Source organism: Tritonibacter sp. SIMBA_163 (assembly GCF_046535935.1).
Classification (GTDB): domain Bacteria; phylum Pseudomonadota; class Alphaproteobacteria; order Rhodobacterales; family Rhodobacteraceae; genus Epibacterium; species Epibacterium scottomollicae.
Genome location: NZ_JAWJBP010000004.1, coordinates 110,836 through 167,668, shown reverse-complemented (window position 1 = coordinate 167,668; position 56,833 = coordinate 110,836). Strand labels below are relative to the sequence as shown.

General features: G+C 62.1%; 51 protein-coding genes (2 of these 51 running past the window's edge). 17 read left to right on the top strand and 34 right to left on the bottom strand.

Translation table 11 applies throughout. The annotated features are described in order from the left end of the window. From R0J92_RS09655 to R0J92_RS09575, 17 genes are all read right to left on the bottom strand, one after another. A protein-coding gene (locus tag R0J92_RS09655; RefSeq protein ID WP_411051520.1) for a hypothetical protein crosses the window boundary here: on the bottom strand, window positions 1–102 show its start. 291 nt of this gene lie to the left of the window's left edge; the window shows 102 of its 393 coding nt (coding positions 1–102); it begins with the start codon at window positions 100–102; its stop codon lies off the left edge, out of view. Continuing rightward, complete coding sequence (gene nuoG, locus R0J92_RS09650) at window positions 99–2,117, bottom strand: NADH-quinone oxidoreductase subunit NuoG (RefSeq protein ID WP_411051519.1); 2,019 nt, start codon at window positions 2,115–2,117, stop codon at window positions 99–101. The genes R0J92_RS09655 and nuoG overlap by 4 nt, the downstream gene beginning before the upstream one ends. 3 nt (window positions 2,118–2,120) lie before the next feature. Continuing rightward, the gene (locus tag R0J92_RS09645; RefSeq protein ID WP_207796906.1) at window positions 2,121–2,570 is read right to left on the bottom strand and encodes a DUF5333 domain-containing protein; all 450 of its coding nucleotides are present in this window, start codon (window positions 2,568–2,570) and stop codon (window positions 2,121–2,123) included. A gap of 98 nt (window positions 2,571–2,668) precedes the next feature. Continuing rightward, window positions 2,669–3,025, bottom strand: coding sequence for a hypothetical protein (locus R0J92_RS09640; RefSeq protein WP_411051518.1), 357 nt, complete (start codon window positions 3,023–3,025; stop codon window positions 2,669–2,671). A 15-nt stretch (window positions 3,026–3,040) separates the two neighbouring features. Next, on the bottom strand, window positions 3,041–4,339 hold the full coding sequence (nuoF, locus tag R0J92_RS09635) for an NADH-quinone oxidoreductase subunit NuoF (protein WP_411051517.1): 1,299 nt from the start codon (window positions 4,337–4,339) through the stop codon (window positions 3,041–3,043). A gap of 6 nt (window positions 4,340–4,345) precedes the next feature. Beyond that, window positions 4,346–4,576: a DUF5337 domain-containing protein gene (locus R0J92_RS09630; RefSeq protein ID WP_106163380.1), complete on the bottom strand. Its 231-nt coding sequence runs from the start codon at window positions 4,574–4,576 to the stop codon at window positions 4,346–4,348. A gap of 53 nt (window positions 4,577–4,629) precedes the next feature. Then, window positions 4,630–5,850: an NADH-quinone oxidoreductase subunit E gene (locus tag R0J92_RS09625; RefSeq protein WP_411051516.1), complete on the bottom strand. Its 1,221-nt coding sequence runs from the start codon at window positions 5,848–5,850 to the stop codon at window positions 4,630–4,632. Then, the gene (locus R0J92_RS09620; protein ID WP_411051515.1) at window positions 5,850–6,092 is read right to left on the bottom strand and encodes a hypothetical protein; all 243 of its coding nucleotides are present in this window, start codon (window positions 6,090–6,092) and stop codon (window positions 5,850–5,852) included. The genes R0J92_RS09625 and R0J92_RS09620 overlap by 1 nt, the downstream gene beginning before the upstream one ends. After that, window positions 6,092–7,306, bottom strand: a complete 1,215-nt coding sequence (locus tag R0J92_RS09615) for an NADH-quinone oxidoreductase subunit D (RefSeq protein ID WP_106163378.1) — start codon at window positions 7,304–7,306, stop codon at window positions 6,092–6,094. The genes R0J92_RS09620 and R0J92_RS09615 overlap by 1 nt, the downstream gene beginning before the upstream one ends. After that, complete coding sequence (locus R0J92_RS09610; protein WP_317385763.1) at window positions 7,306–7,911, bottom strand: NADH-quinone oxidoreductase subunit C; 606 nt, start codon at window positions 7,909–7,911, stop codon at window positions 7,306–7,308. Before R0J92_RS09610 ends, R0J92_RS09615 begins: the two co-directional genes overlap by 1 nt. A 15-nt stretch (window positions 7,912–7,926) precedes the next feature. Then, on the bottom strand, window positions 7,927–8,460 hold the full coding sequence (locus R0J92_RS09605; RefSeq protein WP_106163376.1) for a NuoB/complex I 20 kDa subunit family protein: 534 nt from the start codon (window positions 8,458–8,460) through the stop codon (window positions 7,927–7,929). Continuing rightward, a complete protein-coding gene (locus R0J92_RS09600) occupies window positions 8,451–8,816 on the bottom strand; it encodes an NADH-quinone oxidoreductase subunit A (RefSeq protein ID WP_411051514.1) in 366 nt (121 codons plus the stop codon). The genes R0J92_RS09605 and R0J92_RS09600 overlap by 10 nt, the downstream gene beginning before the upstream one ends. A gap of 240 nt (window positions 8,817–9,056) precedes the next feature. Further along, window positions 9,057–9,842, bottom strand: a complete 786-nt coding sequence (locus R0J92_RS09595) for a crotonase/enoyl-CoA hydratase family protein (protein WP_411051513.1) — start codon at window positions 9,840–9,842, stop codon at window positions 9,057–9,059. Window positions 9,843–9,875: 33 nt separating this feature from the next. Then, window positions 9,876–10,742, bottom strand: a complete 867-nt coding sequence (locus R0J92_RS09590) for a hydroxymethylglutaryl-CoA lyase (protein ID WP_411051512.1) — start codon at window positions 10,740–10,742, stop codon at window positions 9,876–9,878. 35 nt (window positions 10,743–10,777) lie between these two features. Beyond that, on the bottom strand, window positions 10,778–12,739 hold the full coding sequence (locus R0J92_RS09585) for an acetyl/propionyl/methylcrotonyl-CoA carboxylase subunit alpha (RefSeq protein ID WP_411051511.1): 1,962 nt from the start codon (window positions 12,737–12,739) through the stop codon (window positions 10,778–10,780). A 9-nt stretch (window positions 12,740–12,748) separates the two neighbouring features. Further along, window positions 12,749–14,353: a carboxyl transferase domain-containing protein gene (locus R0J92_RS09580; protein WP_411051510.1), complete on the bottom strand. Its 1,605-nt coding sequence runs from the start codon at window positions 14,351–14,353 to the stop codon at window positions 12,749–12,751. Window positions 14,354–14,357: 4 nt separating this feature from the next. After that, window positions 14,358–15,887 (bottom strand): AMP-binding protein, encoded by a 1,530-nt coding sequence (locus R0J92_RS09575; RefSeq protein ID WP_411051509.1) that lies wholly within the window; start codon window positions 15,885–15,887, stop codon window positions 14,358–14,360. 149 nt (window positions 15,888–16,036) lie between these two features. On the opposite strand from R0J92_RS09575, the gene R0J92_RS09570 reads away from it, so the two are divergent. Next, complete coding sequence (locus R0J92_RS09570; RefSeq protein WP_411051508.1) at window positions 16,037–16,639, top strand: OmpW/AlkL family protein; 603 nt, start codon at window positions 16,037–16,039, stop codon at window positions 16,637–16,639. 124 nt (window positions 16,640–16,763) lie between these two features. Here the strand turns inward: R0J92_RS09570 and R0J92_RS09565 are convergent, their stop codons facing one another. Both R0J92_RS09565 and R0J92_RS09560 read right to left on the bottom strand, forming a co-directional pair. Beyond that, on the bottom strand, window positions 16,764–17,108 hold the full coding sequence (locus R0J92_RS09565) for a hypothetical protein (protein WP_411051507.1): 345 nt from the start codon (window positions 17,106–17,108) through the stop codon (window positions 16,764–16,766). Further along, on the bottom strand, window positions 17,108–18,271 hold the full coding sequence (locus R0J92_RS09560; RefSeq protein ID WP_317385756.1) for an isovaleryl-CoA dehydrogenase: 1,164 nt from the start codon (window positions 18,269–18,271) through the stop codon (window positions 17,108–17,110). The genes R0J92_RS09565 and R0J92_RS09560 overlap by 1 nt, the downstream gene beginning before the upstream one ends. Window positions 18,272–18,479: 208 nt before the next feature. On the opposite strand from R0J92_RS09560, the gene R0J92_RS09555 reads away from it, so the two are divergent. After that, entirely contained in the window at window positions 18,480–19,571 is a 1,092-nt protein-coding gene (locus tag R0J92_RS09555; RefSeq protein WP_411051506.1) for a Hint domain-containing protein, read from the top strand. 12 nt (window positions 19,572–19,583) lie between these two features. Here the strand turns inward: R0J92_RS09555 and R0J92_RS09550 are convergent, their stop codons facing one another. Then, the gene (locus R0J92_RS09550) at window positions 19,584–20,789 is read right to left on the bottom strand and encodes a DegT/DnrJ/EryC1/StrS family aminotransferase (protein ID WP_411051596.1); all 1,206 of its coding nucleotides are present in this window, start codon (window positions 20,787–20,789) and stop codon (window positions 19,584–19,586) included. Window positions 20,790–21,164: 375 nt separating this feature from the next. Between R0J92_RS09550 and R0J92_RS09545 the strand changes: the two genes are divergently transcribed. Continuing rightward, a complete protein-coding gene (locus R0J92_RS09545) occupies window positions 21,165–21,626 on the top strand; it encodes a hypothetical protein (RefSeq protein WP_411051505.1) in 462 nt (153 codons plus the stop codon). Window positions 21,627–21,645: 19 nt separating this feature from the next. Here R0J92_RS09545 and R0J92_RS09540 read toward each other — a convergent pair whose 3' ends face one another. Next, window positions 21,646–22,323, bottom strand: coding sequence for an HAD-IA family hydrolase (locus tag R0J92_RS09540; protein WP_106163362.1), 678 nt, complete (start codon window positions 22,321–22,323; stop codon window positions 21,646–21,648). A 133-nt stretch (window positions 22,324–22,456) separates the two neighbouring features. Here R0J92_RS09540 and glmU point away from each other — a divergent pair, with 133 nt between their 5' ends. The 3 genes from glmU to R0J92_RS09525 are packed head-to-tail and all read left to right on the top strand — an operon-like array spanning window position 22,457 to window position 26,294. Further along, complete coding sequence (glmU, locus tag R0J92_RS09535; RefSeq protein WP_411051504.1) at window positions 22,457–23,806, top strand: bifunctional UDP-N-acetylglucosamine diphosphorylase/glucosamine-1-phosphate N-acetyltransferase GlmU; 1,350 nt, start codon at window positions 22,457–22,459, stop codon at window positions 23,804–23,806. A gap of 5 nt (window positions 23,807–23,811) precedes the next feature. Further along, window positions 23,812–25,620: a glutamine--fructose-6-phosphate transaminase (isomerizing) gene (gene glmS / locus R0J92_RS09530; protein ID WP_411051503.1), complete on the top strand. Its 1,809-nt coding sequence runs from the start codon at window positions 23,812–23,814 to the stop codon at window positions 25,618–25,620. Then, complete coding sequence (locus R0J92_RS09525; protein WP_411051502.1) at window positions 25,617–26,294, top strand: DNA alkylation repair protein; 678 nt, start codon at window positions 25,617–25,619, stop codon at window positions 26,292–26,294. Before glmS ends, R0J92_RS09525 begins: the two co-directional genes overlap by 4 nt. Window positions 26,295–26,322: 28 nt before the next feature. Here R0J92_RS09525 and R0J92_RS09520 read toward each other — a convergent pair whose 3' ends face one another. Further along, window positions 26,323–26,937, bottom strand: coding sequence for a hypothetical protein (locus tag R0J92_RS09520; protein WP_411051501.1), 615 nt, complete (start codon window positions 26,935–26,937; stop codon window positions 26,323–26,325). A gap of 104 nt (window positions 26,938–27,041) precedes the next feature. On the opposite strand from R0J92_RS09520, the gene moaA reads away from it, so the two are divergent. The 4 genes from moaA (at window position 27,042) to R0J92_RS09500 (ending at window position 31,338) form a co-directional block, all read left to right on the top strand. After that, entirely contained in the window at window positions 27,042–28,049 is a 1,008-nt protein-coding gene (gene moaA, locus R0J92_RS09515) for a GTP 3',8-cyclase MoaA (protein ID WP_317385749.1), read from the top strand. 11 nt (window positions 28,050–28,060) lie between these two features. Next, the gene (locus tag R0J92_RS09510) at window positions 28,061–29,386 is read left to right on the top strand and encodes a 3-deoxy-D-manno-octulosonic acid transferase (RefSeq protein ID WP_411051500.1); all 1,326 of its coding nucleotides are present in this window, start codon (window positions 28,061–28,063) and stop codon (window positions 29,384–29,386) included. Further along, window positions 29,373–30,431, top strand: coding sequence for a glycosyltransferase family 4 protein (locus tag R0J92_RS09505; RefSeq protein WP_411051499.1), 1,059 nt, complete (start codon window positions 29,373–29,375; stop codon window positions 30,429–30,431). Before R0J92_RS09510 ends, R0J92_RS09505 begins: the two co-directional genes overlap by 14 nt. Before the next feature lie 523 nt (window positions 30,432–30,954). Beyond that, window positions 30,955–31,338, top strand: coding sequence for a hypothetical protein (locus R0J92_RS09500; protein ID WP_106163354.1), 384 nt, complete (start codon window positions 30,955–30,957; stop codon window positions 31,336–31,338). A gap of 110 nt (window positions 31,339–31,448) precedes the next feature. Here the strand turns inward: R0J92_RS09500 and R0J92_RS09495 are convergent, their stop codons facing one another. The 4 genes from R0J92_RS09495 to R0J92_RS09480 all read right to left on the bottom strand — a co-directional run bounded on the left by R0J92_RS09495 (window position 31,449) and on the right by R0J92_RS09480 (window position 37,082). Further along, entirely contained in the window at window positions 31,449–32,612 is a 1,164-nt protein-coding gene (locus tag R0J92_RS09495; protein WP_106163353.1) for a M20 aminoacylase family protein, read from the bottom strand. 85 nt (window positions 32,613–32,697) lie between these two features. After that, entirely contained in the window at window positions 32,698–33,864 is a 1,167-nt protein-coding gene (locus R0J92_RS09490; RefSeq protein ID WP_411051498.1) for a M20 aminoacylase family protein, read from the bottom strand. 227 nt (window positions 33,865–34,091) lie between these two features. Next, on the bottom strand, window positions 34,092–35,258 hold the full coding sequence (argE, locus tag R0J92_RS09485; protein ID WP_411051497.1) for an acetylornithine deacetylase: 1,167 nt from the start codon (window positions 35,256–35,258) through the stop codon (window positions 34,092–34,094). A 3-nt stretch (window positions 35,259–35,261) separates the two neighbouring features. Further along, window positions 35,262–37,082: a dipeptide ABC transporter ATP-binding protein gene (locus R0J92_RS09480; RefSeq protein WP_411051496.1), complete on the bottom strand. Its 1,821-nt coding sequence runs from the start codon at window positions 37,080–37,082 to the stop codon at window positions 35,262–35,264. A 357-nt stretch (window positions 37,083–37,439) separates the two neighbouring features. Here R0J92_RS09480 and R0J92_RS09475 point away from each other — a divergent pair, with 357 nt between their 5' ends. The 3 genes from R0J92_RS09475 to R0J92_RS09465 all read left to right on the top strand — a co-directional run bounded on the left by R0J92_RS09475 (window position 37,440) and on the right by R0J92_RS09465 (window position 41,328). Next, window positions 37,440–39,137, top strand: coding sequence for a peptide ABC transporter substrate-binding protein (locus R0J92_RS09475; RefSeq protein WP_317385743.1), 1,698 nt, complete (start codon window positions 37,440–37,442; stop codon window positions 39,135–39,137). A 198-nt stretch (window positions 39,138–39,335) separates the two neighbouring features. After that, entirely contained in the window at window positions 39,336–40,343 is a 1,008-nt protein-coding gene (locus R0J92_RS09470; RefSeq protein ID WP_106163348.1) for an ABC transporter permease, read from the top strand. Continuing rightward, on the top strand, window positions 40,336–41,328 hold the full coding sequence (locus R0J92_RS09465) for an ABC transporter permease (RefSeq protein WP_106163347.1): 993 nt from the start codon (window positions 40,336–40,338) through the stop codon (window positions 41,326–41,328). Before R0J92_RS09470 ends, R0J92_RS09465 begins: the two co-directional genes overlap by 8 nt. Window positions 41,329–41,497: 169 nt before the next feature. Here the strand turns inward: R0J92_RS09465 and R0J92_RS09460 are convergent, their stop codons facing one another. The 3 genes from R0J92_RS09460 to R0J92_RS09450 all read right to left on the bottom strand — a co-directional run bounded on the left by R0J92_RS09460 (window position 41,498) and on the right by R0J92_RS09450 (window position 46,170). Continuing rightward, window positions 41,498–42,778: a DUF3422 family protein gene (locus tag R0J92_RS09460; RefSeq protein WP_106163346.1), complete on the bottom strand. Its 1,281-nt coding sequence runs from the start codon at window positions 42,776–42,778 to the stop codon at window positions 41,498–41,500. Window positions 42,779–43,148: 370 nt separating this feature from the next. Beyond that, on the bottom strand, window positions 43,149–44,582 hold the full coding sequence (locus tag R0J92_RS09455) for an NAD(P)(+) transhydrogenase (Re/Si-specific) subunit beta (protein WP_411051495.1): 1,434 nt from the start codon (window positions 44,580–44,582) through the stop codon (window positions 43,149–43,151). A gap of 13 nt (window positions 44,583–44,595) precedes the next feature. Next, window positions 44,596–46,170, bottom strand: coding sequence for a Re/Si-specific NAD(P)(+) transhydrogenase subunit alpha (locus R0J92_RS09450; RefSeq protein WP_411051494.1), 1,575 nt, complete (start codon window positions 46,168–46,170; stop codon window positions 44,596–44,598). Between the two features lie 381 nt (window positions 46,171–46,551). On the opposite strand from R0J92_RS09450, the gene R0J92_RS09445 reads away from it, so the two are divergent. Then, window positions 46,552–47,304: an SDR family NAD(P)-dependent oxidoreductase gene (locus R0J92_RS09445; protein WP_411051493.1), complete on the top strand. Its 753-nt coding sequence runs from the start codon at window positions 46,552–46,554 to the stop codon at window positions 47,302–47,304. A 145-nt stretch (window positions 47,305–47,449) separates the two neighbouring features. Here the strand turns inward: R0J92_RS09445 and R0J92_RS09440 are convergent, their stop codons facing one another. The 4 genes from R0J92_RS09440 to R0J92_RS09425 form a co-directional block, all read right to left on the bottom strand. Continuing rightward, window positions 47,450–48,229, bottom strand: coding sequence for a gamma-glutamyl-gamma-aminobutyrate hydrolase family protein (locus R0J92_RS09440; RefSeq protein ID WP_411051595.1), 780 nt, complete (start codon window positions 48,227–48,229; stop codon window positions 47,450–47,452). A gap of 356 nt (window positions 48,230–48,585) precedes the next feature. Beyond that, window positions 48,586–50,715, bottom strand: a complete 2,130-nt coding sequence (locus R0J92_RS09435) for a malate synthase G (RefSeq protein ID WP_411051492.1) — start codon at window positions 50,713–50,715, stop codon at window positions 48,586–48,588. A gap of 266 nt (window positions 50,716–50,981) precedes the next feature. After that, a complete protein-coding gene (locus R0J92_RS09430; RefSeq protein WP_106163341.1) occupies window positions 50,982–51,182 on the bottom strand; it encodes a hypothetical protein in 201 nt (66 codons plus the stop codon). A gap of 60 nt (window positions 51,183–51,242) precedes the next feature. After that, complete coding sequence (locus tag R0J92_RS09425) at window positions 51,243–51,461, bottom strand: hypothetical protein (RefSeq protein WP_411051491.1); 219 nt, start codon at window positions 51,459–51,461, stop codon at window positions 51,243–51,245. Between the two features lie 123 nt (window positions 51,462–51,584). Here R0J92_RS09425 and pepN point away from each other — a divergent pair, with 123 nt between their 5' ends. The 3 genes from pepN to R0J92_RS09410 all read left to right on the top strand — a co-directional run bounded on the left by pepN (window position 51,585) and on the right by R0J92_RS09410 (window position 56,105). Continuing rightward, window positions 51,585–54,149 carry an aminopeptidase N gene (pepN, locus tag R0J92_RS09420; protein WP_411051490.1) on the top strand — a complete coding sequence of 855 codons (2,565 nt, stop codon included), beginning with the start codon at window positions 51,585–51,587 and terminating at the stop codon, window positions 54,147–54,149. Continuing rightward, complete coding sequence (locus tag R0J92_RS09415) at window positions 54,142–54,588, top strand: hypothetical protein (RefSeq protein ID WP_411051489.1); 447 nt, start codon at window positions 54,142–54,144, stop codon at window positions 54,586–54,588. The genes pepN and R0J92_RS09415 overlap by 8 nt, the downstream gene beginning before the upstream one ends. 191 nt (window positions 54,589–54,779) lie before the next feature. Further along, complete coding sequence (locus R0J92_RS09410; protein ID WP_411051488.1) at window positions 54,780–56,105, top strand: hypothetical protein; 1,326 nt, start codon at window positions 54,780–54,782, stop codon at window positions 56,103–56,105. 79 nt (window positions 56,106–56,184) lie between these two features. On the opposite strand, the gene R0J92_RS09405 is transcribed toward R0J92_RS09410, so the two are convergent. Further along, on the bottom strand, window positions 56,185–56,833 hold the final stretch of the coding sequence (locus R0J92_RS09405) for a Tex family protein (RefSeq protein WP_411051487.1). It continues 1,769 nt past the right edge of the window; the window shows 649 of its 2,418 coding nt (coding positions 1,770–2,418); its start codon lies beyond the right edge, outside the window; the stop codon is at window positions 56,185–56,187.

Genomic DNA, 56,833 nt, shown 5'->3' with positions numbered 1-56,833 from the left:
GCCGAGATAATCAGGCGCGGCGCGGCTCACCTCATCGCCCGACACATCCGTGCAGGCCATGAGGGCAAGCCCCGTAAGCGATATGATCGCCGCGCGGATCACTCTGCCGCAATCTGCGTCTCGCGACGCGCCTTGGCCTGGGCGGAAAGCTCCGCCATCAGCTGCGACGCGCGCGCAATCGGGTTGGTCAGGTAGAAGTCCTGAATCGCGGGCAGGAAATCCGCCTTGCCAAGTTTTTCAACCGGCAGCGCCTCGCCTTCGTTGTCGACAACGCGATCAACCTTGGCCAGATGCGGGACGTCCTTGATCAGCGCCTTGCGCAGTTGCGCGAGGCTGTCATACGGCAGTTTTGCATCCAGCTCCGCCGACAGAGCCCGCAGGATGGCCCAGTTTTCCTTGGCCTCCCCCGGTGCAAAACCGGCACGCATAGACAGCTGCGGACGGCCTTCGGTGTTCACAAAGAGACCGTTTTCCTCGGTATAGGCTGCACCCGGCAGGATCACGTCGGCGCGGTGCGCGCCACGGTCGCCATGGCTGCCCTGATAGATCACAAACGCGCCTGCATCGATTTCGACCTCATCTGCCCCAAGGTTGTAGATCACCTCTGCACCGTCAATCGCGGCAGCTACGCCGCCTTCGGTGACAGCCCCGATGTCCATAGCACCCACGCGTGCTGCTGCGCTGTGCAGGATCATCAGCTTGGAGCCGGTATCTGCCGCGAGTTTCTGCGCGGCGGCCAGAACCGCCAGACCATCAGCCTCACGCAGGGCACCCTGCCCCACGATCACCACAGAAGGCGCATCCAGCACGGCACCGTAGTCTTTGTTCAAGAGCCCCTCGAGCGCGGCACGATCAGTGCCCACATGGGCATAATCATAGGTCAGATCCACCGCAGGGCCGACAAGCCCCACTTGCGCGCCCTTCAGCCATGCCTTGCGGATGCGGGCATTCAGCACCGGTGCCTCATTGCGGGGATCGGTGCCGATCAGCTGGATAAACTTGGCGTTATCAATGTCTTCGATGGTGGCGGTGCCGACATATGCGGCGCGGTTGCCGATGGGCAGACGCGCATTATCGGTGCGGCATTCCACCTTGCCATCAAGGCTCTCGATCAGGTTTTTCAGCGCATAGGCCGCCTCAACCGGCACCAGATCACCGATCAGACCTGCGACCTTCTTGCCCTTCATCGCGGTGGCGACAGCCGACAGCGCTTCGGGCCAGGTGGCGGGCTTCAGCTTGCCGTCGACACGCACGTAAGGGCGGTCCAGACGTTGGCGACGCAGGCCGTCCCAGACAAAACGGGTCTTGTCGGAGATCCATTCCTCATTCACGCCATCGTGGTTACGCGGCAGGATACGCATCACTTCGCGGCCTTTGGTGTCCACGCGGATGTTTGATCCCAGCGCGTCCATCACGTCGATGGTCTCGGTCTTGGTCAGCTCCCACGGACGCGCGGTAAACGCATAAGGTTTCGAGGTCAGCGCCCCCACCGGGCAGAGGTCAATGATGTTGCCCTGCAGGTTCGAATCCAGCGTCTCGTTCAGATAGGAGGTGATCTCCGCATCCTCACCGCGCCCGGTCTGGCCCATCTGATTGATGCCGGCCACCTCGGAGGTGAAGCGCACGCAGCGGGTGCAGGAGATGCAGCGGGTCATCGCGGTGCCGACCAGCGGGCCGAGGTCGAGATCATCCACCGCGCGCTTCGGCTCGCGGAAGCGGGAGAAGTCGACGCCATAGGCCATCGCCTGATCCTGCAGATCGCATTCGCCGCCCTGATCGCAGATCGGACAATCGAGCGGGTGGTTGATCAGCAGGAACTCCATCACCCCTTCACGCGCCTTTTTCACCATGGGTGAATTGGTCTTCACCTGCGGCGCCTGGCCTTCGGGACCCGGGCGCAGATCGCGCACCTGCATCGCACAAGAGGCGGCGGGCTTGGGCGGGCCGCCGACGACCTCCACAAGGCACATACGACAGTTGCCCGCAATCGACAGGCGCTCGTGGTAGCAGAAGCGCGGGATCTCGATCCCGGCCTGCTCACAGGCCTGAATCAGGGTCATCGCCCCTTCGACTTCGATCTCGGTTCCGTCAATGTTGATCTTGCGGAGGTCAGACATGGTCTATTTCGCCCTCAGTAACACGCCGATCGCGCTGTTTTTCTCAATTTCCGCCAGCCCGTAGCTGCAGAATGTTTCTGGCTGGTCCAGTTTGACCCCTTCCTGCCGCAGCAGGCGCTCGCCCTTGGCGCGCATTCGGGATTTTTCCTGGTCCGACTTGATGTAGGACTTGATCTCATCATCGCTGTAGCCAAGCGCATTGGCGCGGCTGCGGATCTGATAAAGCTGGTTGAGCCCCTTGAGCGTGCGTGGCGCAAGGCGATCACATTGATCGGACACTTCGCTGGCCACGGCCACGGCAAAAAGCGGATCCTCGATTTCCTGCACATCGCGCAAGGAGGGTTTCGCCTCGCCCGCGCTGGCACCAAAGGCCAACAGCAGGGCCGCCAACGCCGCAAGAGAGGTGGCTATCACAGTCCTGCGCGCAGGCAAAATCGCAATTGTTTCAGACATGTCAAACTCCGTTGTGGTTCTGTCAGAACCACAGGAGTGAGACGCGCTGTTATTCAATAACGCCCCGCCGAACCGGCCATGATATGCCGATCTGCGCATCAAGACTCGCAGCTTCCCGTGTAGATCGCATCGCTTTTGTCGAGCTGGATCTTGTAGTTGCCCTCAGCGTCCAGCGCGATGTTGGTCCAATCGAACCGCGAAGTGCCGTAATTCTCGATGCAGTAGCGTTTCGCCTCGTGATCAGCCGCAGCAAGCGCGCCACGCTGGGATTGCAGCGCGTCACGCACCTCAATGCGGAAATTGGCGAGGGTCTCTCTTTTGTTGATCGCCTTGGCGCTGGTGCGGAACGCGATGCCGTCATAACGCATGCGCTTATCCTCGCCGGTTTTGCCGCCACAGGCCGCAAGCCCGACCGACGCGGCCAGTATCAACGTCAGAGTGAAACGTGAGGTCATAGTCATCTCTTCAGGTTATTCCGCTGCCAACGCACCGCGGCGGCCGGTCTTCTGCGCCTTGATGCGATCTTCGATTTCTTCGCGGAAGTTGCGAATGAGGCCCTGAATGGGCCAGGCAGCTGCATCACCCAAAGCACAGATGGTGTGGCCTTCAACTTGTTTTGTGACATCCCAGAGCATGTCGATTTCTTCGAGTTCCGCCTCGCCACGCACCAGACGGTCCATGACGCGCATCATCCAGCCGGTGCCCTCACGGCAAGGGGTACACTGGCCGCAGCTCTCGTGTTTGTAGAATTTCGACAGCCGCCAGATCGCCTTCACGATGTCGGTCTGCTTGTCCATCACGATCACCGCCGCGGTGCCAAGGCCGGAGCCCAGCTCGCCACGCAGGTAGTCGAAATCCATGATGGCGTCTTTCATTTTCTCGCCGCGCACGCAAGGCACCGAGGAACCGCCGGGGATCACAGCCAGAAGGTTGTCCCAACCGCCCCGGATGCCGCCGCAATGTTTTTCGATCAGCTCCTCGAAGGAGATGCTCATCGCCTCTTCGACGACGCAGGGGTTGTTGACGTGACCGGAGATCGCAAAGAGCTTGGTGCCCGCGTTGTTCTGACGGCCAAAGCCTGCAAACCACTCCGCACCACGGCGCAGGATGGTCGGCACCACGGCGATGGATTCGACGTTGTTCACAGTGGTCGGGCAGCCATAAAGGCCTGCGCCCGCCGGGAACGGCGGCTTCATGCGCGGCATGCCCTTCTTGCCCTCAAGGCTCTCGATCAGGGCGGTTTCCTCGCCGCAGATATAGGCCCCTGCCCCGTGGTGCAGGAAGACGTCGAAGTCCCAGCCAGATCCTGCGGCGTCTTTGCCCAGAAGCCCATTGTCATAGCATTCGTCAATCGCCGCCTGCAGCGCCTCGCGCTCGCGGATGTATTCACCGCGCAGGTAGATGTAGCAGGTGTGCGCGTTCATCGCGAAGGATGCGATCAGCGCGCCCTCGATCAGCGTATGCGGATCGTGACGCATGATTTCGCGGTCTTTGCAGGTGCCGGGTTCGGATTCATCGGCGTTGATCACCAGATAGGCCGGACGCCCGTCGCTTTCCTTCGGCATGAAGGACCATTTGAGGCCGGTGGGGAAGCCCGCACCGCCGCGCCCGCGCAGGCCGGAATCCTTCATGGTCTGGATGATCCAGTCGCGCCCTTTTTCAATGAGGCCCGCCGTACCGTCCCAGTGGCCACGCTTTTGTGCGCCCGCCAACGTGCGTTCGTGCATCCCGTAAAGGTTGGTAAAGATCCGGTCCTGATCCTTCAGCATGTGTGCCTACCTTTGACTGTTCTGACGCATGCGCCAGAGTTGAATGATGTTGACGCCCGCATAGATCATCGCGGCCAGAGCGGCGAAATCGAACAGCAGCGCAAACCGGCCCGGCAGGCCAATCGCGGGACCAATGAGAAGCGACAGGATCAGCCAGGCCACCATCGTGCCGGCGATCACCAGCGAGATGTGCCGCCCCTTGGCTGCAATGGCCTTGTCCTGTTCGTCCTGCGTCATCCGGTCCAGTCATCCTTGACCACAGCGCACGGCCCCATGGCCGCGATCTGCGATTATGATTTGTCTTTGTAACGGCCGTCGGTCTTGGCCGATTTGGCAAACTCGGTCTCTTCACCGGCTGCCAGTTGCTTGGCTTGTTCGATCCAGCCATCACGCTCGATGCGGCCCTTGAATTTAAGCCGCGCATCGACCCAGGCCACCTCGGCCTCAGTCCATTTGGCGATCTGGTCGAAGTGGAAAAAGCCCAGCTCATTCAGCGTCTGTTCAAGCTTCGGCCCCACGCCTTTGAGGAGTTTGAGGTCGTCCGCCCCGCCCTCGCGGGCAGTTGTCAGCGTCTCGGGCGCTTTTTCCTCGACCGCATCTGCCGTTTCCGCCTTGGGCTCTGTCACCTTTGCGGCGGCGGCCTCGGGCTGTGCCGGGATCGCGGCATCGGATTTCTTGACCGGAGCCTTCTTCTTCGGAGCAGCCTCTTTCTTGGCTGCCTCGGCCTGCTTTGCCGCCGGCTTTGGACGCTCGGGCGCTGCCGGAGTGGGCTCTGCCGCAGCGCGACCAGCGACCACGCCATCCTTGCCCACCCAAGGGGTCAGCAACGGCACCTCGTCGCCCTGAATGCGCTTTACACCGTCGCCAAGCTCGGTCGCCAGTTCGGCGGAGGCGTTATACTGCGGCTTGCCAGCCTCATATTCGGTCAGCGAGGTCAGACCGGATTTCGGCTCTGCAGCGTAGCGACCGTTCTGCGGGCCGGGCACCACGTCCTTGCCTGCGGCAAGGTCATCCAGCAGCTTGGTGAAACTCGCGGCGGTCAAATCCTCGTAGTAATCCTTGCCGATCTGCGCCATCGGCGCATTGGTGCAGGACCCAAGGCACTCCACCTCTTCCCAGGAGAACTTGCCATCCTCGGAGATGGTATGCGCCTTGGGCGAGATCTTGTCCTTGCAGACTGCGATCAGATCCTCGGCGCCGCAGATCATGCAGGACGTGGTGCCGCAGACCTGGATATGCGCAACGGATCCCGTCGGTTGCAGCTGGAACATGAAGTAAAAGGAAGCCACCTCCAGCACGCGGATATAAGCCATGCCGAGCATGTCGGCGACATATTCGATGGCCGGTTTGGAGATCCAGCCATCCTGTTCCTGAGCACGCCACAGCAGCGGGATTACCGCCGAGGCCTGACGGCCCTCGGGGTATTTGGTCATTTGCGCCTCTGCCCAGGCCTGGTTGGCCGGGGTGAAGGCAAAACTATCGGGTTGTTCGGAATGCAGACGACGGAGCATCACTCTTCTCCAGCGGCGAAAGCGATCACGCTCTCAGTTAGGTTGTAGCAGCGCACGCCTGCGTCTGGGTTGATTTTATCCGTCATATCTCGATCAAAAGAATAGGACCGCAAACGCGCCCCTTTTTGGACTAGAACGTGGTGCCGGCGCACTGCTTCGTCTTGGCTTACATCGTACCCGACAACCACCCATCCGTCTTCGAGGAGATTGCCAAGGTAGGTGTTGTCAACTTGCTCAACCATTAGCGGTCAATCTCCCCGAAGACGACATCCATGGTGCCGATGATGGCGGCAACATCCGCCAGCTGGTGGCCCTTGGCGACGTGGTCCATCGCCTGCAGATGCAGGAACCCGGGTGCGCGCAGCTTGGCACGGTAGGGTTTGTTGGTGCCGTCCGCCACCAGATACACGCCAAATTCGCCCTTGGGCGCCTCGACGGCGGCATAGACCTCGCCCGCGGGCACGTGGAAGCCTTCGGTATAGAGCTTGAAGTGGTGGATCAGGCTCTCCATCGAGGTCTTCATGTCGGTCCGCTTGGGCGGGCTCAGCTTGCCGCGCGCCATCACGTCGCCGGTGGCTTCGCGCAGTTTCTGGATGGCCTGACGGATGATCGACAGCGACTGGCGCATCTCTTCCATGCGGACCAGGTAGCGGTCGTAGCAATCGCCGTTCTTGCCGACCGGGATCTGGAAGTCGAACTCGTCGTAGCATTCATAGGGCTGCGCCCGGCGGAGGTCCCAGGCGAGGCCGGAGCCGCGCACCATCACGCCGGAGAAGCCATATTGCTGGATTTCTTCTTCAGTCACCACGCCAATGTCGCAGTTGCGCTGCTTGAAAATCCGGTTCTCGGTCAGCAGCCCGTCGATGTCGTCCATCACCTTGGGGAATTCCATCGCCCAAAGGTCGATATCATCCAGCAGATCGTCCGGCAGGTCCTGATGCACACCGCCGGGGCGGAAATAGGCCGCGTGCAGACGCGCGCCACAGGCCCGCTCGTAGAAGATCATCAGCTTTTCGCGTTCCTCGAAGCCCCAGAGCGGCGGCGTCAGCGCACCCACGTCCATGGCCTGCGTGGTCACGTTCAGCAGGTGGTTCAGGATACGGCCGATCTCGGAATAGAGCACCCGGATCAGCGACGCACGACGCGGCACCTCGACGCCGCAGAGCTTTTCGATCGCCAGACACCATGCGTGTTCCTGGTTCATCGGCGCCACATAGTCGAGGCGGTCGAAATACGGCAGGTTCTGCAGATAGGTGCGGCTCTCCATCAGCTTTTCGGTGCCGCGGTGCAACAGGCCGATGTGGGGATCGCAGCGTTCCACGATCTCGCCGTCCAACTCCAGCACCAGACGCAACACGCCGTGCGCGGCCGGGTGTTGCGGGCCGAAGTTGATGTTGAAATTGCGGATTTTCTGTTCGCCGGTCTGGGCGTCGTCGAAACCTTTGGAGCCGTCCATCACTTCGCCCCCTCCTTCTCATCGCCGGGCAGGATGTAGTCGGCACCCTCCCATGGGCTCATGAAGTCAAACTGGCGGTATTCCTGCACCAGGTTCACAGGCTCGTAGACCACCCGTTTCTGGGCCTCGTCATAGCGGACCTCGGTGTAGCCGGTTGTCGGGAAATCCTTGCGCAGCGGATGGCCGCGAAAACCGTAGTCCGTCAGCAGGCGGCGCAGGTCCGGGTGACCGGTGAACAGGATGCCGAACATGTCAAAGACTTCGCGCTCGAACCAATTGGCCGACGGGTGCACATTGACGATCGAGGGCAACATGTCCTCTTCAAGCATCGCGACCCGCAGGCGGATGCGTTGGTTCTGGTACATCGACAGCAGGTGGTAGACCACGTCGAACCGTTTGGTCCGCTCGGGGTAGTCCACGGCGGTGATATCTACCAAAGTGGAGAACTTGCAGGCGCTGTCGACACGCAGGAACTCGACAAGACCGGTGATATTGCTGGGCTTCACATCGATGTTCAGCTCGCCATGGGAAATGTCCCACGACAGGACACAGTCCGGGCGCTTGGCTTCGATCTGGTGCCCAAGTTCTTGCAGTGCTTCGATCATCTGTCTCTCCTGCCCTTAGCGTACCAGCGTGCCGGTGCGGCGGATCTTGCGCTGCAGCTGCATCAGACCATAAAGCAGCGCCTCGGCGGTCGGCGGGCACCCGGGCACATAGATATCGACCGGCACGATGCGGTCACAGCCGCGCACGACGGAATAGCTGTAGTGGTAATAGCCGCCGCCATTGGCGCAGGAGCCCATGGAGATCACGTAGCGTGGCTCCGGCATCTGGTCGTAAACCTTGCGCAGCGCAGGGGCCATCTTGTTGGTGAGTGTGCCTGCAACGATCATCACATCCGACTGGCGCGGCGAGGCGCGCGGCGCGATGCCAAAGCGTTCGGCGTCATAGCGCGGCATCGAGGTATGCATCATTTCGACCGCGCAGCAGGCCAGACCAAAGGTCATCCAGTGCAGGCTGCCGGTGCGGGCCCAATTGATGATATCTTCTGCGGAGGTCAGCAGGAAGCCCTTGTCCTGCAGTTCCGTATTGAGGGCCTGGGTGACCATTTCCTTGTCGACACCAGCGGTGTTCGCTCCAGTCATCACTCCCATTCCAGGGCCCCCTTCTTCCACTCATAGGCAAAGCCGATGGTCAAAACGCCCAGGAACACGATCATCGACCAGAACCCGGCGTCACTGACGTCCTTGAACCCAACGGCCCAGGGAAACAGGAATGCAATCTCCAGATCGAAGATGATGAACAAGATCGACACGAGGTAGAAGCGCACGTCGAATTTCATCCGCGCGTCATCAAATGCGTTGAAGCCGCATTCGTAGGCGCTGACTTTTTCCGGATCAGGATTGCGCACCGCAACAACAACGGCGGCAAGAACAAGCACGAGACCAAGACCAATGGCCACGGCCAAAAACACCAGTATGGGGAGGTATTCCCGCAACATCTCTTCCACGAGTGGCTCCTTTCCGCGCACACGGCAGTTTCTGCACGTGAACCGTCAATTGGCGTGTTGACTTGGGCCGTTACTACTCCCGTCCCCGAACACCGTCAACCAAGGGGAAGTTAATGTGAAAAGCTTTATTGACCAGTCTCGCAGACGGGCAACAACCTCGCAAAAGCTTATGGTTTTAGTTTTCTATTCGGGGCGCAGAAAACAGGCGTAAATTTTCTGCGCCCCAGAGGCTGAAACCCCTTATTTCTCATGCCAGGCGGGGCGGCGTTTTTCAAAGAACGCTCCGATCCCCTCCTGAGCTTCCGGACTTTCCCAGCGGGTCACGAGGGCGGAAATGGTAAAATCAATAACGCTTTCATCGATCTTTGGACCCAAGGCGCGGGCCAGTGCCTTGGCTTCGGCGACCGCACCGGGGGCACAATTGAGGTATGGAACCACCTCCGCCTCAACCGCGGCATCGAGTGAGTCGGCAGGCACCGACTTTGCCAGAAGGCCAAGCTCGACTGCTTCCGCAGCATCAAACAACCGTGCCGACATGAACACACGCCGCGCGCGGGCCTCGCCCATACGGGCAATCACATAGGGGCCGATGGTGGCGGGGATCAGGCCAAGTTTGGTTTCCGTCAGCCCCATCTTCAAATGGTCCGCTCCGATGGCAACGTCACAGACCGAGGCCATGCCCACCCCGCCGCCAAAGGCATTGCCCTGCAGCCGCCCGATCAGCGGCTGCGGCAAGGTGTTCAGAAGGTTGAGCATTTCCGCCAGCACCCGGGCCTCGCGGGCGCGGGTCTCGGCATCTGCATCCATCTGCGCCTGCATCCACCCAAGGTCGCCGCCGGCGCAAAAGCTCTTGCCCGCGCCGGTCAGAACTACGACACGCACATCCCTGTCCGCCGCAAGTGCGCGCGCCGCCGCCTGCAATTCCTGCAGCATCTGGCCGGACATGGCATTGTGTTTGTCTGGGCGGTTCAGGGTCAAAGTCGCCACACCGCGGTCGTCGCAGCTTAGCTCCAGCGTGTCATACATGCCTATGGGTCCTTGTGTGTTGCGGAGTGAATGTCAGGCGTCGGCGGCAACGGGTCGCAGGGCGTGCGCCATGGCGGCGGCCTCCTGCAGCACATCACTGTCGAGCCCGGTGTCATAGCCCAGCCGGGTCAGGTGGTCGTGCACCAGTTCGGTGGCGACATTCCCGGCCGCACCGGGCGCATAGGGGCAGCCGCCCAGACCACCGACGGCGGCGTCGAACACGCGCACGCCCAGCGCGAGCGAGGCGTCGATATTGTCCACTGCCCGCCCCCCGGTATCATGGTAATGCCCGGCCAGTCGGGTCACCGGCACCACGTCCTTCACCGCGATCAGCATCCGCGCGATGCTGTCCGGGGTGGCCTTGCCAATGGTGTCGCCCAGCGAGATCTCATAGCAGCCCATGGAAAACAGCCTGTCGGCCACCTCGGCCACCTTTTCCGGCGCGGTGGCGCCATCATAGGGGCAGTCGGTCACGCAGGAGACATAGCCCCGCACCGGCAGGTCGATATGGCGCGCGGCCTCCAGAATGGGTGCAAACCGGTCGATGCTCTCGGCGATGGAGGCATTGATATTGGCCTTGGAGAAGCCTTCCGAGGCAGACGCAAAGATCGCGATCTCATCAACCCGGGCGGCCAGCGCATCCTCGTAGCCGCGCATGTTCGGGGTCAGCGCAGCATAGCGCATGCCCTTTGCCTTGGTAATTCCGGCCAGCACCTCGGCGCTGCCGGCCATCTGCGGCACCCATTTCGGAGAGACAAAGCTCGCCACCTCGATGCGGGAAAACCCGGCACGGCTGAGGCAGTCGACCAGCGCCACCTTGTCCGCGACAGAGATGTCGCGGGTTTCGTTCTGCAGCCCGTCGCGCGGGCCCACCTCGAAGATTTCGACGCGGTCTTTCATGGCATTTAGTCCTCCGGTTTGGGGCCTGGTCCGGCTCAGGCTTCGTCTGCCTCCTCCAGTCGGACCAGCGCTGCTCCAGCCTCCACCTGATCGCCTGATTTCGCAAGAACTTCCGCAACAACACCGTCGCGGGCGGCGAGCAGAGAGTGCTCCATCTTCATCGCTTCGAGGACGGCGAGACGGTCGCCTTCTTTCACTGTCTGACCTGTTTCGACAAGAACTGCCTTCACAAGGCCCGGCATGGGGGCTTCGATCACGTTCATGTCGCCTCCGGCAGCCGAGGCGCGGTCCAGGGGATCAATGACCTCGAACTGATGACCGTAGCCATCGAACACAGTGATGGTATTTCCCGACTGCGCCATGGACGGCAGGCGGTCGCTACTGAGGACCCAGTGGCCCGCGATTTTGCAAGCGCAGATCTGAACCTCGGGGTGGCCCGGGAACTCCCAAATTTGATCGTCCGGCCCGTCCACTATGACCAGCGCCTCAAAGACCTCGCCCTGATAGCTGAGGGAAACCGAGCGGCGCAGGTCGGAGTAATCGTACCAGAGAGCAAACCCCGCGTCCCAATTGGGATCAATCAGACCAAGCGCCTGCATCCCTGCGGCGGCCTTGTGTTCGAACTTGACTTCTGGCGCCCTGACCAATTGATCCAGATCCCGCGCGATCAGGCCCGTGTCCACCTCGCCAGCGGCGAAGCCTTCATGCGCGGCCAGCGCGCCCAGAAAGGCCAGGTTGGTCACCGTGCCCGCCACCTGCGTTTGCTCCAGCGCCTGCGACAGGCGCGAGAGTGCCACAGCGCGGGTCGGCCCGTATACGATCACCTTGGCAATCATCGGATCATACCAGGGGCTGATGGTGTCGCCCGCACGCACGCCGCTGTCGGCGCGGCAGTTGTCGGGAAATTTCAGATGCGTGAGCGCGCCGGTCGCGGGCAGAAATCCCTTTGGCACGTCCTCGGCATAAAGGCGTGCCTCAAAGGCGTGGCCGGTGATGCTCAGCTCGTGCTGTTGCTTTGGCAAAGCCTCCCCTGCTGCGACGCGCAGCTGCCATTCCACCAGATCAACGCCGGTGATGGCCTCGGTCACAGGGTGCTCCACCTGCAAGCGGGTGTTCATCTCCATGAACCAGAACCTATCGGTGCGCAGCCCGTCTGAGCCATCGACGATGAATTCCACCGTGCCCGCACCCTTGTAGCCGATCGCCTCTGCCGCGCGCACCGCCGCCTGCCCCATGGCTTCGCGCATGTCTTCGGTCATGCCGGGGGCTGGGGCTTCCTCGATCACCTTCTGGTGGCGACGCTGAAGCGAACAGTCGCGCTCAAACAGATGCACTGCCTTGGTGCCGTCGCCAAAGACCTGCACTTCGATATGGCGCGGTTGCTGGATGTATTTCTCAATCAAGACATCCGGGTTGCCGAACGCGGTGGTTGCCTCGCTCTGCGCGCTTTTCAGCGCCTCGGCAAAATCAGCGGGGGTCTCGACCAACCGCATGCCCTTGCCGCCACCGCCTGCGACCGCCTTGATCAGCACCGGATAACCGATGGTCTCTGCCGCGCCCGCAAGATGCTCGGGGTCCTGGTTCTTGCCGTGATAGCCCGGCACGACGGGCACACCTGCCTCCTCCATCAGCGCCTTGGCGGCATCTTTCAGACCCATCTTGCGGATCGCATCCGCCGAAGGGCCGATGAACACAAGGCCCGCCGCCTCGACCGCGTCGACGAAGTCGGGATTTTCCGACAAGAACCCATAGCCGGGATGGATCGCCTGCGCGCCGTCAGATACGGCAGTGGCGATGATCTCATCGCCCAGCAGATAGCTGTCGGCGGGGGCCGGTCCATAGCCAATGTGGGAGGCCTCGTCGGCCATGGCCACATGCTTCGCTTCGCGGTCCGCGTCCGAATAGACTGCAACAGTTTTCACCCCCAAGGCGCGGGCAGTTTCCATAACACGGCAGGCAATTTCGCCCCGGTTTGCGATCAGAATCTTATCAAACATTGCTCGTCCTCACATCCGGAACACGCCAAAGCGCGTGTCTTCAATTGGGGCATTCAGGGCGGCGCTGAGCGAAAGCGACAGCACATCGCGAGATTTGCGCGGATCGATTATACCATCGTCCCAGAGCCGGGCAGAGGCATAGAGCGGGTGGCTCTGTTCCGCGAACATGTCGATGGTGGGCTGCTTGAATTGCGCCTCTTCCTCGGCGCTCCAGCTGCCGCCCTGACGTTCGATGGCATCGCGTTTCACAGTCGCCAACACGCCCGCCGCCTGCTCGCCGCCCATCACGGAGATGCGCGAATTGGGCCATGTCCAAAGGAACCGGGGCGAATAGGCCCGTCCTGCCATGCCGTAGTTGCCCGCGCCAAAGGAGCCGCCCACCAGCATGGTGATCTTGGGCACGTTGGTACTGGCCACCGCCGTTACCATCTTGGCCCCGTGGCGGGCGATGCCTTCGTTCTCATACCTGCGGCCCACCATGAAACCAGTGATGTTTTGCAGGAAGACCAGCGGGATCTTGCGCTGGCTGCAGAGTTCGACGAAATGCGCGCCCTTTTGTGCGGCTTCCGAGAACAGCACGCCATTGTTGGCGATGATGCCGATGGGGCAGCCCTTGAGGTGGGCAAAGCCGGTGACCAGCGTTTCGCCAAAGCGCGGTTTGAATTCATCAAAGCGGGAGCCATCAACCAGCCGCGCGATCACCTCGCGGATGTCATAGGGCGTGCGCAGATCGCCGGGCACCACGCCAAGGATTTCCTCGGGGTCATAGGCGGGCTCTTCCGGGCTCTGCCAGTTCACGCCTTGGGGTTTGGTTCGGTTCAGATGGCTGACCGCACGCCGTGCCAAAGCCAGCGCATGGGCGTCATCCTCAGCCAGGTAATCCGCCACGCCCGAAAGCCGCGTATGCACATCACCGCCACCCAGATCCTCGGCAGAGACGACCTCGCCCGTGGCGGCCTTCACCAGCGGCGGGCCCGCAAGGAAGATGGTGCCCTGTTCCTTGACGATGATAGTGACATCGGACATCGCCGGAACGTAAGCGCCACCTGCGGTACAGGACCCCATGACCACAGCGATCTGCGGGATGCCCTTGGCCGACATCCGCGCCTGATTGTAGAAGATGCGGCCAAAGTGATCGCGGTCGGGAAAGACCTCATCCTGCTGCGGCAGGTTGGCGCCGCCACTGTCCACAAGATAGACGCAAGGCAGGTTGTTTTCCTCGGCAATCTCTTGGGCGCGCAGGTGTTTTTTCACCGTCATCGGGAAATAGGTGCCGCCCTTCACGGTGGCGTCATTGCAGACCACCATGACCTCCTGGCCATGGACGCGTCCGATCCCCGCTATGACCCCTGCCGCCGGGGCTGCGCCATCATACATGCCATGGGCGGCCGTCGCGCCGACCTCAAGGAAGGGCGAGCCTGGATCAAGCAGGTTCGCCACCCGGCGGCGCGGCAGCATCTTGCCCCGCGACTCATGCCGGGCACGGGATTTCTCGCCGCCGCCAAAGCGCGCGGCATCAGCCGCCTTGTCGATCTCGTCAAGAGCATCAAGATGCGTCCTGGTATTTTGCTTGAAGCCCTCGGAGGAAGGCATTGCCTTGGATTGGAGCTTCATTGGATCAGTCCTCCACTTCCGCCGCAGCGCGGCGTTTGAGTTCTTTGCGGATCACCTTGCCCGTCACCGTCATCGGCAGGGCCTCAAGAAAGGCGATCTCGCGGGGATAGGAATAGCTGGCAAGGCGCTCTTTGACGTAATCTTGCAGCTCTTTTTCGCTCGGGGCGTGGTCCGGCTTCAGCACCACATAGGCCTTGACGATCTCGGTGCGCAGGGCGTCGGGCTTGCCGACCACACCGACGGTGGCAACGGCCGGGTGGGTCATCAGGCAATCCTCGATCTCGGAGGGGCCGATGCGGTAACCGGCAGAGGTGATCACATCATCCTCACGCCCCACAAAGCGCAGATAGCCCGCCTCCCAAATGCCGCGATCCCCGGTCACCAGCCAGTCGCCATGAAACTTCTCGGCGGTGGCGTCGGGGCGGTTCCAGTATTCCAGCATCATGGACCCAGAACCACGGCGCACCGCCACATCGCCTTCCTCACGGGTGGGCTGGCCGTCTGCGTCGATCACCTCGACCACATGCCCCGGCACCGGTTTCCCGATGCAGCCGGGGCGCACGGGGAAATCTGCGCCACAGGAGGACACCGTCATATTGCATTCGGTCTGGCCGTAGAATTCATTGATGGTCACGCCCAGGTGACGCTGGCCCCAAGCGAGCATCTCCGCGCCCAGGGGCTCTCCACCAGAGGCCACGGAACGCAAGGCCCGAAGCCCCTGCCCCGCCGCTTTCAGCATGCGCAGGGCGGTGGGCGGAAAGAAGACGTTGCGGACCTCGCCCAAGCGGATCACCTCGGCGCAGGTGTCTGGCGTGAACTTATCCAACCGCGCGGCCACCACCGGCACGCCCAGCGCAAGGCCCGGCATGGCGACGTCAAACAGCCCGCCGATCCACGCCCAATCCGCAGGCGTCCAGAGACAATCGCCGGGCTGGCCCAGATGGTCGTGACTGATCGACACGCCCGGCAGATGCCCTGTCAGCATCCGGTGCCCGTGCAATGCCCCCTTGGGCTTGCCGGTGGTGCCGGAGGTGTAGATGATGACCGCCGGGTCTTCGGACGTGGTGTCGGCGAAAGGCACGGGATCGCCATCAATGCCGACCTCGGCGGCGATCAAAGGTGTGGCCAGATCGCCAAGCTGCGCCGCGCCCTCAGAGTCGGTCAGCACGTAATTTGCACCAGCATCCTCAATGCGGTTTGCCAATGCGTCATGCTGGAACAGTTTGAACAGCGGCACCGAGATGGCGCCGATCTTCCAGATCGCCAGATGCGCCGCCGCACACCACGGAGACTGAGATAGCAGCACACCAACCCGATCACCGGGGGCGACACGTTGCACCAATGCGCGCGCCAGACCGTCAACCATCGCGGCCAGATCGCCATGGCTCACATCACGGCGGGTCCCGGAGGTGAGGTCGATGATCGCTAGCTTACCGGCGGCATGATCCATCACCTGAGCCGCCATATTGAGCCGCTCCGGAATGTCCCATTCGCCCGCCGCTGTCAGCCCCGGAATGATGCGTTTGATACTCATGTTTCACCCTGCACGTAGCGCATAGCGGTTATGCGATTTTTCTCTGTTTTTCCAAGGGGAAAGCCGGGCGCAATTTGATCTGGATCAGAGACGTCCTGCACCAGCGATGGCATTGTCGCGGCATACTGATTGAAGAAGGGATTACCCCCATGAAAACTCTGGTTTCCGCCCTCGCACTGGGCGTTGCCGCGTCGAGCTTCGCCGCCCCTGCCATGGCCCAATCGCAGGGCGACTGGACCGTTGGCGTCGGGATCATCAACGTGAACCCGAAATCCGACAATGGCACGCTCGCCGGTGCTGCGGCCACGGTGGATAATGACACCCAGCTGTCGCTCACCGCGGAGTATTTCATCCGCGACAACCTCGGGATCGAGCTGCTGGCCGCATCGCCGTTTGAGCATGACATCGCGCTCGGGGGCACCAACATCGGCTCCACCAAACACCTGCCGCCGACCCTGTCGCTGGTCTACCACATTCCGACTAATGGCAAGATCACGCCCTTCGTGGGTCTTGGTGTGAACTACACCACTTTCTTCTCCGAAGAGACCGCATTGGGAACCCTCGACCTGGACAACAGCTTTGGTGTCGCCGCAACCGTGGGCGCGGACTGGAAAATCTCCGAGCACGGATCGCTGCGCCTGAACGTGCGCTACATGGACATCGACACCGATGCGAGCCTCAACGGCGCGTCCATCGGCACCGCAGAGATTGATCCGATCACTGTGGGTGTCTCCTACGTGCACCGCTTCTGATCCCTTCCACATGCCGGGTGGGCCTTGCCTGCCCGGCGTTTCAGTCCAAGTGGCGCTGCCTCTGTGCGGCGCCTTTTTTATTCGGCATCCCATCCGGCCTGACGCCTTTGAGACCCGGCATCTGTCAGGTCTCGGGCGGCAGAGGAGCCGCCTGCCTCGGCGTGTTGGCGTCAACAAGACCACCTAACCAGTTGACCCTGTAGCTATACCCCCCGCCACTGACGGTGTTTGCGGGACGGCAGGTGACCACCAACCACGTCCAGATCCCAGACCCGGGTCGCGCCGCGCAATCGCTGGTTTGAGCAATGCCAGCCACGCCCGAAGCCGCATGATCAGCGAGGTATCTCTGCGCATAAAGGGTGATCACGTCGGTCTCGGTAATCCCCTGCCGGATCAGCCCATAGCGGAACCCGATCCCCGCCAGCATCAACGCCAGCAGCGCGACCGGGATCCAGTAGGCGATCCGCATCAGCTCATATGCGTCATCAGTTCGCGCCCGATCAGCATGCGGCGGATTTCAGAAGTCCCTGCGCCGATTTCCATCAGCTTGGCATCGCGGAAGATCCGACCGACCGGGTTGTCACTCAGATAGCCCGCCCCGCCAAAAGCCTGCACCGCCTGATGCGCCTGCGTCATCGCCACCTCGGACGCGTATAGACAGCAGGCCGCCGCATCCTGACGGGTCACAGTGCCCTTGTCGCAGGCCTTGGCGACCTCATAGACATAGGCGCGCGCGGAGTTCATCGCGGTGTACATATCGGCGATCTTGCCCTGCATCAGCTGGAAGTTCCCGATCGGTTGGCCGAACTGCTTACGCTCGGCCATATAGGGCATCATCTCATCCATGCAGGAGGCCATGATGCCGGTGCCGATGCCCGCCAGCACCACGCGCTCGTAATCCAGTCCGGACATCAGGACGCGCACGCCCTTGCCTTCCTCGCCCAGCACGTTTTCAAACGGCACTTCGACGTCCTCAAACACCAGCTCGGCGGTGTTTGACCCACGCATCCCGAGCTTGTCGAAATGCTTGGAGGTCGAAAACCCCTTGAATTCCTTCTCAATCAGGAAGGCTGTCATGCCTTTGGAGCCTGCGTCCGGGTCGGTCTTGGCATAGACCACCAGCGTGTCGGCGTCGGGGCCGTTGGTGATCCAGTATTTGTTGCCGTTGAGCACATAGCGGTCGTTGCGCTTTTCAGCCCGCAGGGACATCGACACCACGTCAGAGCCAGCACCCGCCTCGGACATCGCCAGCGCGCCGACATGTTCGCCGGAAACCAGGCGCGGCAGGTATTTTGCCTTCTGCTCGGCATTGCCGTTCAGCTTGATCTGATTGACGCAGAGGTTTGAGTGCGCGCCGTAAGACAGCGACACCGAGGCCGAGGCCCGCGCGATTTCCTCTACCGCGACAGTATGCGCGAGATAGGACATGCCAGCGCCGCCGAACTCCTCGTCGACGGTAATCCCCAGCAGACCCAGCTCTCCCATCTCCTTCCAGAGATCGGCGGGGAACTCATTGGTCTGGTCGATCTCCTGCGCCATCGGCTTGACGCGTTCCTGCGCCCAGCGATGCACCATGTCGCGCAGCGCGTTTACGTCCTCACCAAGGTCGAATGTCATGCTTGCGTTGAACATCTGCGCGTCTCCTCCCGAGTCACGATATTTAATGAACACTTGTTCAATAAATGACACAGCGCCGCGGATCGGTCAACGCTGATGTTTCAGCGCAGCTCAAGGCACCAAAACAGCCAACGCCCGCCTTGAAGCCGAGACTGCGCCTCATTTGGGACATATTGACTGCCGATAATTAACCATGAATTGACCACGAGAGCGGGCAGAGCCGATGCCACTTCACAATCTGATCCTGAATGGGACGTTTGACGCCGGTGCGGCGCATTGGACGGGCAACGATATCGAAGCCTCGTACAATCAGTCGTCCTATATCGCAGGCGGATCAAACAATCGCGTGGCGGAGATTGATGGCCATCGCGGCCAGACGACTGTGATGCAGCAGAGCTTTAGCGTCGACAATCCGATCACCACTCAGCTGACCTTTGATGTGGCGCTACGCACGGCCTCCAATGCCAATGCAGGCATAGAGGGGTTTGAAGTCGAGATCCTTGATGATGCGGGCAATGTCGTCTCTTCGATGTCGGTCCTGCCCACCGCGAACAGCTTCAACCAGGTCTCGCTGGATATCACGTTTCCTGCGGCAGGCGACTATACGCTGCGCTTTACCGAACTGGGGCCAGATGACAGCCTTGGCGCCATAGTCGACAACATCGAGATGATGGTGTGTTTCTGCGCAGGGACCCTGATTGCAACCGACCACGGCCAACGCCCCGTTGAGGATCTGCGTCCCGGTGACCGGATCGTCACTGCGCGCGGCCTGCGGTCCTTGCGCTGGGTGGGGCGGCGTCCACTGTCACGGCAGCACGTTGCGCAGAACCCGAAATTGCGCCCGGTGCGCATCGGACGCGGCGCGCTGGGAGACGGGGTGCCGCATCAGCCGCTTTATGTCTCACGTCAGCATCGCATGCTGGTGCGCTCGCGGATTGCGCAGCGGATGTTTGGCGAGGCAGAGGTGTTTGTGGCCGCGGCCCGGCTGCTGGACCATCCGGATGTCAGCCTGTGTGATGGCGCCGGGCCAGTGACCTATTTCCACATGCTGTTTGACGCGCATGAGGTGGTCTATGCCAATGGCGCACCAAGCGAGAGCTTTCTGGTCACGGAGCGGTCGCTTTCTGCAGTCACCCCGGAAGCACGGGCAGAGATCAGCTATCTGTTTCCGGACCTGGCGGCGATGGGCCGCGTTCTGACGCCCCCTGCCCGGCCCATTCCGCGCACCGCGCGTCAGAAACGGCTGATTGAGCGGGCGCTGAAAAACCAACATGCGCTGCTGGAGCCTCCGTCGGTCACGCAAATCGCAGTCTAGCGTGACCTCAGATCAGCTGTCTGCCCCTTGCGCCTGCCAGATCGCGCTGACCTCGGCGCGAATGATGCGGGCGATCAATGCGCAGTCCTCAAGGCTGAAAGTCAGCGGCACCCGCATATCAATAATGCCCGCAAGGATGCGGTCACTGTCCGGCAAGCTTTGCGCGGGGGCATAGCGCCAGCTGTCATACCGCGAGGTGAAGGCGACGGGTTCCGGCACGCCGAACCACTTCAACTCAACCCCACGCGCGCCGCAGCGCGTCAACACCTCTTGCACCGCCTCAGGGGCCCAATCAAGCAGCAGAAACTGGATCGAGGAGCCCACATAGGTCTCCTGCTCGGGCCGCTCGACCACCGTGAGGCCCGGGGTGTCGCGCAGCCCTGCCTCAAGCATGCGGTACCGTTCGTTCCAACGTGTGACCTGCGCATCGAGGTCCCGCAGCTGCGGGCGCAAAATCGCCGCGCGCAGATTGTCCATCCGGCCGGAGATGTTGGGGGTGTCGTATTTCACACGTTCGAACGCCTCTGGCCCCGGTGCAGCCAGATGCCGGGAATAGAGCATATAAGACCCCGACAGCATGATGGCGCGGGCTGCGACCTCCTCGTCGTCGGTGATCAGCAGGCCGCCTTCGCCAGAATTCACGTGCTTGTAGGTCTGGCAGGAATAGCAACCGATCGCGCCGTGGCGACCCGAGGGCACCCCGTTCCAGGCCGCCCCCATGGTATGGGCGCAATCCTCGATCACGATGATGCCGGCGGCGTCGCAGATCTCCATCAGCCTGTCCATGTCGCACAGATGCCCGCGCATATGGCTGAGCATCAGCACCCGCGCCTGCCCCGCCTTGGCCGCCAGATCCGCAAGGTCGATGGTCAGATCCTCGGTCACGCCTACGTAAACCGGCTCCGCCCCGACAGAGGCGATCGCCCCCGGCACAGGCGCCAGAGTGAAGGCATTGGTCAGCACCTTGTCGCCATGTGCGACACCGACAGCCCGCAACGCGGTGGCCAGCGCGTAGCCCCCCGAGGCCACGGCAAGGCAGTATTTCGCCCCCACCTGTGCGGCAAACTCCTGCTCCAGCAGTGCGACCTCTCCGGCTTCTGCACCTGCGAGGTTGTAGCGGTGGATCCGCCCGTGACGCATGACCTCCACGGCGGCCGTGATGGCCTCCTCCGGGAGGGGCTCTTGCTGGGTGAAATTGCCGGTAAAATGCTCTGTCATGGCAAAGTCATGAGCCGCCGCCCCACCAAGGTCAAGAGCTGCAGACGGATCGTTTTGCCGCAGCGCGGAGCGTCGAGCGGACGAATCCGCGCAGTAGTGTCGCCCATAGCCCCGCCCGGTGCGCGCTGCCGACAGGCTTATGCGATAAAGCATCACGGGACTTCACATGTGACATCGGGTCAGGAGCTGCTGCTTCACGACAGCCCCGCACCGGCAGGTGGCAGTGGCGCGTCTTGCGGCTCTGTCTTGTAGGTGGCGCACCCATCGCCACCGTAGGCTCGACAAGCCTGACAATTTGGTGGTTTCCTCGCCATCATACAGTCTTTAGGAACTGTGTTAGCCTATGGTCATTGCGTTGAAAGAGGACATCACGACATGCATTTCATTCTCAGATCAGCCGTGCTTGTCCTGGCGCTCGGCGCTGGTGCGGGCGCCTTTGCACAGGACACCTCCGGCATGGTGGCAGAGCCGCAAACCATCACCGGGAAGTTCCTGACAGCAACCGAGGTTAAGCCGGTCCTGTCCGCCACTCAGGGAAACTGGGTCTCCGTGCGTGAATTCAACGGCCAGGATCTGGTCTATGTGACGCATCTCTGGGCGTGGCGTTGCGGGCTGGCGCAGATGGAAGTGGCACTCAATGACGCCGCTTACGAAATCTGGCAGATGCCGGATTGCTATACCGAGGGCGGCTCTCCGGGCGCGATCAAGAGCGGCGATGGCGAGCCCTATCGCGCATTTGAGCTCGGTTCCGTAGAGCGGATCAAAGTGAGGCTGGTCTATGACGACCTCAGCACCGACGAGGCAGAATTTCAGCGCGCGGACATCATAATGCGATAACCCGCAGATGTCGGCGCCGTCAGCGCGCCGGGTTGATACCGATCAATCCGGCGACAATCTCTGGCAGGTCAGCATAGTCGTGCAGCAATGCCTCAGGGTTCAGCGCCGCCATATCGGGGCCTGCAGGTCCAAAGGTGACGAGCACCGAGGGCACGCCTGCATTGGCCGAGGTATTGCGATCCGTATCGCTGTCGCCAATCAGCACGCAATGCTCCGGCGCACCACCCGACCGTCGGGCGGCCTCAAACAGGGGGGCCGGGTCGGGTTTGCGCACGGACAAGGTGTCAGCACCGACCAAGGCGGCAAACGCATCCCGCACGCCCAGCCGCTGCATCAACAGCTCGGCCAGACCTTCAGGTTTGTTGGTGCAAATGCCGACGCCGTAGCCTGCGGTCTTCAAGGCCTCGACGGCGTCCATCGCGCCGGGATACATCACCGTATGCGTGTCGATCCCCTCACGATAGGCCTCCAGAAGAACCGGGTAGTATTCCTCAACCGTTGCCTCCTTGAACTGCCCCGCGCGGGTCAGCCCCTCGGTCAGCATCCGCTTGCCACCCCGCAGGGCGATCTTGGCGTCATCCGGGTGAGAAAGCATATCCCCCAGACCCATCACGCGAAAGCAGTGATTAGCCGCGGCCAACAGGTCGATGGAAGTGTCGGCCAGCGTGCCGTCGAGGTCAAAGATCACTGTGCGCATGGAATTCCCCCGTTCGGCGCGATTTCGCCGCCGCATATTGCAAGTCGCAACTGAAGTTTATGGTCACGCACCTTGCGCATCCTCTCTTAGCGGATAGAACGGGGACACCTAAAACTCAAAGGGAAATCGCTGTATGAGCACCGCCCTCATCATTCTTGCCGCGGGCAAAGGCACCAGGATGAACTCCGACCTGCCGAAGGTCCTGCACCCGATCGCCCACGCCTCCATGCTGGAACATGCGATGGCCGCCGGGCGCGTGCTTGACCCGGAGCGCAAAGTGGTGGTGGCAGGTCACGAGGCCGAGCTGGTCCGTGCCGCCGTGGCAGAGATTGACGAGACGGCGCAGGTGGTCTTGCAGGAAGAACAGCTTGGCACCGGGCATGCGGTCCAGCAGGCGCGCGAGGCGCTGCAGGGCTTCGTGGGCGACGTGGTCGTGCTTTATGGCGATACCCCGTTTGTGTCACAGGACACGCTCGAACGCATGGTCTCGGCCCGCAGCCGAGCCGACCTGGTGATCCTTGGCTTTGAGGCGGCAGACCCCGCCCGGTATGGTCGCCTGGTGATGGACGGTGACAGCCTTGAAAAGATTGTCGAATACAAGGACGCGACTGACGCTGAACGCGCGATCACCTTCTGTAATTCTGGCCTGATGGCCTGTGACGCCGACGTGATGTTCCGACTACTGGACAAGGTCGGCAACGACAATGCCTCCGGCGAATATTATCTGACCGACCTGGTGGAGCTTGCCCGCGACGAGGGGCTGGCTGTCACTGCAGTCTCCTGCCCCGAGGACGAAACGCTGGGGGTCAATTCACGCAACGATCTGGCAACGGCAGATGCCGTATTTCAGTCGCGCGCACGGGCGGAGCTGTTGGACCTCGGCGTCACACTGATGGCGCCAGAGACGGTGTACCTCGCCTTCGACACCATCGTCGGCCGCGACACGGTGATCGAGCCCAACGTGGTCTTCGGCCCCGGTGTCACCGTCGAGAGCGGCGCCCTGATCCGGGCATTTTCGCACCTCGAGGGCTGTCATGTGTCGCGCGGCGCCAAGGTCGGTCCCTATGCCCGCCTGCGCCCCGGAGCTGAGCTTGCCGAGGACACGCATATCGGTAATTTCGTCGAAATCAAGAATGCAGAAATCGCCGCAGGCGCCAAGGTCAACCACCTGAGCTATATCGGCGACGCCTCGGTTGGCGAGGCAACCAACATCGGCGCGGGCACCATCACCTGCAACTACGACGGCGTCATGAAGCACCGCACAGAGATCGGCGCGCGCGCCTTTATCGGCTCCAACACCTGCCTCGTGGCCCCGGTCAAGGTGGGCAACGACGCGATGACAGCAACCGGCACGGTGATCACCAAGAATGTCGAGGACGGCGATTTTGCGATCGCGCGTGCCGTACAAACAAACAAACCGGGCCGCGCCCGCAAGCTGATGGACATGCTGCGCGCAAAGAAGGCCGCGAAGGTTAAAGGATAACGCGTATGTGTGGTATTGTCGGAGTCCTGGGCACACATCAAGTCTCGCCCATTTTGGTCGAAGCGCTGAAGCGGCTGGAGTATCGCGGATATGACAGCGCCGGCATCGCCACGTTGCATAACGGTCACTTGGATCGGCGCCGCGCAGTGGGCAAGCTCGTCAACTTGTCGGACACGCTTGTGCACGAGCCCCTGCCCGGCAAATCCGGCATCGGTCACACGCGGTGGGCCACGCATGGCGCCCCCACGGTCACCAACGCCCACCCGCATCGCGCAGGCCAGGTCGCCGTGGTTCACAACGGAATCATCGAGAACTTCAAGGAGCTGCGCGCCGAGCTGGCGAGCCACGGCATTACCTTTGTCACCGAGACCGATACCGAAACCGTGGCCTTGCTGTGTGAATTCAACATGCGCGAGGGATCTTCTCCTGTCGAGGCCGCACGCAAGACGGTCGCCCGGCTCGATGGCGCCTTCGCGCTCGCGTTCCTGTTTGACGGCGAAGAGGACCTGCTTGTCGCTGCGCGCAAAGGGTCGCCCCTGGCAATCGGGCACGGCGACGGCGAAATGTACGTCGGCTCAGATGCCATTGCCCTGGCCCCGATGACCGATCAGATCACCTATCTGGAAGAAGGCGACTTTGCCGTTCTGACACGCCAAAGCCTTGAAATCACCGATGCAAAAGGCAACCTCACCAACCGCGAGATGCGCCAGATCAAGCTGGAAAACACCCGCGTCGACAAGGATGGCCACAAGCATTTCATGGCCAAGGAAATCGCCGAGCAGCCCGTCGCGGTGGACACCGCCCTGAAGGCCTATCTGGATGAGAACGACGCGATCACCCTGCCCGACGGGCTGGACTTCACGCAGATCGAACGCCTCTCGCTGGTCGCCTGTGGTACGGCATACTATGCCTGCATGGTTGCAAAATACTGGTTCGAAACCATCGCGCGCCTGCCGGTCGAGGTGGATGTCGCATCAGAGTTCCGCTACCGCGAGCCGCCCGTCAGCCCGGGCACATTGGCGCTGTTTGTCAGCCAGTCTGGCGAGACAGCCGACACGCTGGCAGCCCTGCGCTACATGCGCGATAAGGCCGATGTGATCGCCGGACTGGTGAATGTTCCCGAAAGCTCCATCGCCCGCGAGAGTGATGTGGTTCTGCCGATCCACGCAGGCCCGGAAATCTCCGTGGCATCCACCAAGGCGTTTACCTGCCAGCTTACCGTCTTGCTGCTGCTGGCGATCAAGGCCGCCAAGGCGAAGGGGCTTCCGCTGCCCGAAGGCATGCCCGACGACCTGCACGCCCTGCCCGGCCTGATCCACCAGTCGCTCGCCTCCGAAGCGCAGATTGCTGCCGCATGCCGCGATTTGGCCAATGCACGCGACATAATCTTCCTGGGCCGCGGCGCACTCTATCCGCTGGCTCTGGAAGGCGCACTGAAACTCAAGGAACTCAGCTACATTCATGCCGAGGGCTATGCCTCGGGCGAGCTGAAGCACGGCCCGATCGCGCTGATCGACGAAAGCGTGCCGGTCATCGTCATGGCTCCGAAGGATGCCCTGTTTGAAAAGACAATCTCCAACATGCAGGAGGTCATGGCCCGTGGCGGACGTGTCGTGCTGATCACCGATGCAGACGGCGCGCGCGAAGCGGCTGATGGCACGGCGGACGTGATCACGCTCCCCAAGGTTCCTGATACGCTGGCCCCGATCCTTTATGCGATTCCGGCTCAGCAAATCGCCTATTTCACCGCCATCGCTAAGGGCACCGACGTGGACCAGCCACGCAACCTCGCCAAATCCGTGACAGTCGAATGACGCCGGAGGCCGCGCTTGCCGCGCTGCGGGCCGAAATCGAACCGGGGCGCGCCGCGCAGATGGTTGCCTACCACAAACAGAGCCGCGAGGTGCTGGGCGTCGGCAATGAGATCCTGAACACCCTGTCGCGGGAATGGCGACAGGGGATGGCCCTCGACGAGCGGGTCGACCTTGCCTCCGCCCTTTGGGCGAGCGATATTTTCGAGGCACGCATCACCGCGGCCAAGCTGCTGACACAGGCCCGCATCGCCGCCGATGGGCCCGTCTGGGCGCTGCTGCAAAGCTGGGTGCCGGAGTTCGACAGTTGGGCGATCGCGGATCAGGCCGCGTCGGCGATCTCGAAACGCCTGCAAGCCGACCCGGCGCGCCTGGACGTTGTCGAAGGCTGGACATCATCCGAACACATGTGGACACGGCGTGCGGCGCTGGTCTGCACCTTGCCATGGGCCAAGCTTGCAAACCCGAAGCCTGCCGAGCTGGTGGCGCGCGAACGTGTCCTGGCATGGGCGGCAGGATATGTGCCGGACCGCAACTGGTTCATCCAGAAATCTATCGGCTGGTGGCTGAGGGATCTGTCAAAGCACGATGCGGCCCGCACGCGCACCTTTCTCGACGCCCATGGCGACGACATGAAAGCCTTTGCCCGCAAGGAAGCGGCAAAATACCTGACATGAGGGTCTGATCTGAGGTATCGGTCCCGCCTCAGGCCGGTCCGACGCGCACTTCCACCAGTTCGGTCAGTGGCAGGCCCAATGCACGCATGCCATCGATGGACAATCTGCTGCCCTGCCCCGCGCTACCCGAGATCGGCTCCAGCGTTACCACGACCGACTTGCCGTTTGGAGCCGTCACCCGTGCATTGCGACGCGCTGAGACCAGCGGTGTTTCCATCCACAAACCGTCACGGCCGGGATCTCCCAAACCTGCGATGGTGGTCTTCTGGCCGACAAACGACTGCGCCGAAGCAACCACAGGCGCCGGTACGTTGCTTTGGGCCGATGCAGCCGGCGCGGCAGGCTGGCTGACCGCAGCCACCTGCGTTTGCGGCGCGACCTGCTGAGCAGGCGCAACACTCTGAGCGTCTTGACGCGCGGCGGGCGACGACCAGGATTTCCCGCTCGACGATGCCAGCGCTTCGGTCTCAACCGCTGGCGGCGCATCTGGCGAAACCGGGGTCATCGGCTCCATCTGCACACCGGAGCCAAGCCCTTGCATCACTTGAGAATTCAGGTGCACGCCCCCAAGGGCGTTACACGCGGACACACCGCCGGCGGCCAGAGCGGCCAGGGTAAGATATTTGAGCGCACGTCGAGTCATGGCGCGACCCTAACCGCCCCGTGACAAGGATGCCAGACAGAATGGCACCATTCGAGAGCAGGGCGCTATTGTCCTGAGCGTTTTCCCGCCTTACCTATGTTCGTATGACAGCACCACTTATTGATCCTTTCGCACGCGCGATCACCTACCTTCGGGTCTCGGTCACCGACCGCTGCGATTTCCGCTGCGTCTACTGCATGTCCGAGAACATGACCTTTCTGCCCAAGAAAGAGCTTCTGACGCTGGAAGAGCTGGACCGCATGTGTTCCACCTTCGTCTCACTTGGCGTTGAAAAGCTGCGCATCACCGGCGGCGAGCCGCTGGTGCGCCGGGATATCATGACCTTCTTCCGGTCGATGACACGGCACTTGGACAGCGGCGCGCTGAAGGAGCTGACGCTGACCACCAATGGCTCGCAGCTGGAGAAACACGCGCAAGCGCTGTTTGACGCCGGGGTGCGGCGGGTCAATGTCTCGCTGGACACGCTGGATGAAACGAAATTTGCCGAAGTGACCCGCTGGGGTCGCCTGCCGCAGGTGCTGCGCGGCATCGACGCGGCGCAGGCTGCGGGCCTCCGGGTCAAGATCAACGCGGTCGCCCTCAAAGGGTTCAACGAGGACGAGCTGTTCAGCATGACAGAGTGGTGCGCCGAGCGCGGCATCGACCTCACCTGGATCGAGGTGATGCCGATGGGCGATATCGGCAATGAAAACCGCATCGGCCAATATTGGTCGCTGAAAGATGTGCGCAAGGCCTATGAGGGCGGCTATCAGGTCACCGATCTGGCCGAACGCACCGGTGGCCCGGCCCGCTATGTGCGGCTGGAGGAAACCGGCCAGCAGATCGGCTTCATCACCCCGCTCAGCCATAATTTCTGCGAAAGCTGCAACCGGGTAAGGCTGACCTGTACCGGCGAATTGTACATGTGCCTCGGTCAGGAGGACATGGCCGACCTGCGCGGCCCACTACGCGACCACCCCGACACAGAAGCCCCGCTGGAAGAGGCCATCCGCGCCGCCATCAACCTCAAGCCCAAGGGCCATGACTTCGACTATTCCCGCCAAACCGTGGATGGTCAGATGACCCGCCACATGAGCCATACCGGCGGGTAAGGCACAATCTGATGTCCGACACATCGCAGGTGCAGCCCACTCTGCTTTATCACCTCTACCGTGGCGCCAGTACCCTTCTGGCCCCGTTTGTCTGGTCGAAGGTGGCTGGAAAGCTGCGTCAGCATGGTGTGGCAGAGGCGCGCGTGCGCGAACGGCTTGGCCATGCGACGCTGCCACGCCCCGCTGGCCGACTGGTCTGGTTTCACGCCGCCTCAGTCGGAGAGAGCCTGTCGGTGCTGACCCTGATCCACCGCCTGGGCGAGGCCGCGCCGGATCTGGAGTTTCTGATCACCTCCGGCACGCCGACCTCCGCCGATCTGATCGCCAAACGGCTGCCACCGCGCACCCGCCACCAGTTTCCGCCGCTGGATACCGGCGCAGCTGTTTCGCGGTTTCTGGATCATTGGCGGCCTGACCTCGGCATTTTTGTCGAAAGCGAGCTGTGGCCGCAGATGCTGGTGCAAGCCCGCGCCGCTGATGTGCCACTGGTGTTGCTCAACGCACGTCTGTCGCCGAAGTCTGTCGCCAATTGGACCAAACGCCACGCCACAGCGCAGTTCTTGCTCGATCAGTTCACGCTGATGCTAACGCAGAATGCGAAGACCGCTGTCAACCTGCGGGCCATGGGCGCTGATCCCGCCCGCCTGAAGGAAGGCAGCAATCTCAAGGCGCTCTCCGACCCGTTGCCAGTGGATCAGAACACCTTGGCGCAGGTGAAAGAGGCCATAGGCGCACGGCCCGTCTGGGTTGCCTCCTCCACCCACGAAGGCGAAGAAGAAAGCGTGCTGGCGGCGCATAAGGCATTGCTCGCACAGCATCCCGACCTGCTGCTGCTGCTGGCCCCGCGCCACCCGAACCGCGGCGATCAGCTGGAGGCAATGATTGCCGAGGCTGGCCTGACCTCGATCCGACGCAGCCGCGATGCCCTGCCCCGCACCTCCACGCAGGTCTATCTGGCCGACACATTGGGCGAGGTGGGCATCTGGTACACGCTATGCCCGCTGGTTTTTCTGGGCGGCTCGCTGCGCGACATCGGCGGTCACAACCCGTTTGAGGTGATGCAGGCGGGCGGCGCGGTCCTCACAGGGCCCGGTGCGTATAACTTTGCCGAATCCTTTGCCGAGCTAATCGGGATCGGCGCCGCAAAAGAAGTCACCAGCGCCGAAACGCTGGCGACGGCGGTGCGGACTTGGCTCGACGAACCGCATGCCCTAGACACGGCGCGCGACCGGGCGCGCGGGTTCCTTGCGCGCCAATCGGACCAAATGGATCAAACCGTGACGGCGCTTGTTCAGCTGCTGCCGCCTCGAACAGGAGAACCTGATGACGCAGGTTGATGCAAAGTCGGTCGAGGTCATTGCACCCAATTTCAAGCGCCGCCTGTCGGGTGTGACATCCACCATCGTGCGGCTTGTTCCCCTTCAGGCGCAGGAGATCGCAATTGCCACTGCAGGCAGCGGCCTGCCCGCGGAGCTACCGCATCTGTCGGCAACCCAGCTTCTGACCATGCCGCGCAAGGGGCCGCACGGCGCGCGCGTCTGGCATGCCCGGCGCAACGTCGAGATGCTGGGCGGGCTGCTCCTCAAGAAGCTGCTGGGCAAAAAGCTAAAGCTGCTCTTTACCTCCGCGTCGCAGCGCAAGCACAGTGGCTATACCAAGTGGCTGATTTCCAAGATGGATCAGGTCATTGCCACCTCTGCCAAGGGCGCCGCCTATCTGGAGGTCCCGGCACAGGTCGTCCATCACGGCATCAACATGCGCGACTTTGCCCCCGCCGCTGACAAGGCCGCACTACGGCGCAGCCTCGGCCTGCCGGAAGACGCCATTTTGATCGGCTGTTACGGCCGTATTCGGGCGCAGAAGGGCACGGATGTCTTTGTCGATGCGATGCTCGAAATCCTGAAGAGCCATCCCAAAGCTGTCGGTGTGGTCATGGGACGCGCCACCGAGAAACACGCCGATTTTGAGCGCGAGTTGCGCGCGCGCGTGGCGGCTGCCGGGATGCAGGACCGGCTTCTATTCCCGCCGGAAGTGCCCGTCTGGGAGGTTGCACGATGGTATCAGGCACTTGACCTCTATGTCGCTCCGCAACGCTGGGAAGGGTTCGGCCTTACACCACTGGAGGCTATGTCCTGCGCTGTGCCCGTGGTCGCAACCCGGGTCGGCGCCTTTGAAGAGCTGATCGCACAGGACGAGACCGGCAAGCTGATTGAGGCCGGGGATATCGCGCAGATGGTAGAGGCCATCGACGCGGTTCTGACAACGGATGGACGTCTGGAACAATGGGCAGCCGCATCGCGTCAGCGTGTCGCCGCGCATTTCACGCTGGAACGCGAAGCCGAGACGCTCATTTCCATCTATCGCGCGTTGCTACAGCAATAGCTTTACACAGCTATGACCAGAGCGGAGTGCCTGCCCCACGCAGGACCCGCCGTGATTGTACATGATGCGCGAGATTTCTGCTGATCTCCGCACCGGCGCGGAAAGTGATCATTCCATGCCCTCGAGCAGGTCATCACCTTTCGCCCAAGGGCGCGTCCTGTGCGGCGCAACGCAGCACGCGGCCCGCCCTTTTGCGATGCGCGCATGCGCCGCCTGACGTCCAATCTCATCTTATAAGCTCTGTTCGGTCACACAGCGGTGTCACGCGACGCCATCGACAGGCCCGGGCCGCAGGCTTTTCATTCCGAGGCTGCGGTCAGAATAGCCAAACCAACTCAGAAATCTCTGTTCTCTAACTTACTGTTTCGGATTGGTTTTCGCCACGAGCCCGCATTCAAAGGGTGCCGGGTCTATAAAATTATCGGAACTTTTGCTCCTGTTGGAGGTTACCATCTCAGACGGCGCGTCAGGCGCCAACACAGACGTAACAGCTGTCATGCGCGTCATGATGCAGGAGGTTTAAATGTTCAATAAGGTTTCTCTCACCGTAATCACCCTTGGCTCCGCAATCGCACTTTCCGCCCCGGCCTTTGCTCAATCCGCAAACCCAATGGTCGACAAGGACCTGCGCATGCTGCGCGTTGACGCGAGCGTCTGCACCAGCGCGAAGGAAGCCATGGTGGACTGGGCCGCGAAAATCGACGGCCACGGGTCCTATGCGGTGCCGGTCTACCCTGCAAGCGCAACAATCGACTGTGCCGAACCCGCAGCCGTGCTGCCAACTGGTCAATCCTGGGGGTTTAGTGACCAGAAAGCCGCCGATGTTGCAGCCCTGAGCCAGTGCGAGGAAAGCCTGCCCGACGGCTTTGAACGCTGTGCCATTATTGGCCAGAGCTTTACCAAGTAACCTGCCCCGTCATGGAGCAGACGTGCTTTGTCTGCGCAAGGCAGGAGTATTTTCCATGTGAAAGGGGGCCAGATCGGCCCCCTTTCTTGTGTTTGATCCAATGTGCGTGATCAAGCAGCGGGCATGCGCTGCTCGACGATTTCAGCCCACCAGCTGCAGCCAGCCGGGATCGCCTCGTCGGTGAAGTTGTATTTCGGGTGGTGCACAGCTGCTGTGTCGCCATTGCCCACAAGGATATAGGCACCGGGGCGCTCTTCCAGCATGAAGGCAAAATCTTCGCCGCCCATGACCAGCGGGGCCTCGTCGCACTGACCGGAGATGTCGCGCGCCACTTTGGCGGCAAACTCAGTCTGCTCCTCGTGGTTCACCATCACCGGATAGCCACGATAATAGGTTACATCCGTCTCACCGCCAAAGGTGGCCGCGATGCCAGAGCAGATCTCCTTGATCCGCTTTTCGGCAAGGTCGCGCATCTCGGTCGCCATGGTGCGCACGGTGCCTTTGATCTGCACGCGCTCCGGGATCACGTTGAAGGCCTTGGACGAGGTCTCAAACGCGGTCACGGAGACCACGATCTGATGCACGGGGTCGGCATTCCGCGCCGCGATGGTTTGCAGCGCCAGCACCGCCTGCGCCGCCATCACGGTGGAATCGATGGTCTCATGCGGTTTCGCGGCATGGCCGCCCTTACCGGTGAAGGTAATGTCGAACTGGTCGGTCGCGGCAAAGAAGGCCCCCGGACGAATGGCAAAGCTGCCCACCGGACGGCCCGGCCAGTTGTGCATGCCGTAGACCTCCTGGATGCCCCAGCGGTCCATCATGCCATCGTCACACATTTCCTTGCCACCGCCGCCGCCTTCTTCTGCGGGCTGGAAGATCACCACCACGGTGCCGTCAAAGTTGCGGGTCTCGGAGAGGTATTTCGCCGCACCCAAGAGCATCGCTGTGTGACCATCATGGCCGCAGGCATGCATGGCATTGGCGGTCTTGGAAGCATAGTCCAGACCGGTTTCCTCGTGGATGGGCAGCGCGTCCATGTCGGCACGCAGACCGATGACCTTGCCCGCCGTGTCGGATTTGCCCTTGATGACGCCCACGACGCCCGTGCGGCCAATGCCCGTGACCACCTCGTCGCAGCCGAATTCCTTGAGCTTTTCCTCCACCAGCGCGCTGGTGCGATGGGTTTCAAACAGGATCTCGGGGTTTTCGTGCAGATCACGGCGCCACGTGGTGATCTCTGCCTGCAGTTCGGCAAAACGGTTCTTAACGGGCATGGGTCTTTCTCCTTGTCTATCGAAATATGGCAACCCGCGCACGGGAGGCAGGTCGCCGGGGCCTGAACGTCAGACCCCGAAATAATCAGCTTGCAGGCATCCGGCGTTCGCAAAGCTCTACAAACCAGCTGCAGCCAAGCGGGATGGCGCTGTCGTCGAACTGATAGGCCGGGTGGTGGCACATCGCAGTGTCGCCATTCCCGAGGAAGATATAGGCGCCGGGGCGGGCTTCTAGCATGTAGGCGAAATCCTCGGACGGCATGATGGGCGCGGTTTCGGGGTCAACGCTGTCGGTGACAGCATGTGCAGCCTCGACCGCGTAAGCGACCTCCTCGGCGGTGTTTTCTGTCACCGGGTAGCCGGGCGTCCATGTGACCTTCGCGGTGGCCCCAAAGGCCGACGCGGTATCCTCCGCGACGCGGCGCACGCGCTCTTCGGCCAATGTGCGGTTTTCCGTATCCAACGTGCGCACGGTGCCCTTCAGCTTGGCACGATGGGCGATCACATTGGAGGCTGTGCTGTCGGTCTCAAAGGTGCCAACCGTCAGCACCACACGGTGGATCGGGTTCACGGTGCGCGACACGATGGAGTGCAGCGAGACCACGATCTGCGAGGCCACCAGCGTGGTGTCGATGGCGTCATGCGGCGCGGCGGCATGGCCGCCCTTGCCGGTGACTTCGATCTCGAACTCATCTGAGGAGGCCAAGAGCCCACCAACACGGGTGGCGATATGGCCCACAGGCAGGCCCGGCATATTGTGCAGGCCGTAGACCTCCTGCACGCCCCAGCGGTCCATCACGCCATCGTCGACCATGGCCTTGCCCCCGGCCCCGCCTTCCTCGGCAGGTTGGAACAACAGCACCACGGTGCCGTCGAAATTGCGCGTCTCGGAGAGGTATTTTGCAGCACCAAGCAGGATCGCGGTGTGGCCGTCGTGGCCGCAGGCGTGCATCTTGCCAGGTGTCTTGGAGGCATAGTCCAGCCCGGTTTCCTCATGGATCGGCAACGCGTCCATGTCGGCGCGAAGCGCGATGACCTTGCCAGAGGCGGTGCTCTTGCCCTTGATCACCCCCACCACGCCAGTCTTGCCAATGCCCGGCACCACCTCATCACAGCCAAAACCAGTCAGCCGTTCCTGCACCAATCCTGCGGTGCGATGAACGTCATACATCAACTCGGGATTTTCATGAAAATCATGACGCCACGCGGTGATTTCGGGCAGCAACTCGGCAAAGCGATTCCGGACGGGCATGGTCTCTCTCCTTAACGTGTTAGCGAAATGAGTGCCGCAAGGCGGATCAGAAGGCAAGGCTTGTTGCACAATTGAACCAAAGGGTGCCACGCCTCAAAGCAGGAGGCCGAACCGTGCCCTTCACGGCAGGTCATCCCGGCCCGAACACACCGCACTGTGCGGCGCGAAGGACGGTTTACAACATTCGATTTATTCAGCGTATCAGGCCACAGTGTCAGGCAGCGGCGTCAGGCCGCGAGGCGCTTGACCAGATCGCGCATGAACTGGGTGCCCGCCTCAAACTGCTGCACCGTGATGAACTCATCCGCCTGGTGCGCCTGGGCAATATCACCGGGGCCACAGACAACGGCAGAATAGCCCGCAACCTGATAGTGACCGGCCTCCGTGCCGTAACTCACCACATGGCGCGCGTTGTCGCCGGTGAGTGTGCGGACCAGCGTTTCCGCCGCACCGTCCGTTTCCGGCACAAGTCCCGGCACACTGAAGACCTTCTCGATGCTGATACCCGATTGGGGGCTGACGGCCTGCATCTCCGCCTCGATACGGGCGATTTCCGCCTCATACTGGGATTGCCAATCTTCAAGATTTTCGCCCGGAATAGCCCGGAAATCCATCCAGAAATTGCAATCTCCTGCGGTAATGTTGTGGGCCGTGCCGCCAGACACCTTACCGACATGGACCGTCGTCCAGGGCGGCGTGAACATCGCCGCCACCTCGGTCTGCGGCTTGGCACGGTTCTCGGTGTTGCGGTGATTGGCCCAGTCGATGATGCGCGCAGCTTCCATAACTGCGCTTACGCCCTGATGCATCAGGGAGCTGTGAACCTCAAACCCGCGCACATGGGTTGCCATGGCAAATGCACCTTTGTGACCTGTCACGGCCTTCAGCATCGACGGCTCGCCTACAACAACGGCCTCCGCCTTGGGCAGATGTTTCTGCATTTCCGCAATCAGCGGCGGCGCGCCGGTGCAACCGATTTCCTCGTCAAAGGTATAGGCAAGCTGGATCGGACGCTGCAGGTCCGCATAGTGCCCTTCAACCAGTGCCCAGAGCGCCAGCGCGTCAAAGCCCTTCATGTCGACACAGCCACGGCCAAAATACTTGCCGTCCCGCTCCACCACCACAAAAGGATCAGAGGTCCAGTCCTGCCCCTCAACCGGCACCACATCCGTATGCCCCGACAGCAGCACGCCGCCGTCGATCTTTGGACCGACATGCGCATATAGCCCAGCCTTTTCAGGCTGTTCCGGGTCGATCCAGATGTAGTGTTCAATCCCGTGAGAGCTGAGGTAGTCTGCCGTCCACTCGACGAGCGGCAGATTGGTGTCACTGCTTACAGTTGGAAAGGAGACCAGCCGCGTCATGATCTCCAGCGGGGACAGACGGTCGACCATGCCTCAATACCCGGAATCGGTCATCAGCACGAAATGGCCCGGCTCGATCTCGACATAATCGGAGGGCTCCGGCTGGTAGCTCATGTCATGGATCGGCGACGGGATCGGTTTGAAGTTCAGATCCTGCTCGGTCTTGCGCTTGTTGGGATCGGCGATCGGCACCGCCTTCATCAGCGCCTGGGTATAGGCATGGGCCGGGTTCTCGAACACGCGGGCGCGCGGTCCGATCTCCACCAGACGACCAAGGTACATCACACCGACCTGATGACTGACACGCTCTACCACCGCCATGTCGTGGCTGATGAAGAGGAAGGACAGCTCCAGATCCGCCTGCAGCTCCATCATCAAGTTCAGCACCTGCGCCTGCACCGACACATCCAGCGCCGAGACCGCCTCGTCCGCGACGATCAGCTTGGGATTGAGCGCCAGCGCGCGGGCAATGGCGATCCGCTGGCGCTGACCGCCGGACATCTCGTGCGGGAAGCGGCGCATGAAGCTGCGCGGCAGATGCACCCGGTCAAAAAGCGCGGCCACCCGGTCCTGGATCTCCGACCCCGACGCGATCTTGTAGTTCTTCATCGGCTCGGCGACCTGATCCATCAGCTGCATCTGCGGATTGAGCGAGGCAAAGGGATCCTGAAAGATCATCTGCATATCAAGGCGCGCCTTGTGCAGATCATGCTGGTTGAGCCCGATGACATCACGGCCCTCGAACTCGACCTTGCCGGAGTTCGGCTCCACCAACCGCAGGATCGAGCGACCGCAGGTGGATTTGCCGCAGCCGGATTCGCCCACCAGGCTCAGGGTCTGTCCCTTGAACACCTTGAAGGACACATCCTCGACCGCATGCACCTGCGCCACCGTGCGCCGCAGCAGCCCGCCCTTGACCGGGAAGCGCGTGACCAGGTTTTCGACGTTCAGCAACACCTCATCGGTGCCCTTGATCGGCGCGATCTCGCGCTGTTCAACGCCCATCAGCTTCATCGGCTCGGGATAGTCCTTGCCACGCATCTCGCCCAGCTTCGGCACCGCAGCCAGCAGCGCCTTGGTGTAGTCTTCCTTGGGCGATTCAAAGATCTCGTGGACGGTGCCCTCCTCGACCTTATTGCCGCGGAACATGACAACAACGCGGTCGGCCATCTGCGCCACCACCGCCATATCGTGGGTGATGAACATCACCGCAGTGCCGGTCTCACGCTTCAAACGGTCCATCAGGGCGAGGATTTCGGCCTGAATGGTCACGTCGAGCGCCGTTGTCGGCTCATCCGCGATCAGCAAGCGCGGCTCGCATGCCATTGCCATGGCGATCACCACACGCTGGCGCATCCCGCCAGAGAGTTCATGCGGGTATTGTTTCATGCGCCGTTCGGCTTCGGGGATGCGCACCTCGCGCAGAATCTCGATGGCGCGGGCCTCTGCCTCTTTTTTGCTCATCCCCTTGTGGATTCGCAGGCCTTCGGTCAGCTGGCGGCCCACCGTGAACACCGGATTGAGCGCCGTCATCGGTTCCTGAAAAATCATTCCGATCTGATTGCCGCGAATCTGGCGCATCAGATTACCCTCGGCCTTGGCCAGATCGACAGGCGTGTCATCGCCCGGATCAAACAGCAATTCGCCCGCCGCGATGGTGCCGCCACCATACTCCACCAGACGCATCAAAGAGAGCGACGAGACAGATTTACCCGATCCGGACTCGCCCACGATGCACAAAGTTTCACCAGAGGCGATGTCAAACGAAACATTCTCAACACCGACAACCGGCCCGTCCTTTGTTTCAAATTCAACCCGCAGGCCTTTGATCTGTGCAATGGGGTGGTCGAGCATCCGTTCATCCTGTCTATTTTGACGGCACCTTGGCGGTGCCTGTTTGGCGGCGATCTAAGCCTATGCGGCGCGGACCGTCAAACCCCGGATCGTTTTCCTGACGGCCAGGTCTTGCATTTTATCAAAACTCTGTGTTCGATATCGACAGTGAACGCCAAAGGCGACAGGGGGTTAAGAAAACAGGTCCGACACAACGGACCCGCTCATCCGCAGCACCAGCTTGCGGATCTTCGTGACATCCTAACGTCCTAGGTGGACGCAATTTTCTGGCCGCGCTTGCGGTCACGGGTTGTGCCATTCAAACAGGCGCTGCCTTTACAACAAAAACACTATGTCGGTTCCGACAAGGAGAGTGTAATGACATTGAAAACCCTATTGCTGGGTGCTGTGGCCTCTGCCGCATTTGCGCCCGCTGCCTTTGCCGAGCGTGGCTCGGACGGTCAGGTCAACATCATCTATTGGCAAGCCCCGTCCATCATGACCCCGTTCCTGTCCGGCGGCACCAAGGACGTGGAAGCCGCATCGCTCGTGATCGAGCCGCTGGCGCGGTTCAACGCCTCCGGCGAGATGGTTCCGTGGCTGGTCGAGGAAATTCCGACAGTCGACAACGGTGGCGTCAGCGAAGACCTGACCCAGATCACCTGGAAGCTGAAGCCCGGCATCAAGTGGTCCGACGGCACCGATCTGACAGCTGCCGACGTTAAATTCACCTACGAGTATTGCACCCACCCCGAGGGCGGCTGCGCGCAGGTCACCAAATTCGAAGGCGTGACCGGTGTTGAAACCCCGGACGATCACACGGTTGTGGTGTCCTTTGAAAAAGCGACCCCCTACCCCTACGGTCCTTTCGTAGGCGGTGAGAGCCCGATCATTCAGGCCGCACAGTTCGGCGAATGCCTCGGTGCCAAAGCGCCCGAGTGTACCGAAGCGAACTTCAACCCGATCGGCACCGGCCCGTTTGTTGTGGATGAGTTCAAGCCCAACGACGTGATCACCCTGTCGGCAAACCCGAACTACCGCGACCCGGCGAAACCTGCCTTCGCAAAAGTTCTGCTGAAAGGTGGCGGCGACGCGACTGCGGCAGGCCGTGCGGTGATGGAAACCGGCGAGTTTGACTACGCATGGAACCTGCAGCTGGCACCCGATGTCATCGCGCAGATGGAAGCCGGCGGCAAAGGCAAGGCCGTTGCAGGCTTTGGTCCGCTGCTTGAGCGTATCATGCTCAACAACACCAACCCATCGCCCGAGCTCGGCCCGGAAGAGCGTTCTGTGATCCGCCCGCACCCGTTCCTGTCTGACCCGGCCGTCTACAAGGCGCTGTCCATGGCGATCGACCGCGAACTGCTGGTCGAGATCGGCTACGGCAAAGCCGGCCGCGTGTCCTGTTCCTGGGTTCCGGCACCGGAAGCCTATGGCATCACCCCCGAAGGCTGTGACGTCCAGGACATCGAGGGTGCAAATGCCCTGCTCGATCAGGCTGGTATCGTCGACACCGACGGTGACGGCATCCGTGAAAAGGACGGTGTCCCGCTGGAGATCCTCTACCAGACCTCCACCAACGCCGTACGTCAGGACTTCCAGGCGCTGATCAAGCAGTGGTGGAACCAGATCGGTGTTGAAACCGAGCTGCGCAACGTCAACGGCTCTGTCTTCTTCGGTGGCGACCCGGGCTCCCCGGACACCTTCCAGAAGTTCTATGCTGACGTTGAAATGTACGCCAACACCTTCAACGGCACCGACCCGCAGTCCTACTTCGGCAACGGTCTGTGCGACAAGGCACCGACACCGGCATCCCAGTGGCAGGGTGAGAACATCTCCCGCTTCTGCGATGAAGAGTTCGATGCGCTGCATGCAGAGCTGAGCCAGACCGCAGATGCCGCAAAACGCATCGAAATCGGTCAGAAGCTCAACACCATCGTGTTTGAAAAAGGCGGTATGATCCCGCTTGTTCACCGTGGCCGTCTGTCCGGTGTGTCCAACACACTGGGTGGTGTCGACCTGAACGTGTGGGACAGCGAGCTGTGGAACGCAGCTGACTGGTACCGCACCGAATAAACGTTCGTCCGCGATCAACAGGGGCCCCGGTTTTCATGCCGGGGCCCGCTGGTATTCGCGTTCCCGTTCTCCTGAGACGCCCGGCATTGTCGTCACGCCGGACATGACTTAAGAGGCCCGGCATCACGCGATCCCCACCCCGCAAGGGCAAGGCAAACGCGGACCTGTCGACAACCCATTTGCAAAGGCGCCTGGCTGATGCTGACTTTTACCATCCGACGGCTGATCATAGCAGTACCAACCCTGCTGTTCATCAGTCTCGTGATCTTCCTGCTGCTGGAGCTCGCCCCCGGCGACCCCATGGCGCAGGTTCCCCTGACCGTCCCCCCCGAAGTGAAAGAGAAGATGCGCCTGGCCCTCGGCCTTGGCGAGCCCGTCCATATCCGGTTCTGGAAATGGATCGTGCAGTTCTTCTGGATCGAACCCCAGGTTCTGATCGACCATATCTTCGGCACTTCCTTTTCCGCCGGCGATCTGCGCGTGATCTCCTGGCAGACCCGTTCCCCGGTGATGGACATCGTGGTGCAGCGCCTGCCGCAGACCCTGATGGTCGTTGGCACCGCCTATATCGTCGCGATCCTGATCGCGCTGCCGATCGGCATCTATTCGGCCTATCGCCAGTACAGCTGGTTCGACCAGCTCGGCACCTTCGTGTCGATGGTCGGCTTCTCCGTGCCGCCGTTCTTTTCCGGCGTGCTGGTGATCGTGATCTTCTCGGTCCAGCTGGGCTGGTTCCCGTCGATCTATGACACCACGCTGGAGGTCACCAGCTGGGAGACCTTCGTGAAGCAGCTGCAGCAGATGGTAATGCCGGTGATGGTGCTGGCGCTGCAGATCACCGCACAGCTCAGCCGCTTCATGCGCGCCTCGATGCTCGACAACCTCAACCAGGACTATGTGCGCACCGCGCGGGCCAAGGGTCTGGGCGAATATGTCGTGGTCATGGTGCATGTTCTGCGCAATTCGATGATCCCTGTGGTCACCGTGATCGCGCTGGGGGTCCCGTCGATCTTTGGCGGCGCCATCATCACCGAACAGGTGTTCAAGGTGAACGGCATCGGCCAGCTCCTGATCGGCGCCATTCAGGCCAACGACCTGCCCATGGTGCAAACCCTGACCTTCATCTTTGCCGTGCTCATCGTGCTGTTCAACCTGATCGCCGATGTGCTCTATGGCATTCTCGACCCGAGGATCCGCTATGACTGACGCTGCAAAAGACCAGAGCCTGCAGCATTCCAGCGTGCAGGACGAGCTGTCCAAACCACCACGTAGCCAATGGCGCGACATCTGGGACCAGTTCAAATCCCACCGTGGCGCACTGTTTGGCGGCTGCCTGTTCCTCGGCATCGTGCTTGGCGTCGTTGTCGGCCCGTTCGTCTACTGGAACGATGCCAAATTCGTGCCCACGGGCCGGGATTTCATCACCCTGCGCGACATGCGCCCGATCTATCACGTGCTGTGGGATCCCTCGGCCAAGATGGACTGGGCCTATCCTTTGGGCACGGACAACCTTGGTCGTGACACGCTGGCGCGGCTGATGTTCGGGGGTCGGGTATCCCTTGCGGTCGGTATGGCCGCGATGATCTTGGCACTGATCCTCGGCAGCTTCATCGGTGTGATTGCGGGCTACTTCAAAAAGCTCGACGGTCTCCTGATGCGGTTGACCGACCTGTTCCTGGCCCTGCCCCTCCTGCCGATGATCCTGGTGGCGGCGGTGCTGTTCCGCGAGTCGCTGTCGCAGTCCATCGGGCCAGAAGGCGGCATCTTCGTGCTTATCGTCTGCCTGATCGGAATCACCTCCTGGATGCCGACCGCGCGGATCGTGCGTGGTGATGTGCTGGCGATCAAGGAACGCGAGTTCGTGCTCGCGGCACGCTCCATCGGCACCAAGCCAAGCAACATCATCTCGCGCCACATCCTGCCCAACGTGCTGTCGCCCATCATGGTGTCGGCCACCCTCGGGATTGCCACCGCGATCATCACCGAGTCGGCGCTGTCGTTCCTCGGCTTTGGCTTCCCGCCGGACTTCCCGACCTGGGGCCGCCTGCTGAATGACGCCGTGGACCGGATGACCCTGTTCCCGGAGCGCGTGCTCTGGCCCGGTATCCTGATCTCACTGACGGTGCTGTCGGTGAACTACCTCGGCGACGGCCTGCGCGATGCGCTGGATCCACGCATCCGGGGCCGCTGAGGCAGCAACTCAAGTAGAAAAGGCCGCCCGATGAGGCGGCCTTTTTGATTTAAGAGGGCAGCGCCCGAGCCTGGGTGGATGCAAAGCGCCCTCACGGGGGGAGGGTCGGGCGCTGTCCGGCCTCTCGGCCGAACAAGGCTGTTCTATTGGTTCTCCACGCCCCCGCCGATCAATGCAGGCTCTTGCGAATGCGCCGCACCGCCAGGAACACCGCCCCGATCACCACAGGCGTAATGATCGCCGTCAGCATCCCCTTGCTGAGGTCCAGCGCCTTGCCCAGCGGATAGAGCGCATAGGCGGCCAGCGACACCGCGTAATAGCTGATCGCCACCACCGAGAGCCCCTCGACCGTGTGTTGCAGCCGCAGCTGCAGGTCCGCCCGCCGGTCCATGCTCTCCAACAATTCCTGGTTCTGTGCCGAGCGTTCCACATCCACCCGTGTCCGCAGCAGCTCCCCTGCGCGCCGCGCCCTGTCCGCCAGCACCGCCAGCCGTTTCTCGGTGGATTGCACCGTGCGCATCGCAGGTTCGAACCGGCGCAGCATGAACTCCGCCATGGTCTGGAAGCCCTCGAACCGCTCTTCCCGCAACAGGGCGATACGCTGGTTCACCAGCGCCTCATAGGCGCCGGTGGCCCCAAATCGGAACGCCGATTGCGCCGCCATTGCCTCCAGCTCTGCCGAGATCGTCAGGAGCTGTGTCAGCGTCTGCTCCGCCGGCACATGACCGCGGGTCATCTCACCCATCATCTCGGACAGGGAGGCATCCATGGCGCTGATCGTCGGCGTCAGGCCCCGCGCCCGCGAAAACCCGAGCATGGACATGGCGCGATAGGTCTCGATCTCACAAAGCCGCTGCACCACCCGCCCCACCCGCTGCGGGCCGGTGTCCTCGTTGACAAAAAGCGCAAAGCGCACATGCCCGGCCGGGTCGATGCGGAAATCGCCCGCCACCATCGCATTGTCATCCAGAACCGAGGCCATGGCGAGGCTTTCGGGCACAAACCAGCTGCGCACCTTGTCCTTGATCTGCTCCTGCGCCGGTCGCGGCACGATGCGGATCAGCGCCGAGGTCACGCGCTGTCCCGGCGCCTGCGCCAGCCAGTCCGGGGGGAACAGCTCAAAATCCTGCGGATCAAAGACGCGGTCGCTGACCCCATCGCCATGCAGCGTGTAGGAGACAAATTCGGTGTGCTGCTCCCACTTCAAGGTGTGGCGGCCCAGCTGCGCGGTGTGGTGTGTGGCGCCCGGCTGCGGATGCGGCGCGCCATGGCGATCCAGCAGATCCTTCAGGTGCTGCAGGTCCGCCATCCGGTCCCGATGCACTGCCTCCTTGGGCTGTTTCACCGCCAGATAGGCCACGGTGGCGGGCACCCCAATGGTGGGAAACGGTCGCGCGTGCAGCTCGTTGACAAGCTGATAGCGCAGGGGATGATCTTCTATCGCGGCCATGGCACCCTTCCGGCATGAATTGCCAGATCCTAGCCAAAGCGGGCATGTGTTGTAAAGTTTTACTTCCCAATCAATGTGTTAGCGGGATGCAACGGTATACAGACCAGCACGTTTTCGCCGCGAACACATCGTTTACGGCATCGAGATCGTGGATTGCGGCAGCCAGACGGCCATCAAGCGGCCCCGCCTTTCGAAGATCCGCATGAATGCTCTGGCGCGTGTTGTGATGGGTGCGGTCTCTTCTGCGAAGGAACCTGGGGGCGCTGCCCCCGGCCCTGGGCGGGCCTCCCCCGAGATATTTATGGAAAAGATGAAAGCAAAAAGGGCGCTCCAAACGGGGCGCCCTCTGTTCTCTTGTAGCTTGTCGCGATCAGCTGATCAGGTTGAGCAGCGTGCTGAGCGACTGTTTTGCGTCACCGTAGAACATGCGGGTGTTGTCCTTGAAGAACAGCGGGTTCTCGATGCCGGAATATCCGGTGCCCTGGCCGCGTTTGGAGACAAACACCTGTTTCGCCTTCCAGCACTCCAGCACCGGCATGCCGGCGATGGGCGAGTTGGGGTCTTCTTGTGCGGCAGGGTTCACGATGTCGTTGGAACCGATCACGATGGCCACATCCGTCTCCGGGAAGTCGTCGTTGATCTCGTCCATCTCCAGCACGATGTCGTAAGGAACTTTGGCCTCGGCCAAGAGCACGTTCATATGCCCCGGCAGACGGCCCGCCACCGGGTGGATCGCAAAGCGCACGTTTTTGCCCTTGGCGCGCAGACGACGGGTGAGTTCCGCCACATTCTGCTGCGCCTGCGCCACCGCCATGCCGTAGCCGGGGATGATCACGATGCTGTCGGCCTCGTCCAGCGCCGTGGCAACGCCGTCGGCGTCGATGGCCACCTGCTCGCCCTCGACCTCCATTGCAGGGCCCGTGGTGCCGCCAAAGCCGCCCAGGATCACCGACACGAACGACCGGTTCATCGCCTTGCACATGATGTAGCTGAGGATCGCGCCGGACGAGCCCACCAGTGCGCCGACCACGATCAGGAGGTCATTGCCCAAGGAGAAGCCGATCGCCGCCGCCGCCCAGCCGGAGTAGCTGTTCAGCATGGAAACCACCACCGGCATGTCGGCGCCGCCGATGCCCATGATCAGGTGATAGCCGATGAACAGTGCGGCCAGCGTCATCAGGGCCAGCGGCACAAAACCACCGGAGCCGAGATACCAGAACAGGCACAGGAGCGACAGCACCGCTGCGCCGAGGTTCAGCATATGGCCGCCCGGCAGCTTCTCCGCCTTCGACGACACCTTGCCCGACAGCTTGCCATAGGCGATCACCGAGCCGGTGAAGGTCACCGCGCCGATGAACACGCCGAGGAAGACCTCGACCCGCAGGATGTTGATCTCGACGCTGTCCTTCTTGGCCAGCAGCGCGGCAAAGCCTTCCAGCGTCTTGCGCGTGCCTTCGTCCATCGCCAGCACCCGGCCCAGTTCGATATGGGCGTTGAAGCCCACGAGAACAGCGGCCAGACCGACCAGCGCATGCATGCCTGCCACCAGCTCCGGCATCTGGGTCATCTCGACCTTCGAGGCCAGCAAATAGCCGATCACACCGCCGGCACCGATCAGCACCAACGACAGGAACCAAAGGCCGGAGCCCGGCCCGATCAGGGTTGCAAAGACCGCCAGCCCCATGCCGGCAATGCCGTACCAGACCGCGCGCTTGGCGCTTTCCTGTCCCGACAGACCGCCGAGGCTGAGGATAAAGAGAACCGCCGCGACCACATAGGCCGCCGTCGTGAATCCATAGTCCATGATCTCTCCTCCTTCAGGATTTCTGGAACATGGCGAGCATGCGCCGTGTCACGAGGAAGCCGCCGAAGATGTTAATTCCGGCCATAAAGACGCTGAGCGCCGCAAGGAAAATCACCAGCCAGGAGCCAGAGCCGATCTGCATCAGCGCGCCCAGGATGATGATCGAGGAGATCGCATTTGTGACAGCCATCAAAGGCGTGTGCAGGGAGTGCGAGACGTTCCAGATCACCTGGAAGCCGACAAAAACCGCCAGCACAAAGACGATGAAGTGCTGCATGAAGCTCGCAGGCGCCACCAGACCAACGCCGAGGAGCAGGGCTGCGCCCACCGCCAGCAACGTGACCTGGTTCTTGGTCTGCTGTTTGAAGGCGGCGACTTCCTGAGCGCGTTTTTCCTCTGCTGTCAGCTCTTTGGGCGGCTCAGGTTTCTTCTGCGCCGCGATCGCCTGCACCTTTGGCGGCGGCGGCGGGAAGGTGATCTCGCCCGCGTGGGTCACGGTGGAGCCACGGATCACGTCATCCTCCATGTCATGCACCACCTGGCCGTCCTTTTCAGGCGTCAGGTCGGTCATCATGTGGCGGATGTTGGTGGCATAGAGGCTGGAGGACTGGCTCGCCATCCGGCTGGGGAAATCGGTGTAGCCGACGATGGTCACACCATTGTCGGTGATGATCTTCTCATCCCGAACGGTGCCCTCGACATTGCCGCCGCGCTCTGCCGCAAGGTCCACAATGACCGAACCACGCTTCATCGCGGCGACCATATCGGCCAGCCACAGCTTGGGCGCCTCGCGGTTGGGGATCAGCGCGGTGGTGATGACGATATCGACCTCAGGTGCCAGCTCACGGAACTTCGCCAGCTGGGCCTCGCGGAACTCCGGGCTCGACACAGCGGCGTAGCCGCCGGTGGCGGCGCCATCCTGCTGTTCTTCCTCGAAATCGAGGTAGACAAATTCCGCGCCCATGGACTCGACCTGCTCCGCCACTTCGGGGCGCACGTCAAAGGCATAGGTCACAGCGCCGAGGCTGGTGGACGTGCCGATGGCAGCCAGCCCCGCCACGCCCGCGCCCACCACCAGCACCTTGGCCGGGGGCACCTTGCCCGCCGCGGTAATCTGGCCAGTGAAGAAGCGATCAAAGTTGTTGCCTGCCTCGATCACCGCGCGATAGCCGGCGATATTGGCCATCGAACTCAACGCGTCCATCTTCTGCGCGCGGGAGATCCGCGGCACCATTTCCATGGCGATCACCGTGGCGCCCTTGGATTTGGCCAGCTCAAGCCCGTCCTCATTGCCGCCCGGGTTGAAGAAGGAGATCAGCGTTTTTGCCTTGGTCAATCGCTTCAGCTCGGTCTCGTTTGGCTGCCGCACCTTGGCGATGATGTCGGCTGTTTTCCACAGCGCGGCGGCGGTCTTGACCACCTCAACGCCAGCCTCGGAATAGGCTGCATCGGTAAAGCCCGCCGCCTGTCCGGCCCCGGCCTCGATACAGCACTCAAACCCCAGTTTCTGAAGATCCAGAGCCGACGCAGGCGTCATTGCAACGCGTGCCTCGCCCTCAGCTATCTCTTTTGGTGTGCCTATTTTCACCAGTCTTCCCCCTGTCTGCACCGATCACCTCGACCGGTTGCGCACGTTTCGCAAATACCCTACATACACGGCGCAATATTATTGCGCAAGCTTTTCGCTGCGTCGCGGCAAGTCCATGGGATATCAGGCAGTTCCGCGTCTTGCATGGAACCTACCAGTCACTGGACACCGGACGCTCGCGCTCAAAGCAACAGATGTGCGCGAGAATGAAAAGCATCCTCCTCAGAATTCTCGCCCATTGCGACAATTCAACCTCTGTTCGCGCCAATTTCACCCTGCAAACTGCCAGATTGTCCAATCCGGCACAACATTATGACGGGACGGCGTGCTTGCCCTTGCGCAGGCTCGGGATAGGCTCAGTCATCAAGGGAGGAATTCGTCATGAGCATTTCTGGAAAACACGCGCTTGTCACCGGCGGCGGCACCGGGATCGGTCTTGCCATTGCGCGGGCGCTCGCCGCCGAAGGCGCGCAGGTCACCATCACGGGACGGCGCCAACAGGTGCTCGAGGAGGTCGCCACCGCAGGGCTGCACGCAATGACGATGGATGTACGCGACGAAGAGGATGTGCGCACCCGGGTGGCCGCTGCGGTTGCGGCGCGCGGGCCGATTCAGATCTGCGTCGCCAATGCCGGCGTGGCCGAAGGCAAGGCGCTGCACAAAATGAGCCTGCAGTTCTGGCGCGACATGATGGCCACCAATCTGGACGGCGCCTTTCTAACCATTCGCGAATGCATGAAATCGATGCACCAGACGGATTGGGGACGTGTGCTCACCATTTCCTCCATCGCCGGGGTCCGGGGGCTGAAGGGCGCGCCCTGCTACGCCGCCAGCAAACACGGGCTGATCGGTCTGACCCGGTCGCTGAGCGAGGATTACCTTGGCACACCGTTCACCTTCAACGCCCTCTGCCCGGGATATGTGGACACCCCGATCGTGGCGCGCAATACCGCCTCCATCGCCGACCGTGCCGGGATAGACCCCGACGCGGCGCTGCAGATGATGGTGAAGTCGAACCGCCACAACCGACTGATCGCCCCGGAGGAGATCGCCGCCGCCGCCCTATGGCTCTGTGGACCAGGGTCGGAGTCGGTCAGCGGCCAGGCCATCGAAATCGCCGGCGGGCAGATCTAAGTGGCGCCAGCGCATCGGAGATTGGGCCTCACCCCCTGATCCTGAAGATAATCCCGGGCCAGATCCAGAGCGCACCGCCCTGTTTTCATCTTTTCATAAATATCTCGGAGCGCGAGGCAGAGCCTCGCTGCCACCCCCGGCAGCTTCAGGCCGAGAGCTGCAGGGGGGCCGGTCTCACCCCCGCCAACCAGGATCGCGCTGCGGTGCCAAAGGCCTCGAACAGCGGCCTCGACACCGGGTCTTCGCCAGCGCGATACTCCGGGTGCCATTGCACCGCGAGCGTGAACCCCGGCGCGTCCTTGACGTAAATCGCCTCCGGCGTGCCGTCCTGCGCCTGACCGTCGATGACGATACGCGCGCCAGCCGTCTTGATGCCCTGCCCATGCAGCGTATTGGTCATCACTTCGGTCGCACCGAACAGCTGGTGGAACAGGCCGCCCTCGGTCAACGTCACCGGATGGCGCAGTGCGAATTTCTCTTCGATCGTGCCATCGGGAGGCATCCGGTGGTTGGACCGCCCCGGCAAATCGCGAATTTCCGGATAGAGCGTCCCGCCAAGCGCAACATTCACCTCCTGAAAGCCGCGACAGATCCCTAGAAACGGCTGCCCGCGCTCCACGCAGGCTCGCACCAGCGGCAGCGTAATCGCATCCCGCGCCCGGTCGAAATCCCCATGCGCCTCCGTCGGATCCTCGCCGTATTCCTCCGGGTGCACGTTGGGGCGCCCACCGGTGAGCAGGAAACCGTCAAAACTCTCCAGGAGCTCCTCAACGCTCACGTAGCGCGGATCGGTCGGGATCAGCAGCGGCAGACAGCCAGAAACATTGGCCACCGCATCCGAGTTCATCGTCCCTCCCGCATGGGTCGGATATTGATCATTCATCAGGTAGGAATTGCCGATAATGCCGACTTTGGGGCGCACGATAGAGGTCTCCAGTTCAGGTTTGTTCATGAAATCAGACGCTGCCCATCACCCTAAAGCGCCTTTCGATTTTGGCGCAAGTCCGCCAATGGCGCAAAGCTCTGTTCACTGACGCACATGACCGCATCTGCGTCTTCGCTGACGTATTCTGCGCGCGCTGTGCGCATGGTGTACGCAAATCGTTGATAAATCGGACACCCTCAGTCGGCACACTTCTGCGTGAAAGATACGTAACGACAGATAGCACCGAGAGAGCGGCGCGCGCGTCCCCAAAAGAAAAGCCGGGGTGCGCCCCCGGCTTTCTGTTCAGGTCAGCCATACGGCTCAACCGGACATTCAAAATCAATCAAGCAGGCGATTCAGCCTTGTGCTTTCAACTCCAGACGCCGCGCATGCAGCACTGGTTCGGTATAGCCTGAGGGCTGAACACGACCTTTGAACACCAGATCACAGGCGGCCTGAAACGCGACACCGTCGAATCCCGGCGCCATCGCGTGGTAGGTCGGATCAGACGCGTTCTGCCCGTCAACCACGGCGGCCATTTTCTGCATCGCAGCCATCACCTGTTCCTCGGACACAACGCCATGGTGCAGCCAGTTTGCCAGCGCCTGGCTGGAGATCCGGCAGGTGGCGCGGTCTTCCATCAGGCCCACGTCGTTGATGTCCGGCACCTTGGAGCAACCAACGCCCTGATCGACCCAGCGCACGACATAGCCAAGGATGCCTTGCGCATTGTTCTCGATTTCGCGCGCGATCTCGATATCTGACAGGTTCTGGCCGTCCATAACTGGAATAGTCAGCAGATCAGCCAGCGTCCCACGGGCGCCCGCCGCCTTCAGCGCGTCCTGACGGGCATGCACATCGACACGGTGGTAGTGGGTTGCGTGCAGGGTCGCGGCGGTGGGCGATGGCACCCAGGCGCAGGTCGCACCGGACTGCGGATGGCCGACTTTCGCCTCCAGCATCTCGCCCATACGATCCGGCATGGCCCACATGCCCTTGCCGATCTGCGCGCGCCCCTTGAGACCACAGGCCAGCCCGATATCGACATTGCGATCCTCGTAGGAGGCGATCCAGGCGGTGCCCTTCATCTCGCCCTTCATGAGCATCGGGCCGGCCTCCATCGAGGTGTGAATCTCATCCCCCGTGCGGTCAAGGAACCCGGTGTTGATAAAGGCAACACGCGATTTTGCGGCGCGGATACATTCCTTGAGGTTCACCGAGGTGCGGCGCTCCTCGTCCATGATGCCGATCTTGACGGTGTTGCGCGGCAGGCCCAGCGCGTCCTCGACATGATCAAAGATCTTCACCGCAAAGGCGACTTCCTCCGGCCCGTGCATCTTCGGCTTCACCACATAGACAGAGCCATGCAGCGAGTTGCCGCCCTCTGCTTTCAGGTCGTGCATTGCGATCAGCACGGTGATCATGGCGTCAAGGAACCCCTCGCCCGCCTCGCGGCCCTCGCTGTCCAGCACCGCCGGGTTGGTCATCAGGTGGCCCACGTTGCGGACCAGCAGGAGCGAGCGCCCCTTCAGGGACGCCGCCTCGCCTGCGGGAGTTGTGTAGTCCACATCGCCGTTCAGCACGCGGGTAAAGCTCTTGCCGCCCTTGGAGACCTCTTCGGCCAGGTCACGTCTCATCAGGCCAAGCCAGTTGGCATAGGCCGTCACCTTGTCTTCGGCATCAACACAGGCCACGGAATCTTCGCAGTCCATGATCGTGGACAGCGCCGACTCAAGCGTGATGTCATTGATCCCAGCAGTGTCCACAGCGCCGATATTGCCGGAGCGGTCCACTTCAAGGATCAGGTGCAAACCATTGTTTTTCAGGAAAACGCGTGAGGGGGCAGCCGCGTCGCCGGCAAAGCCGGCGAATTTTGCAGCGTCCAGCAGTGCAGGCACCAACTGTCCGTCTTTGACCGCCAGCGCGGCCACGTCACTCCACGATCCCTCGGCCAGCGGGAAAATCTCATCCAGGAAGCTGCGCCCCCAGGCAATCACCCGTGCACCGCGCGCGGCGTCATAGCCTTTGCCGGTCGGCAGATCGCCCATGGCATCAGTGCCATAGAGCGCATCGTACAGGCTGCCCCAACGGGCATTCGCCGCGTTCAGCGCAAAGCGCGCATTGGTGATCGGCACCACCAGTTGAGGGCCGGGAATATGCGCGATCTCGGGATCGACATCGGTGGTGTCCACCTCAAAATCCGCGCCCTCAGGTACCAGATAGCCGATCTCTTCGAGAAAACTCTTGTAGGCCGCCGCGTCATGGGGCTGACCGCGCCGCTCAAGATGCCAGGCGTCGATCTGACCCTGAATGGACTCACGTTTGGCCAGAAGTGCGCGGTTCTCATCGCCCATTCCGTTCACCAGACCGGACAACCCGTCCCAGAACGCGTCGGCGCTGATCCCTGTGCCCGGAAGGGCGCTTTCTTCAACAAAGGCCGCCAGTGTGGAGGCCACCTGAAGTCCATTCCGTTCGATCCGGCTCATAGTTCACCCCTCTTGGCGGTACACGATTGCATGCCGTGTGATACGGGAAAAGTTTCGCATCGGCAACAAAACCGGCAAACTGGAAATGCAAACTCATCTTCTTGTTTTCCAAGAAAGTGCTCAAAATTTCCAGCAACCACCGAGGGACGAGAGCGCGATGCACCGACGAGGGCCGCTGCATCTTTCAACGAACGCACACGTCCAGCCTGCCCTTGTCGATGACGGGCTGCACCTGAACCGCGTGTTCTACATATTCGCGCTCCACCTTAGTCGCTCACACCCACCTGCTCATCCGTCAGCGACGGAACCTCATCGGTGGCCACCTCCTCATCAGACGCGTTGTTGGCGACGGACAGCAGGAAAACCCCAAGCATCACCAATACAACGACGATGGAGACGCGAATGGCAATCAGGCTGGGTTTGTGGCGCTTCTCTTCTTTTTCGATGTTGGTGTCAGGTGCGGACATGTGACCTCCGGGTATATGCGTTTAGGGTATTTCTTGGCGGGAGCGCCTCTCGGCCGGGCACTATTCCCCGTCGACACCGACGGCTTCGGCCTCTCCGGAAACAACAGCGCTGCTATCATCGCCCAGCGTCGCGGCACCCTCCTCACCGAAGTCATAAGCCAGGCCAAAGACGGCAAAGCAGAGCACGAGCAGAACAAGTGCCGCGATCAGCCAATATAGCCCGCGCTTGCGTTCACGGACCTCACGCTGGGTGGTCATTGGTGTATCAGCTTCAGCCATGAGCTTCTCCTTTCATAGCGAGAGCACGAAGGGCGCTTGCCCGCCTGCCCTCTCTTGCATAGGTCTTGGTAGACAAACGCGCGTCCGCCGCGCAGGTTCCAAAATTTCTCGAAGGATGCTTTTATGAACGATGCCGCTCCAGCCACGCAGCCCGAGACCTTTTACCTGAAAGATTACACGCCATTCGGTTTTGACGTGGACAGCGTTGAGCTGATCTTTCGCCTCGCTCCGGACACCACGCGGGTGCTGTCAAAGATCCATTTCACCCCGAAACCAGATGCCGCGGATCGAACATTCTTTCTGCATGGCGAGCAGCTGTCGCTGATCTCCGCCCGCATCGACGGCGCCGAGGTCACGCCCGAGCTTACTGCCAGCGGCCTCACCTGCGATGTGCCGGACCAGCCCTTCGTCTGGGAAGCCGAGGTGGAGATCAACCCACAGGCCAATACCGCGCTCGAAGGGCTCTATATGTCCAACGGCATGTATTGCACCCAATGCGAGGCCGAGGGATTTCGCAAGATCACCTACTACCCCGACCGCCCCGACGTGATGTCCACCTTCAGCGTGCGCATCGAGGGCGACGAAAAGGTGATGCTGTCGAACGGCAACCCGGTGGATACTGGTGGCGGTTTTGCCGAATGGCACGATCCCTGGCCCAAACCGGCCTATCTTTTTGCACTGGTGGCGGGCGATCTGGTCAACCACCCCGACCGCTTCACCACCCGGTCGGGCAAGGAGGTTATGCTCAACATCTGGGTGCGTCCGGGCGATGAGCACAAATGCGATTTCGGCATGGACGCGCTGAAGAAGTCGATGACCTGGGATGAGGAAGTCTATGGCCGCGAATATGACCTCGACGTGTTCAATATCGTCGCCGTAGATGACTTCAACATGGGCGCGATGGAGAACAAGGGCTTGAACATTTTCAACTCTTCCTGCGTCCTCGCCAGCCCTGAGACCTCAACTGATTCCAATTTTGAGAGAATTGAGGCGATTATCGCCCATGAGTATTTTCACAACTGGACCGGCAACCGGATCACCTGCCGCGACTGGTTCCAGCTCTGCCTCAAAGAGGGTCTGACGGTTTATCGCGACGCGCAGTTCACCGCCGACATGCGCTCCGCCCCGGTGAAGCGGATCGAGGATACCATCGACCTGCGCGCCCGTCAGTTCCCCGAGGACAACGGCCCCCTCGCCCACCCGGTGCGGCCCGAGTCCTTTCAGGAGATCAACAACTTCTACACCGCCACCGTCTACGAGAAGGGCGCCGAGGTGATCGGCATGCTGAAACGACTGGTTGGCGATGCGGCCTACTACACCGCGGTGGATCTCTACTTCGACCGTCACGACGGTCAGGCCTGCACCATCGAGGACTGGATCAAGGTCTTCGAGGACAGCACCGGCCACGATCTGCAGCAGTTCAAAAACTGGTACAGCCAGGCCGGCACCCCGCGCCTCCACGTCTCGGAGACATTCGCCGATGGCACCTACACGCTGACCTTCCGCCAGAGCACCCCGCCGACGCCGGGTCAGGACCACAAGGATCCCAAGGTGATCCCCATCGCCGTTGGCCTGCTGAGCGCCGAGGGCGCGGAGCTGGTCCCGACCACGGTGCTGGAGATGACGCAGGCGGAGCAGAGTTTCTCCTTTGAGGGGCTCGACGCCCAGCCGGTGCCGTCGATCTTGCGTGACTTCTCCGCGCCGGTGATCCTTGACCGCGAAACCTCGGCGCAGGAACGTGCCTTCTTGCTGGCCCATGACACCGACCCCTTCACCCGCTGGGAAGCGGGGCGCGAACTGGCCAAGGCCTCGCGCATCGCCATGGTAAAGGACGGCGCCAGCCCGGATGCAGCCTATCTGGAAGCGCTGAAAACGCTGGTCCGCGACGACACGCTTGATCCGGCCTTCCGCGCCCTCGTGCTATCCCCGCCCAGCGAGAGCGAGATTACCCAGGCGCTGGCGGATCAGGGCGTCACCCCGGACCCGGATGCGATCCACGACGCGGCAGAAACCTTCGCCCAGACCCTGGCGCAAAGCCTCTCCGACAGCCTGCCGCGCCTGTTTGCCGCCACATTGGTCGACGGCCCCTATCAGCCCGATGCCACCGGCGCCGGTTCGCGCGCCCTCAACGGTCGCCTGCTCGGCCTCTTGACCCGCATCGACGGCGGCGAAGCGGCGGCGCGGCAATACGAAGAGGCCGACAACATGACGGTGCAGAACACCGCGCTGGCCTGCCTGTTGAAGGCCGAGAAGGGCGAGAGCCAAAGCCGCGCCTTCTTCGAACAATGGCAAGACGACCGGCTGGTGATGGACAAGTGGTTTGCCCTGCAGGTCGCCACGGCCCGTCCCGAACGCGCGCCCACTGTGGCGGCGGAACTGACCAAGCACCGGCTGTTTACCATCAAGAACCCCAACCGGTTCCGCGCGGTGATGGGGGCGCTGTCGATGAACCACGCAGGCTTCCATCAGGCGGATGGCAGCGGCTATCGCCTGCTGGCCGATCAGTTGATCGCACTGGATGCGCTGAACCCGCAGACCACCGCGCGCATGTGCACCGCCTTCCAGACCTGGAAGCGCTATGATGACGCCCGGCAAGCCTTGATGCTGGCCGAGCTGGAGCGCATCAAATCGACTTCGGGCCTCAGCCGCGACACCAATGAGATGGTGAGCCGCATCCTCGATGCCTGATCCCGGCGCCCCCGGCGCGTTCCGTTTCACACGGGACGCGCGCTCTGTCGCCGCCCTGCTCGTGCTGGCCGCCTGGCTCTGTGCGCTCATCGCACTCTGGGCGGTATTTCAGGCGCGCGGTTGGATCGTGGTACTGCTGGCCCTGCCGGTGCTGCCCGCCCTGTGGGAGCTGTGGCGCAACCCTGCCGCCTGGCTGGAACTGACGGATGACCACCTGCGCTGGCAAGCCGCGCGCAGCACCGCCGACATTGCGCTGCACGAGATCGACCATGTGATGCTGGTCACCCGCTGGGATTTCTCCATCCGGGCCACCGTGCATACCAAGATCGGCACCCATCACCGCATTCCGGCCGAAGTCACGCCAAAGGCGCAGGCGCTGGAAGAAGCGCTGGCCAAACGGTCTATCGTCGTTAAAAGACAGCATTTTACTGTTCTCTGAGCTGCATCAATCAGCCGAATTTCGCGCAGTTCTCGCTCGCATTCGGCAGAATGCCGCGCTTTTGCCGCCATTCCTCGGCGACCTGTCGAAATTCATCCGCCGAACACCCTTTCATTGCCATGATTGCGCCCCAAACCTTGCCGACACTCGGAGACAGACCAAAGACTGCTGAACAACTCCGGGACCACCTGATGCCACTCTCTGCTCTTCCGGCAAAAGACGGCTTGAAGAAGGCGCTGCGCCTGATCTCCAACCACGTACCGCCGCTGCGGTCGTCCGGCGGGCTATCCCTGCCGCGCTCCATGCCGCTGTCCCGCAAGGGCGATGCTGCGCCGGATCATGCCGCCCCCCTCAGCCTGGAGGACGTGCTGTCGATCCCGGTGCTTGCCACCAATGCCGAGGACGAGGCCGCCGATGCCGCCATCGCCGAAGGCCGGTTCTTCGCCCGACAGGAGCGCTGGGAGGCGCTGGAACAGCGCATCGCCGCCGCCGATGCCGCGCGCGAGGCGACCCCCGGCGGAGCGCCCATGGCGGACCTCATCGCCTATGGCGCCCGCGCCGATGTGGTGAATGCTGTTGAGCACGCGCTGAACGAAGGTCTGGCCCTGACAGAACGGGTCACGCTGGATGGTATCATGTCGCTGGAACGAGTCCGGCTGGAGCAGGCCCGCGCGCCGCTGTTGTCGACGATGGTGGCGCTGACGCATCTGGACATTGCCTGGGCCTGCCGCCGCACCCTCGCCCGCAAGCCGCACCACCGGGCACGGGCCTCGTTGACCAGCCGCGCCGAGGCTCATCAGAGCCGCGCCAGCGCGCTCCTGTCGCAAGTACCAGATGCCGCGCGCCCCTTCGTGGCCGCCGCGCGCTGCGCGCTCTATTGCGCTGACACCGGCTCCGACCTGAGCCAGATCGCTGATGATTATATCGGTCTGATTCGTCTCGATCCGCTCAATCCGCGCCACCTGCGCGCCTTGGGCACCCATCTGGCCGAACAGGGCCCAAGCGGCCTTTCGGCGCTGGAGCTGGAGGCCCGCCGTGTCGCGGCCCAGGTGCAGGACCATTGGGGGGCGGCCGGTTACACGTGGGTCTATTTCGACGCGCTGGCCCGCTCCGACGCGGCCTGTCTCGGGGTGGATGTGGCCTTCTTTCTGGACGGCGTGGCCGATATCGTGGCCCGCGCCCCCAGTCAGGAGCGCATCAACCTGCTGTCGGCCTATTGCAGCATTGCGCTGAAACCCGGACAGGACACCCCGCCAGCAGCCGCACAGGTGCGTGCCGAGATCGCCGAGGCCGCCCATTGGCTGATCCGCAATCACCTGCGCGAGCTGCATCCGATGATCTGGGCTCATGCGGCGGCGGGGTTCGACAATGATGCCCAGGTGCGCTCGGTCCGGCAATTTGCCGAGCGGGGCCGCAAGGATGCCCTGCGCGCCATTGCCGATCTGTTCCGGGACGAGATCGAGGCTGGCCACCGGGTGGTGTTCACCCCCGATGGACCAGAGGTGATGGCGGGCTAAAAGGCCGAGGCCTTGCCCCCTCAGCTCCGGGATTTTCAGCAGAATGTAAAAGAGGGGGCGCCGGGCCCCCTCTGTCGTTTCATTTCTTCTTGAACGCATCCATCAGGGCCGCGCCCAGCGCCCCGGTGTCATTGCCCGGCTTGCTGCCCTTTGGTGCCGCGGACATCTTGCCCCGTGGCGCCTGCGCACCGCGCCCCCTGGGGCTGCCCTTGCTGTCGCCTTTGGCCGGGCCACGGGCGTTGCGCTCATCCCGTGCCGAGGCACCGCCGTCCTTCTTCATGGTCAGGCCAATGCGCTTTCTGGGCACATCCACCTCGACCACGGTGACCTTCACCACCTGACCGGTCTTGACCACCTCATGCGGATCCTTGACGAATTTATCCGCCAGCTGGCTGACATGCACCAACCCGTCCTGATGCACGCCGACGTCGACAAAGGCCCCGAAGGCCGCGACATTGGTCACCGTGCCTTCCAGCACCATGCCGGGTTTGAGGTCGGTGATCTGCTCGACCCCATCCGTGAAGCTTGCTGTCACGAAACTCGGACGCGGGTCGCGGCCCGGTTTTTCCAGCTCGGCAAAGATATCGCGCACCGTCGGCAGCCCGACATCCCCGGCGACGAACTCTTCTGCCCGCACGCCCTTGAGGGCGCTGTCATCGCCCATGATCTGGCGGATGTCACGCCCGCAGGCGGCGACGATCTTGCGCGCCACGTCATAGCTTTCGGGG

Excerpts from the sequence above, each read along its gene's own strand:
- R0J92_RS09545 (WP_411051505.1), top strand. The coding sequence starts at position 21,165 with ATGCATTTCATTCTCAGATCAGCCGTGCTTGTCCTGGCGCTCGGCGCT.
- R0J92_RS09410 (WP_411051488.1), top strand. The coding sequence starts at position 54,780 with ATGCCACTCTCTGCTCTTCCGGCAAAAGACGGCTTGAAGAAGGCGCTG.
- R0J92_RS09455 (WP_411051495.1), bottom strand. The coding sequence starts at position 44,582 with ATGGACTATGGATTCACGACGGCGGCCTATGTGGTCGCGGCGGTTCTC.
- argE (WP_411051497.1), bottom strand. The coding sequence starts at position 35,258 with ATGGTCGACCGTCTGTCCCCGCTGGAGATCATGACGCGGCTGGTCTCC.
- R0J92_RS09630 (WP_106163380.1), bottom strand. The coding sequence starts at position 4,576 with ATGACGCAGGACGAACAGGACAAGGCCATTGCAGCCAAGGGGCGGCAC.
- R0J92_RS09445 (WP_411051493.1), top strand. The coding sequence starts at position 46,552 with ATGAGCATTTCTGGAAAACACGCGCTTGTCACCGGCGGCGGCACCGGG.
- R0J92_RS09430 (WP_106163341.1), bottom strand. The coding sequence starts at position 51,182 with ATGTCCGCACCTGACACCAACATCGAAAAAGAAGAGAAGCGCCACAAA.
- R0J92_RS09495 (WP_106163353.1), bottom strand. The coding sequence starts at position 32,612 with ATGCCCGTTAAGAACCGTTTTGCCGAACTGCAGGCAGAGATCACCACG.
- R0J92_RS09500 (WP_106163354.1), top strand. The coding sequence starts at position 30,955 with ATGTTCAATAAGGTTTCTCTCACCGTAATCACCCTTGGCTCCGCAATC.
- R0J92_RS09470 (WP_106163348.1), top strand. The coding sequence starts at position 39,336 with ATGCTGACTTTTACCATCCGACGGCTGATCATAGCAGTACCAACCCTG.
- R0J92_RS09490 (WP_411051498.1), bottom strand. The coding sequence starts at position 33,864 with ATGCCCGTCCGGAATCGCTTTGCCGAGTTGCTGCCCGAAATCACCGCG.
- R0J92_RS09425 (WP_411051491.1), bottom strand. The coding sequence starts at position 51,461 with ATGGCTGAAGCTGATACACCAATGACCACCCAGCGTGAGGTCCGTGAA.
- R0J92_RS09645 (WP_207796906.1), bottom strand. The coding sequence starts at position 2,570 with ATGTCTGAAACAATTGCGATTTTGCCTGCGCGCAGGACTGTGATAGCC.
- glmU (WP_411051504.1), top strand. The coding sequence starts at position 22,457 with ATGAGCACCGCCCTCATCATTCTTGCCGCGGGCAAAGGCACCAGGATG.
- R0J92_RS09640 (WP_411051518.1), bottom strand. The coding sequence starts at position 3,025 with ATGACCTCACGTTTCACTCTGACGTTGATACTGGCCGCGTCGGTCGGG.
- R0J92_RS09480 (WP_411051496.1), bottom strand. The coding sequence starts at position 37,082 with ATGCTCGACCACCCCATTGCACAGATCAAAGGCCTGCGGGTTGAATTT.
- moaA (WP_317385749.1), top strand. The coding sequence starts at position 27,042 with ATGACAGCACCACTTATTGATCCTTTCGCACGCGCGATCACCTACCTT.
- R0J92_RS09435 (WP_411051492.1), bottom strand. The coding sequence starts at position 50,715 with ATGAGCCGGATCGAACGGAATGGACTTCAGGTGGCCTCCACACTGGCG.
- pepN (WP_411051490.1), top strand. The coding sequence starts at position 51,585 with ATGAACGATGCCGCTCCAGCCACGCAGCCCGAGACCTTTTACCTGAAA.
- R0J92_RS09625 (WP_411051516.1), bottom strand. The coding sequence starts at position 5,850 with ATGCTCCGTCGTCTGCATTCCGAACAACCCGATAGTTTTGCCTTCACC.
- R0J92_RS09615 (WP_106163378.1), bottom strand. The coding sequence starts at position 7,306 with ATGGACGGCTCCAAAGGTTTCGACGACGCCCAGACCGGCGAACAGAAA.
- R0J92_RS09415 (WP_411051489.1), top strand. The coding sequence starts at position 54,142 with ATGCCTGATCCCGGCGCCCCCGGCGCGTTCCGTTTCACACGGGACGCG.
- R0J92_RS09560 (WP_317385756.1), bottom strand. The coding sequence starts at position 18,271 with ATGTTCAACGCAAGCATGACATTCGACCTTGGTGAGGACGTAAACGCG.
- R0J92_RS09475 (WP_317385743.1), top strand. The coding sequence starts at position 37,440 with ATGACATTGAAAACCCTATTGCTGGGTGCTGTGGCCTCTGCCGCATTT.
- R0J92_RS09505 (WP_411051499.1), top strand. The coding sequence starts at position 29,373 with ATGACGCAGGTTGATGCAAAGTCGGTCGAGGTCATTGCACCCAATTTC.
- R0J92_RS09610 (WP_317385763.1), bottom strand. The coding sequence starts at position 7,911 with ATGATCGAAGCACTGCAAGAACTTGGGCACCAGATCGAAGCCAAGCGC.
- R0J92_RS09540 (WP_106163362.1), bottom strand. The coding sequence starts at position 22,323 with ATGCGCACAGTGATCTTTGACCTCGACGGCACGCTGGCCGACACTTCC.
- R0J92_RS09465 (WP_106163347.1), top strand. The coding sequence starts at position 40,336 with ATGACTGACGCTGCAAAAGACCAGAGCCTGCAGCATTCCAGCGTGCAG.
- nuoG (WP_411051519.1), bottom strand. The coding sequence starts at position 2,117 with ATGTCTGACCTCCGCAAGATCAACATTGACGGAACCGAGATCGAAGTC.
- R0J92_RS09525 (WP_411051502.1), top strand. The coding sequence starts at position 25,617 with ATGACGCCGGAGGCCGCGCTTGCCGCGCTGCGGGCCGAAATCGAACCG.
- R0J92_RS09565 (WP_411051507.1), bottom strand. The coding sequence starts at position 17,108 with ATGCGGATCGCCTACTGGATCCCGGTCGCGCTGCTGGCGTTGATGCTG.
- R0J92_RS09620 (WP_411051515.1), bottom strand. The coding sequence starts at position 6,092 with ATGGTTGAGCAAGTTGACAACACCTACCTTGGCAATCTCCTCGAAGAC.
- R0J92_RS09585 (WP_411051511.1), bottom strand. The coding sequence starts at position 12,739 with ATGTTTGATAAGATTCTGATCGCAAACCGGGGCGAAATTGCCTGCCGT.
- R0J92_RS09520 (WP_411051501.1), bottom strand. The coding sequence starts at position 26,937 with ATGACTCGACGTGCGCTCAAATATCTTACCCTGGCCGCTCTGGCCGCC.
- R0J92_RS09550 (WP_411051596.1), bottom strand. The coding sequence starts at position 20,789 with ATGACAGAGCATTTTACCGGCAATTTCACCCAGCAAGAGCCCCTCCCG.
- glmS (WP_411051503.1), top strand. The coding sequence starts at position 23,812 with ATGTGTGGTATTGTCGGAGTCCTGGGCACACATCAAGTCTCGCCCATT.
- R0J92_RS09595 (WP_411051513.1), bottom strand. The coding sequence starts at position 9,842 with ATGTATGACACGCTGGAGCTAAGCTGCGACGACCGCGGTGTGGCGACT.
- R0J92_RS09590 (WP_411051512.1), bottom strand. The coding sequence starts at position 10,742 with ATGAAAGACCGCGTCGAAATCTTCGAGGTGGGCCCGCGCGACGGGCTG.
- R0J92_RS09510 (WP_411051500.1), top strand. The coding sequence starts at position 28,061 with ATGTCCGACACATCGCAGGTGCAGCCCACTCTGCTTTATCACCTCTAC.
- R0J92_RS09570 (WP_411051508.1), top strand. The coding sequence starts at position 16,037 with ATGAAAACTCTGGTTTCCGCCCTCGCACTGGGCGTTGCCGCGTCGAGC.
- R0J92_RS09580 (WP_411051510.1), bottom strand. The coding sequence starts at position 14,353 with ATGAAGCTCCAATCCAAGGCAATGCCTTCCTCCGAGGGCTTCAAGCAA.
- R0J92_RS09555 (WP_411051506.1), top strand. The coding sequence starts at position 18,480 with ATGCCACTTCACAATCTGATCCTGAATGGGACGTTTGACGCCGGTGCG.
- R0J92_RS09605 (WP_106163376.1), bottom strand. The coding sequence starts at position 8,460 with ATGGGAGTGATGACTGGAGCGAACACCGCTGGTGTCGACAAGGAAATG.
- R0J92_RS09575 (WP_411051509.1), bottom strand. The coding sequence starts at position 15,887 with ATGAGTATCAAACGCATCATTCCGGGGCTGACAGCGGCGGGCGAATGG.
- nuoF (WP_411051517.1), bottom strand. The coding sequence starts at position 4,339 with ATGCTGAAGGATCAGGACCGGATCTTTACCAACCTTTACGGGATGCAC.
- R0J92_RS09460 (WP_106163346.1), bottom strand. The coding sequence starts at position 42,778 with ATGGCCGCGATAGAAGATCATCCCCTGCGCTATCAGCTTGTCAACGAG.